This window comes from Solitalea koreensis (assembly GCF_900182575.1).
Taxonomy (GTDB): domain Bacteria; phylum Bacteroidota; class Bacteroidia; order Sphingobacteriales; family Sphingobacteriaceae; genus Solitalea; species Solitalea koreensis.
Map to the genome: position 1 here is coordinate 1 of NZ_FXSZ01000006.1, position 57,671 is coordinate 57,671.

The window sequence follows — 57,671 nt, forward strand, 5'->3', positions numbered from 1 at the left end:
CGGCATCCCGGCAGGCAATGCATTCCCGGTGGGCAGCACCACGGTCACCTGGAGCGTAACCGATATCCATGGCAACACGAGCACCCAAACCCAGGAAGTGACGGTGAATGATACAGAGAAACCGGTATTGGCAGCTCCGGCAGCCGTAACGCAGTCCGCCGATGCGGGCGCCTGTACAGCGGTGATCGCCTTAACGGCCCCAAGCGCGACCGATAACTGCGGTATTGCAGCAGCGGGCGTCACCTCCAGCGGCATCCCGGCAGGCAATGCATTCCCGGTGGGCAGCACCACGGTCACCTGGAGCGTAACCGATATCCATGGCAACACGAGCACCCAAACCCAGGCAGTGACTGTGAATGATAGGGAGAAACCTGTGAAACCAGTTTTAGCGGATGTAACGGGGGAATGCTCAGCGACGGCTAGCGTGCCAACTACGTACGATAACTGTAAAGGCCTGATCACTGGCACAACCACCGACGCCTTGACCTACACGACTCAGGGTACGCACGTCATCACCTGGAGTTTTGACGACGGGAACGGGAATATCGAAACGGCAATCCAAAACGTAGTGGTGAAAGACATCACTAAACCAACTATTACGGCTCCTCAGGCAATTATATCTCAAGGGTCGAATACAGGATCATCCATAAAACTAGGTACTCCTATTACATCTGATAACTGTGGCGTTGCAACTGTAACTAATAATGCCCCTCGAAATTTTCCAGTAGGAACAACAACAGTTATCTGGACGGTTACCGACGTAAACGGCTTAACCGCAACTGATATGCAGAGCGTAACTATTGTCAATCTTCCTCCCGTAGTTCCAGATAGAGACCTTTCTACATTGATGAATACCCCAATAAACGTTGACTTACTAAGTCAGGTAAGTGATCCAGATGCACCTGTAAATATTAACCCACAAGGCTCTAATGGCTCAAGTACCATTAAATTAACCGATGTCACTCAGCCCGCTCACGGTACTGTTGTTATTGGAGCTGATAATAGGCTGATTTACACTCCTGTCAATGGTTTCTACGGTACCGATATTGTGTACTATACTGCATGTGATGGTGGTAGCCCAAATCTGTGCAAAACGGGTAGACTTGCTATAAGTGTGGCAGATAACTATGTTGATCTTTCCGTGAATAAGACTACATCTTCGGGTTCTGTAAAGGTAAATGAGGAGTATGACTACACTATTGTTGTTTCTAATTTAGGACATGTTACTGCAAATGATGTATTAGTAACAGACCCTCTTCCTGAATCTTTAGCATATGTGAGTAGTAATGCAACCAATGGTCAGGCAACGTATGATCGCTCTTCACACAAAGTTATTTGGAATTTACAGACCTTAAATGTTAACGGACCTGCAACCCTTACCTTAAAAGTTAGGGCGACAAAAGGTGGTATTATTGTTAATTCAGCGGAAGTAATTGCTAATCAGCCCGATCTTGATCCGATAAATAATAGGTCTCAGGTTGACAAAACAGTACTAGGATTTGAGATACCAAATGTGTTTACTCCAAATGGCGATGGTTTCAACGATAATTTTGTTATAAACGGCATTGATGGTATCGAGACGGAACTTGTAGTAATTAGTCGCTGGGGTAATGAGGTGTACAAAAACACTAAATATAAAAATGATTGGAATGGTTCGCAGCTAAGTGAAGGTACTTATTTCTACGTGCTAACTGTCAAAGCAGTGGATGCTAAATCAGTGAAATATTCAGGTTATGTAACTATTTTAAGATAGAAATTAAATGAAAAGACGCTCAATTCTTGCACTATTACTGTTGCTAAGCACAGTTGTGCACGCCCAACAAGATGCACAGTTTTCACAATACATGTTCAATGGAATCTATATTAATCCGGCCTATGCTGGCTACAAAGAACAAATGAATTTGCATGCATTTTATAGAAGTCAATGGACGGGTGGGTTAGAGGGTAATCCTGAGACATTTAGCTTTGTAGCTGATGCTCCTGCAAATAACAATAATGTAGGATTAGCTGTAAATGTACTGAAAGATCAATTGGGAGCAGAAAGTACACTATCAGGTTATCTTAATTATGCTTACAGGTTGAAGGTAAATGAAGTCTCAAGACTTTCATTTGGACTTGGAGCAGGTTTGTCCCAATATACCCTTGATGGGGCGAAATTAAAACCTAACCAGGCGGAAGACCCCTCCGTACCCCAAACAATGCAATCAGTAGTAGTTCCAGATATTCGGGCAGGATTGTATTACAACACTGATCGTTTTTATGCTGGATTATCAACGGATAACCTTATAGCCCAATATATGAGTTATACTAAGGATCCGACCATCCTTATACCTAAAAAAATGCCACATTATTATTTAACCGCCGGAACTCTAATTCCTGTTTCTGGAAAAATTCTTCTTAAACCATCCTTTATGATTAAGGAAGAAGCTAAAGGACCTACAAATATTGATTTGAACGCATTTGTTCTTTTCAGTGAACGATTATGGTTAGGTGCTTCGTATCGTACTGGTATAAATTTTTTAAAATCCAATCTTCAGGATAATTTGAGTCATAGTGATGCTGTGGTAGCTCTTGCTGAACTATATATAAGTGATCGATTTAGAGTCGGTTATGCTTATGATTTTTCATTTAATAAATTCAGTGACTTTAACTATGGTACACACGAAATATCAGTGGGGTATTCCTTTATTCCGAAGAAAATCAAAATGTTAACCCCTAGATATTTCTAAAGATAATTAATTTCATTTAGGTAATGAATACACGACTAGTCAAGAATCTATGAAAAAAATTGTATTTACATCTATTCTGCTTGCGGTCTTTATGTCAACAGTTTATGGTCAGGCCGAATTAAGAGAGGCTAACAGACAAGCGGAAATGTATAATTTTAGTGATGCTCTAAATTTATACAAGGCAGCTTGGGAGAAAAGAGAAACCTTAGCGTCCGCGAAAGGACTGGCTAACTGTTATCGTCAATTGAACGATTACAAGTTTATGGAGTCTTGGTACGCAAAGGTTGTACAAATGGAAGGCCATGATGCAATGGATCTGTTCTTTTATGCTGAAGCTTTACGAAATAACTCAAAATATGCCGAAGCAAAGCTATACTATGGTAAATATGCTGTGATGGCTGCTGATAAACAATTGACGAACACAGCTAAACTTATCGCTTCATGTGATTCTGCTCAGATTTGGATGAGTAAACCCGTAAAATATAGCTTTCATTTAGATACCACATTAAATTCAGGTCAAGGTGATTTTGCAGCAGTTGCTTATCAAAATGGCGTGGTATTTTCCTCTGATCGGATTACAGAGCAAGGTTTGCGTAAAGATCGCAGGTTTTTAGTATTTAATGCCAATAATAATCTTCATAAGGCAGTTTATGGTTGGACAGGTAATTCATACTTAAAACTCTATTATGCTGAAATGAAAGATGGGGTTGCCAAATCGCCAATACTTTTTGCATCAAACTTAAGCGGTGATTTTCATAATGGACCTGCTACCTTTTCGCCTAATGGGGATGAAATCTATTTCACTCGTACAAGGGGAATTACCAATGCTAAAGAATATACAGATGACCGTAGTCAACAAAAAAATTATACGATTAAGTTGGAGATATACAGCGCTGTTTTCGATCAGGAAAGTCGTAGTTGGAGCGCTCCCAAACCCTTCGAATTTAATTCTCCCATCCAGTACTCTGTAGGTGATCCTTGCTTTTCTCCGGATGGTAAAAGACTTTATTTTGCAAGTGATATGCCAGGTGGATTTGGTGGAACTGATCTTTATTTTTGCGAGCGAAAGGATGATGGTTCTTGGAGTAATCCTTTAAATCTTGGAGCAAAAATAAATTCAGTAGGAAATGAAAGAAGTCCTTCTTTTGACAAAAAAGGAGATTTTTATTTTGCTTCAAATGGTCGTGTTGGTATGGGTGGTTTAGATATTTATTATTGTAAAGGAGAAAAAACAACATGGACTGAGCCACAAAACATGGGATATCCTATTAATACTCCGCAAGATGATTTTCTGATCACTTTTAACAATGATGGCAAATCCGGTTTTCTGTCGAGTAACCGTTTTGGAGGACGGGGGAGTGACGATATTTATTCATTTGTTCGAAAGGAACTTAAGTTCATACTCGAGGGAACCGTAACTAATCGCAAATCGGGTAAGAAATTACAAAATGCAATCGTAACATTGTATGATAAAACGGGAAATACAAACGTGAAATTGGCAACTGATGAAAATGGTTTTTTTAAATTTCATCTAGCTGAAGAAAGTGATTATTCCCTTACTGCTGAAAAAACTAATTATATAACTGGAAGAAAAGATGGCATCTCGACTAAAGGTAAAGTCGAATCCGCCATTTTGTATGCAAAACTAGATTTAGGGATAGACTCAATTGAAATTGATAAAGCAATTAAAATTGAAAATATTTACTATGATTTAGATAAGTGGAATATAAGAGCCGACGCGCTTCCAGAGTTAGATAAATTAGTGCAGGCAATGAATGATAACCCAACTATGGTTATTGAACTTGCTAGCCACACTGATTCCCGGGCGGGTGATGCTTACAATATGACCTTGTCTAAAAAAAGAGCACAGTCTGCAGTTGACTATATTATTTCAAAAGGAATTGACAAAAGCCGAATTATTGCTAAGGGATATGGCGAAACTCGTCCGATTAATAAATGTGTTAATGGCGTCCCTTGTACTGAAGATCAGTATCAACAAAATAGGCGCACCGAGTTCACAATTTTAAGGTATTAATATTCCTGTTATTATAGTATTGAAAATCCTTAAGCCTTGCGTTTCAGGATTTTCTGTTTTTATATAGGTTGTCAAAATAATTGATTTGTAAATATTTGTTTATTGTGAAGTTGGGTTAATAAGAATTTTTGTATAAAAAAATATACGTAGCAACTTAATTAAAAATGTGTTGTTTTAGCTAATAATCATATTCTGGCCCCTTTAAACAGTAAAAGTGAATAATCCTAATTTTGGGAGTCTTTTAGATGAAAGTCAGGTATCATTTTTGAACTGTTTTTGATCATAGCTATCGTTTTTTCTGCTCTAATGACTTACAACTTGGGTTGACCATCGTTTTTAAAAGTATTTTTCATCTGCCTATAAGTCTTATTTAATAGAAAATCAGGAGTATTGTAAGGTGCTTTGACTCAAAACTGAAGTTGATGAATTTCCTCATTTGTGAACTAAAAGAAAACATTGGGAGGCTGGATTTATGTTCAATATATTTTCTAGCTCTTATGGTAAGGATCCTCATAAGAGATCGTTGATGATGTACAAACAGGTTTTATGTTTTTTGTTTACCTGTTTGCTGTTTTTAATTCCCACTCAACTACATGCTCAACAGATTAGTATTAATAATCCATCGGTTTCTGTTAATGAAGGAAACTCAGGTACCAAAAATATGGTATTTCCTGTTAGCCTTTCAGCTCCTAATGCTTTTCCAATTACCCTTAATTACGCCATTGGCGGAACGGCAGATGCTGCAGATTTTGGAACTGTAACAACACAAATCACGATTCCGGCAAATACAACTTCTGCAAATATTATTATTCCAATTGCCGGTGATGATGTAGATGAAGATGATGAAACAGTAATTGTTACGCTGCAAAATGCGGATAATGGAGCAACTATTTCTGCGACAAATACTGCAACTGGAATCATTGTTGACGATGACAATCCGCCAGTAATTACAATTTATGATCCTTTGCCGCAAAATGAAGCAAACCCAACACTACATTTTCCAATTACTTTAAGTAATCCAAGCTCCAAAGAAATCACAATCAATTTCGCTTATGACGCATCCAGTACTGCTACAGGCGCTGCATCACAAGCTAACGGTGTTGACTACAATAATTCTATTACTTCTGTTACCATTCCTCCAGGACATGTTACAGCCTCAATCCCAGTTGGAATCTACAATGATAAAAGAGGGGAAGCATATAATGAAACAATTGTCATTAGTTCATTTTCAACAACATCTCCGGGGGTGACATTTTCAAATCTACTTGCAACAGGAACTATATTAGATAATGATGGAGGGCCAGATGTAACATTTGAAATAGTGAGTTCTTATTTTTCTGAGAATGCCGGTATCGTTAAAGTACGAGTACGTTTAACTGGAAATATTACCGAACAGGATGTTACAGTTCCATATACAGTTTCCGGGACAGCTACACTCGGCTCAGATTTTCAAATCACCAATTTTGCTTCTCCGTTGATTTTTGCGGCCGCAACTCCAACATCAGAAGGGGAACGTGTTAAGGATATAGAGATTAGTATTGCTGATGATGCGATTTTTGAACCGAATGAAACTGTAATTTTCACTTTGCTCACACCTACAAATGCCTTTTTAGGGAGTAACAAGGTTCATACTTTAACTATACTTAATGATGAAACTAGTATCAGCATTCTTCCCTTTGAATCATCAAAGGCTGAAGGTTCTGGCGGAGTTAGTACTGATTTTACTTTTAATGTTATTAGAGATCCGGGAAGTCAGCTTACACAACCTATTGATTTTACATATTCAGTAAGCCCGGCAAGTACATCTGCTGCTCAAGCAAGTGATTTTTTGAACGGGACGTTTCCTGTTAACGTTGCAGGGACTATTCTTGCTGGACAAAGTAATGTAATTATTAAAATACCAGTAAAACAGGATTCTCAGGTTGAGCCAAATGAAAATTTTACGGTAACCATTACTCCTCAATCAGGAGTTTCAAGTAGTGCTGATACTGCCGATGGGACTATTCAGAATGATGATAATTCAATTTCTTTAGCATTCGATGTTAGTACTGTAAATGAAGGAGGAACTGCAAAACTTACAGCAAAATTGCCTATTGCATTGCCAACAAACACAATTGTAAATGTTGTTTTAAAGGGTACTGCTAACGGTTCTGATTATACTTACAATCCTGCAGGGGCCATCACGCTCACCATACCTGCTAATTCACTTTCAAGCAACGCGTATATATTTAATATACTAGACGATGGTGTTTTCGAAGGCCCTTTCCCTGAAACGCTAATCGCAGAGATTACAAGTGTTGTAACCAATAATGTTGCAGCTGGAGCCAGTGCCACATTACAAATTATCGATTCACAAACAGTACCAACAGTATCGATTTCATCCTCTCCAACAACTATTAATGAAAATTCCTCCGGTGCTGCTATTGTTACTGTAACTCTTTCTTCTAAAGCCATAGAACCTGTAATAGTCGATCTTTCTTTTGAAGGAACAGCTGAATTGGATAACGATTATTCAATTATTGGATCTCATACATTAGTTATTCCTGCCGGAAGTTTATCCGCTACAATTCAAATTAAACCTATTGCTGATAATATTAGTGAGGGATTGCCTAATGAAACGGTTAATGTGGGTATAATAAATGTTAGTGGAGGTGGAGCAATTTTAAATGCGGCCCAAAGTTCGGCAATCATAGAAGTCGTAGATAGTGATGTTTTACCAGTTGTTTCTATTACAGCTCCGCCTAGTGTGGTAGAAGGGCATTCAGGAACAATTGTAAATTTAGTTTATCCGATAAAGTTGAGCCGCGCAACAAAGGACGATTTGACCATCAATTTTTCATTCGATCCAAGTTCAACAGCTACCGGTGGACCCTTACCTACGGATGATTATGATAATTCAGTTACATCGGTTACCATTTTGGCTGGACAAACATCTGGAGTTATTGTTGTGCCGGTTCGAGGTGACGATATAGATGAAGGAGTTCCATCGGAATCAGTAATAGTGAAATTAATATCAGGTGTCGGTTATACTGTAAATACAGGTTCTGCGGTTCAAGCAACTGGTCTTATTGTTGAAGATGATTTCATTCCCGTTGTGAATGTTGCTGTTGATTTCTATGCTATTCGTGAAACAGGTTTTCCGGCAAAGGTTACCATAAGAGCGGTTTTGGCTAATCCGAAAGTAGTTTCATTAACTGATATAACGGTCCAATTGAATCTTACAGGAACAGCTACAAATGGTGCTGATTATAACAATATTCCTGCTCCCATCACCTTGACTATACCTGCTAATCAAATCAGTAGTAGCACTACTGTTGACATAACAGCAATAAATGATCTTTTGTATGAAGGTACTGACGAAACTATTATTGCAACCATTTCTGATCCAAGTAACAATGCTCAATTAGGGATTGCTAGCATTCAAGTGAATCTTCAAAATGTGGATGCCGCACCTTCTTTAACAATTGATGATATTACAGTTGCTGAGGGTAATTCAGGTACCCAAATACTATCATTTACGGTTACTAAAATAGGTAACACCTCAACCGATGCAAATGTCGATTTTGTAACATTAATAGGTACAGCAACTACGGTTGATAATGATTTTGTGAGTAACTCCGGAACAATTACATTTTCGCCATCTGAGACAACTAAAACAATAAATATTATTGTAAACGGAGATACGAAATACGAGAATGATGAAACATTTAGTGTTCGTTTACAGTCTGCATCCTATGCGAGAATAGCTAAAGCAACAGGTCTGGCAACCATTATAAATGATGATGTAATGCCACAATTTTCAATCTCTGATATTAGTGTAAATGAAAGTGCAGGCTTGGCAGTTTTAACTGTTACCAAAACCGGTTTAACTGCATTGAATTCAACCGTAAGTTATACAACAAATCCAGGAACGGCTACTGCCGGAACGGATTATACCACTACTGCAGGTACATTAACTTTTCTGCCCGACGAAACTACCAAAACTATAAGTGTTCCTATTATTAACGACCTTGTTATTGAACCGGGTGGACCCGAAATATTCACCTTAACATTAAATACACCTGTTAATGCTTCAATTAGTGCAGGTACTGCAACGATAAGTATAGTTGATGATGATAATGTAGAGTTTTATGTTGAAAGTAAATCAGTTAAAGAGTCGGCAGGTATTGTTACCTACAAAGTTTTTAAAACCAACAATAACGCATCAGCTATTGATTACACTATTACTAGTGGTACTGCTATTTTAGGGACTGATTTTACTGTTGCAGTCACCACGGGGACGTTTTCTTTTACAGATAATGATCCATTGCCTTATCGTGAAATCACAGTAAATATTATCAATAATTCAATTATTGAACCGGATAAAAGTTTTACAATAACACTTTCTAATCCAACCAATGGCGCAACTATTACTGCTGGATTTGGCATAGGTACAGAAGTAATTGTTGACGATGATGCTCCTGTTGATGTAGCCATTGTAAAAATTGCTGAAGATAAAAAGGTCAGCATCAATACGGAGTTTGACTATTCTCTTATTGCCTCAAATAAAGGTGCAACGTTAGCTTCTGGAATAGTTGTGACAGATACATTGCCGGTGGAATTGGAATATATTAATGCGAATTCAGTTAAGGGTACTATTAATTTTGATCAATCAAATCAAACAGTTACCTGGCAGTTAGATAGTTTATCTGCTGGAACTGATGAAATATTAACGATTCGTGTAAAAGCCAAGGTGGTAGGTAATATCACTAATAGTGCATCAATTGTAGCTTCTATGCAAGATTATAATCTTGCTAATAATACAGCTGTTTGTACAAAAAGCATATATGGTTTTATTGTGCCTAATGCATTCAGTCCAAATAATGACGGTATTAATGATTGGTTTATTATACCTGGAATAGAAAATATACACTCCGAAATGGTGATCTACAACCGTTATGGAGCGGAAGTTTACAGGATAAAAAATTACCAAAACAACTGGGCCGGCAACGGAATTCCCACAGGAACCTATTACTATGTGATCAAATTGAATGATGCTCAGGGTAAAAATGAGAACATGGCTGGGAGCGTAACAATATTCAGGTAAATCAAAATATTGAATAAGTTGAGGTTTTGGTTCCCTAAACCTCAAAGCAGAATAGGAGTTTCCTATATTGCAAAATGGGTAATAAGGATTAATCTTGTATTTTCGAATGCAAGATTAATCCTTACTTATGAACAAATTGTTTCTTTCTTTTTTACTCTTATTCTATATTTCCTTTTCAGCAGCTGCAGAAATTCAACAACAAAATATTTCAAGTTTCGATATAAAAAGTAATTTGGCTGACCGATTAACAGTTAGTGTGTTAGTTGATGGTAATGAAGAACAGAGTGGGGGAGTTAATGAAATTAACGGGTCTTTTGATTTTAGTATTAACGGAATTGATAAGAAATTACAATTCAAAAATGGAGAGGCTGTAGTTTTTGACAAAATATCTTCATCAACATTTCTGTATATAAGACCAATTGAAAGTACTTTTTCAGAGTTGAAATTATACTATGTGTTAAAAGTTGGAGAGAAGTTATTTGCGATTCATGTTCCAATATTTTTACTGCTGGTTATTCCACTGTTTTTCTTCATACTTGGCTATTTTGTGCGAAGGTTATTGGTAATCGCAATACTATTATTTATTGTTTTTTTTATTTTCAATAAAGGATTAAGTATTGGTAATTATCTGCACGTCATCTACCAGTGGTTGCTTTCTTTTTTATGAAAGTCTAAATGAGTTTTATTGCCTATCAAGAATCCTCTAATTTGCTTTCATAGCGGGATGATTACAGTTATGAGGTTTCTTCTAAAAAGGATAACCTATACCAAAGTTAAAATTGAGAAATTTATAATTTGGATATTTCTCTTTGAAATCACTATTCCCCCATTTGCTGATTACCCATCGATTTTCTTTAAAAAATTGAGGGTCATGAAGCTTAAGTCCCAGATCTGTACGGATGATTAGAAAACCCATGTCTAAACGTAACCCTGCTCCAGTTGCAATGGCAAATTCTTTATAAAATTTATTGAATTTAAACTGAGCATCCAAGAGACCTATGTCTTTAATATTCCAAACATTACTTGCATCAATAAAGGTAGCACCGTTTAACTTATAAGTAAAAAAATTGTTTGAAATATTAAATCGATATTCAGTATTTGCTTCTATTTTTAATTCGCCAATCTGAAGTTCAGTAATATTCTGCACGGCACTAACTTCATTAATTGGAAATCCTCCAGGTCCAATAAAGCGAGAACCCCAACCTCGGTTACTGTTTGCTCCACCTACTCCGTATAATTTATCATAAGGCATACTTTTACCGTTGGCATAAGCATATCCAATCCCTGTAGCAAATCTGAAAACCAATTGTTTGTTGCTGACCTGCTGATATCTTCTTATTTCAATTTCAGGTCTTAGGTATTGATTATAGGGACGACCAAATATATTGTACTGTCCTGAACTGTCTTTTTTTGAATTACTAAGTTTACTTAAAATATAAAGTGTGTTACCTGCCAGATCAAAGCTGATCCTTAAATAATTAAATGTGCCGCCAAACCTTAATTTATAGTCGTTATAAGTATAGGTGTACTGTGATCCTAAGGTAAATGAGTTCTGATAACGTGATAAGGCTGCAAGACTTAATCCGATCGCAGCAGCTGAATCGATACGGCCATTCACTAAACCAACGTTAACTGGAGTTAATATATGTGATTTTGCAACCGTCTCCCGCCAGTCATAGCTCAATAATGTATTAATATTTGTTACAGCTCTGTCAATTTGATTAATGTCAGAATAACCTAAGGTTAGTCTTGTTCTAGGAAGGCCATAACGCCCAACGTTAAATTGAAATGGAGACAATATTCTAGGAAATATAATACTAGCACTTGATTGAAGGTTTCTGCTTCGTATATGTGGTTGTTCTATGCCTGATGGAGTTTGTTTGGGTTGGGTTTCGAACCCTCCTTTTAATTTTAATTCCAAGGCTTCTCCTCCTCCAAAAATATTTTTACTTGTGTAGGTTGTTCCCGCGTTAAAACCAATGTTGCTGCCACTTAAAGTTGCTTCTCCTTCCAACGAAAGAGAACGTTGTTTTGAAGGGATTAAATCAATACCGACATCTAATTTAGAAGAATCACTTTGATTCTTTGTAAAAGTGAAGTTGATAAACTTGAAAAGTCCCAGGTCTCCCAACCGATTGTAGGTTAATAAGTAATCGTTATTTCGGTAATAGTTGCCATAGTTTAAAAATAAAATATTACTAAACCGTTTAGCCTTATATTTATTTTCTTTATCAATAAAAAAAACATGATCCTTGATTTTAGAAGTATCGTTACTTTTAATTCTCGACCGATTATCTGGGGATATAGAGATAAATACATCGTTAATTGAGTATAATAGATGCTTGTCTTTATCAGGCGGGTTCTTTATAGTAAGTTTAAGATCAAGTTGATGGGTTTGTTGATTGGTGTCGGCTGTAAATTTGACATAGTTTTTTTGGAATTCACGATAACCGTTGTTCCTCATCAGCGTATAAATGGCTTGTTGTTCTTTCTCCAGTTTGTCTATATCATATCTTTCTCCTGAATCTAAAGGCTGTTTATAATTTTTCAAATAAAGCCTGTAAATATTCGAATCGGCTATTGAAATACTATAGTCTTTTACTGTATAAGGTAGACCTTGGTTAACAACGTATTTTATTGCAATTGTCTGTTTTTTAACAGAATCAACTGTGAAAGTAACTATGTTGTTGAAAAAACCTTTGTTAAAAAGAAATTTGCTGACCTTTAAAGCACTAAGGTTTGCTTTAAGACTATCGAAAATTTGAGGGGCCTGACCAATTTTTTTTGGCTTTTCTTTATAGTGTCCATTTTTAACGTTGAAAGTATTATACATACCCAGTGGAATATTTAATCCCAATAGTTTTGAGTTCGCTTTAGGTAAAAAAGAAGTTACGTCTTCGGTGAGATCTTTATCAACACCTTCAATTTTAACTTTGCTAATAATCGACTGATTTTTATTAAGATAGCGTGTAGGATTACAACCGCTAAAAGCAGTAAAAATTAAAATGGTTATTATTGTTGTATAAAAATGCCTTAATATAGATGATTTCAAAATCACAGATAAGTTTTATCAGGTCCTTACAAAATAAAAAATTTAGAGAAGAGCACGGAAAATTCATAGTAGAAGGTACTAAGATGGTTTTTGAGCTACTTCAATCAGGTTATATTGTACAATCGTTGTTTCTGACTGAAAATTATCTCAATCAGATTAAATCAGCTGTAAAACTACCGAAATATACAGAAATACACATTGTTTCAGAAACTGATTTACAAAAAATCAGTCAGTTACAAACTGCCAATGAAGTATTAGCTGTTGTAAATATCCCACAAAGTTATCAGGATGGTTCATTAAACTCCGATGCTATTAAAGATAAATGGACAATTATGCTCGATAATGTACAGGATCCGGGAAACATGGGTACCATTATTCGAATAGCGGATTGGTTTGCCATCGACACGATTATTTGTTCCACTACTACTGTTGATATGTATAACCCTAAAGTTGTTCAATCAACAATGGGTTCACTGTTCAGAGTAAATGTAGTTAAAATTGATTTGGAGGATTTTTTGCATAAGGTTAAATTGCCGGTCTATGGAGCTTTGTTGGAAGGCGAAAATGTGTATCAGCAAAATATCTCAAAAGCTGGAATTTTGTTGATGGGTAATGAATCGAAAGGAATTTCACCTGAATTGAAAAAGTATATAAATAATCCGGTTATGATTCCTAGATTTGGGCAGGCTGAATCCCTAAATGTTGGAATTGCTACAGCAATATTATGTTCAGAGATTAGACGAGGATAAGAGTTTATTGGTTTTGGTTATTTTTCTTGAATAAAAAAGAAACAATTGACTTTTAACCATATAGAAATTATTTTAAAAAAGATGTTGCCAAAGATATTTTAATGTTTATTTTTGCAGCCTCAATAAAATAAAGGTCGGGTGGCCGAGTGGCTAGGCAGAGGTCTGCAAAACCTTGTACAGCGGTTCGAATCCGCTCTCGACCTCAATTTGTTAAATACTAACAATTAACGATTTAGGAATCATGGCAGTTACAAGATTAAAAAGAAAAGACAGAAGAAATAAAGCGGTTTCACGTATGGAAAAACAACGTTTGAAATTAGCTACTAATATTGAATTAGGTAGCCGTTCAGCTCAGTCAACTAAAGATCAATTGGCTAAGAATAGTGCTATTATTGCTCAGTTAGAAGCAGCTGCTAAGTAATTTTTCTTCAAGAAAATATTTAAAATCCCTGTTGAATTTCAGCAGGGATTTTTTTTGATTTATGTTTTCACCTGTTTCTACTTTAGGTAAAAACAGGTGATTTTTTATGATCTGTATTCGAGAATCTTTTTGTTGATACGCTTTACTAAACCCGGACCCTCAAAAATAAAACCGGTATAGATTTGAACCAATGAAGCACCAGCTTCCAGTTTTTCCAGTGCATCTTCAGCTGAATGGATTCCACCCACACCAATAATCGGAAATGCTTTACCTGATTTTTCAGAAAGATATCTGATCACTTCCGTTGAACGTTGGGTTAATGGTTTTCCACTTAATCCGCCCATTTGCTCAGTTAATCGTTTGGACGAAGTAAGATTGTTTCGGCCAATAGTTGTATTGGTAGCAATCACTCCTGCAATTTTGGTTTCGGTTACAATTTCAATAATGTCATCCAGTTGCTCATTGGTAAGATCAGGAGCTATTTTTAAAAGGATGGGTTTAGGTGCATTCTTACTATCGTTAAGTTTTTGAAGACGGTTTAAAAGCTTTTTTAGCGGTTCTTTTTCCTGCAAATCACGTAGGCCTGGTGTGTTTGGCGAACTTACATTTACCACAAAATAATTTACATATTCAAATAGTTTTTCAAAACAGATTACATAATCTTCTTCAGCTTTATCATTTGGAGTGACTTTGTTTTTACCAATATTTCCACCGACAATCAGGTTTTTATCTTTTCTGTTTTTGAGGCGCTCTACCATTGCATCAACTCCATCATTATTGAAACCCATTCGGTTAATGAGCGCTTCATCATTCACTAATCGAAACATACGAGGTTTGTCATTTCCTGCTTGCGCCACAGGAGTAATGGTGCCTACCTCAATAAACCCAAAACCATAGTTAGAAAGCTCATCGTACATTTTAGCATCTTTATCAAAGCCTGCCGCTAACCCAACCGGATTCTTGAACTTGATTCCAAAAACTTCTGTTTCCAATCGTTTGTCATTAATGCAAAACATACTTTTTAATACTGATGCTGTACCGGGAATTCTGTTTCCTGTTTTTAATGCATTGACAACGGAGTGATGAATTTTTTCGGGATCGAATTTGAAGAAAATAGGTTTGATTAATTTGTACATGTTTTTTTGATGATTTGCTGCAAAGATAATGGTTTAAAAATTACGAGTCGTGAGTTGAGGCTACGCTTTGAAATAAATTGATATTAAATAGCAATGACCTTTGTTAACTAAACCTGATTGAACGGAAAACCCGCAGCGAATAGTAGGTAAGTGGTGGCACGACTAGGAGTCGTGTCAACCTCTTTGAAGCAAGGGTTTGAAGTGAAAGCAGGGCTTTAATAAGTAAATACTTACGAAATTTCCGTTTTCAAATACTCCTTTTCAAATCTTGAAATTAGCTCATTTTCAAATTTTCAAAAGTTTATCTTTGCACCACAATGATAGCGATTAACGATTTAACTTTTGAGATTGGAGCCAGAGCACTTTATGATGAGGCTTCTTGGCATATTAAACCAGGTGAGCATATTGGATTGATTGGTGCGAATGGTACGGGTAAAACTACATTGTTGAAATTGATTGTAGGTGATGAACGGCCAACAAGCGGAGTTATTTCTAAATCAAAAGATATAAAAATTGGTTACCTGAATCAGGATTTGCTTTCCATACATTCTGATTTCAGTATTTTACATGTGGCGATGGAGGCTTTTGAGCGCCAAAATCAGTTGCATGATGAAATTGAAGAGATCTTGCAAAAGATGGAAACCGATTATTCGGAAAGTTTGCTTCACAAATTGAGCGATAAACAACAAGAATTTGAAAATCTAGATGGTTATAATATTCAGTATCATGCTGAGCAAATTTTAGCCGGTTTGGGTTTCAATCCTGAAGATACAAAGCGCCCGCTAAAGGAGTTTTCAGGAGGATGGCGTATGCGTGTGATGCTTGCTAAAATCCTTCTGCAAAAGCCTGATTTACTATTGTTGGATGAGCCTACCAACCACTTGGATCTTCCGTCAATTAAGTGGTTAGAAGATTATCTGAATGCATTTGATGGTGCTTACATCATCGTTTCTCACGACCGATACTTCCTTGATCGTACCGTTACTCGTATTGTGGAGTCACGTGGTGGACAGTTGACAGTTTATGCTGGTAACTATACTTTCTATCTGGAAGAAAAAGCCATGCGTGATGAGATTCAGGGAAATCAGTTTAAAAATCAACAACAAAAAATAAAGCAGGAAGAAAAGCTTATCGATAGGTTCCGCGCTAAGGCGAGTAAAGCCAAAATGGTGCAGTCGCGTATTAAGGCTCTCGACCGTATGGAGAAGGTAGAAGACGTAGACAGCGACGTAGCTTCCGTATCTTTTAAATTCAAATGCAGCCGACCGTCGGGTCGTCATGTGGTGATGATGAAAGACATTTCAAAATCATATCCGGGGCTTGATATTCTTAAGAAAGCTTCCGCTGATATTGAAAAAGGCGATAAAATTGCTCTGATTGGTGCCAACGGTAAGGGAAAGTCGACCTTATTGCGTTTGGTAGCAGGTACGGATAAATGCGAAGGTGAAATTACGGTTGGTCATAATGTATCTCAAACGTTTTTCGCGCAGCATCAGTTAGAATCGCTGCATTTAGAGAATACCATTTTAGCGGAGATGCAGGCATTTGCCCCAACGCATACCGATACTGAATTACGTGGAATATTAGGTTGTTTCCTCTTTACGGGTGATGATGTATTCAAAAAGATTAAAGTGCTTTCAGGTGGTGAGAAATCACGCGTGGCTTTGGCGAAAGCATTAACGTCTGATGCCAATTTCCTGGTGCTCGATGAGCCTACCAACCACTTGGATATGCAGTCGGTGAATATTTTGATTCAGGCTTTACAACAGTATGAAGGCACCGTAATTCTGGTTTCTCACGATCGTTACCTTGTTGATAATGTGGCCAACAAGATTTGGTTCATTGAAGATCATGATATTAAACAATATCCGGGTTCATACCGTGAGTTTGATGAATGGTATGAAAAACGTATTAAGGATAAAGAGCGCGACGCTAAAACAGGTAAGAAAGTGGAGCCTAAAGTTGAAAAGAAAGAAGGAAAGGTTGCTCAAATTGACGTTAAACCTGAGAAATCGAAGGAACTTAAAAAGATGAATCGGGAATTGGAGCAATTGGAGCAACAATTAGCGGATTTAGAAACAGAAAAAAAGCGCATTGAGGCTGAAATAGGCAAGGAAGAGGTTTTTTCAAATCCTACTAAATTAAATGAAGCCAATAAAAGCTACACAGAGGTTAAAAAAGACCTTGAAGATGTTCAACTGCAATGGGATCAGTTAGCTGATAAAATAATGGAAATGGAGAGTTAGTTTGAGGAAGAATAAAGACAAACTTCAAATTTGATAAACAGAAACGCCTCGAATTTCGAGGCGTTTCTGTTTATCAAATAAGTATTAGGGGATTTAGGGTTTAAAGCGTTAGATTCTCTTTAAATAAACGCCCATCTTTGGTAAAAAACAGATTCTTTTTTTGAATGTCGTTTTTGGCCACATAAACCTTATACAACAAACTGTATTCGGGTGATTCTACCTTTTCTGTTTTTTGAATTTCCCAGTCTTCTGCATATTTACTTTTATCAAAACCATCTTTTACTGAAGCAGGCACTTCTTTTTCCTCCAAAGGAGTTGTGGTACTTTGCCAATTTCCGCCACTTGAAAATACAGCTGTACTGCTGGTATTCTTCAGTTCAAAAGATACGATATACCTTATTAATTGATTTTCCCAAACCACTTCTGTGGCAGAAGGGTACTTATTGTGAAATGCTTCTTTAACTTTTTCAGGAACCTTTTGTGCAACAGCCGAAATACTGACCATGCAAAATGCGAGTAATAGCGTAGTTGTTAATCGTTTTTTCATTGTTTAAGCTTTTTTGGTTTAATAGAACGAGAGATCTATGAAGGAAGTATGGAGTTGCCTTCAATTGGGTCCGAAAATAATAAAACTAATTAATTGCAATATATCGTATGATTGTTTATTGATAAAGTTCATCAACCGGTTCAAAAACTTTCATTCAAACTTTTCTTTAAATATATTTACTGTAAACCCATTCAAATAAAACCTATGAACCGAGTAATCCTGTCCGTATGCCTTCTTGTTGTGGGCACTTCTGCTTTTGCTCAAAAAGATGTACAGAAGAAACTTCAAACACAATTTATCGAAGCTGAAAATGGCAGCGTAATTGAACTGGAAGAAGGTACATTTTACCTGGATGCCAGCCTTTCGATGGATGATAAGAAAAATATCACCATTAAAGGCAAAGGAATGAATAAAACCATCCTTTCATTCAAAGGGCAAATTAGCGGAGCTGAAGGAATTAAGATTACAGATGGATCAAATATAGTTTTGCAGGATTTAACCGTTCAGGATGCCAAGGGCGATTGTGTAAAGACCCAAAAAGTGGATGGAATGGTGTTTCGCAATGTAAAAGTGGAATGGACAGACGGACCTGATAAAAATAATGGCGGGTATGGTTTGTATCCTGTTCAATGTAAAAATGTACTGATTGAGGGTTGTGAAGCGGTTGCTGCTTCGGATGCCGGTATTTACGTAGGTCAATCGCAATACGTAATTGTTCGGAACAACAAAGCTTATGAAAACGTTGCAGGCATCGAAATTGAAAACACACTGCATGCCGATGTTTACGAAAATGAAGCGGTGAACAATGTGGGAGGTATTTTGGTGTTCGATTTACCGGGTTTGATACAGAAAAAAGGCGGACATGTACGTGTGTTCAATAACAATGTACATGATAATAATCACTTGAATTTTGCTCCTAAAGGAAACATTGTGGCTAAAGTACCGCAGGGAACGGGTATAATGGTTCTGGCTACCAATAATGTTGAAATATTCGATAATAAAATCATCAATAACCGAACGGTAGGTACTGCATTGGTTAGCTATTATATAGCTGAAATTCCAATTAAGGATAAAGAGTACTATCCTTACCCTACAAATATTTATATCCATGATAACTTTTATGAACGGAAACACGAGCACGCTACTATGAAGGGTCGCATGGGTAAAATGTATCGTTTTAAGCTGAAGTTTGGTAAAGATGTTCCGTTTATTCAATACGATGGAATTATTGATTCTAAGTTTAAGAATGCAGACGGAAGCATTAAGTCAGAACTGGGTATTTGCATCTTCAATAATAAAAACCAATCATTTGTGAATATGGATGCTGAAAATGGATTTAAAAATATTTCAAGAGATATGAAGTCTTTTGAGCGTGAAGGAACCAAACAAGAGGAAGTGGTGTTAAGCATTAAATAGTCTCGATTCGTACCATTATAAATATGAAGCAACTTTTCGTTTTCAGTGCTCTGCTAATCGTTACTTGTGCATTGAGTCTTGCTTTCATCAAGGTTCCGGCTGTTGAAAAGAAAGATAAGCTCTCGGAGTATGGATTTTTTAAAGGGAAAATGGCCGACCTCGTTCCTAATGATGGAGTATTACCATATAGTTTAAATACGACCTTATTTTCCAACTATGCCGAAAAACTACGTTTTGTCCGTGTTCCGGAAGGCGCAACGGCTACATATACATCAGAAGGCACATTTGATTTTCCGGTTGGAACCATCTTGATTAAGAATTTCTATTATCCTTTTGATTTTCGTCGCCCTGAAAAAGGTAGGCGGATTATTGAAACAAGGCTGTTAGTAAAGCAGGAGAATGAATGGGTAGCATGGCCTTACATTTGGAATGATGCGCAAACCGATGCAGCGTATGACGTGGCTGGTGAAACACGTCAGGTTTCGTATATAGATAATCAAGGTAAAAAAGTAACCACCAATTACGTTATCCCTAATAAAAACCAATGCAAAGGATGTCATAACAAAAACGGGATTATACAACCCATCGGTCCATCAGCTATGCAGCTTAATCGTAAACAAGAATATGCTGGAAATGCCGAAAATCAACTAGAACATTGGCGAAAAATGGGCATACTCAATAATTTACCTAATATGAAAACAGTACCGAAATTGGCAGTTTGGAATACCCCTTCTTCAGGTAGTCTTGATGACCGTGCCCGGGCATATTTGGATATTAACTGCGGTCATTGCCATCGTAAAGAAGGCCCTGCTAGTACTTCAGGTATGTTTTTGAATATTGGAGAAGTTGAACCATCTGTTTTTGGAGTAATGAAGGCTCCAATTGCAGCTGGAAGAGGTGCAGGTAATAGAAGTTTCGATATAGTTCCCGGAAAGCCTGATGAATCGATTTTATTATATAGAATGGAGGCTATTGATCCGGGAATTGCCATGCCTGAATTAGGAAGAGAACAGGTGCACAAAGAAGGAGTAGAGCTGATTAGAGAATGGATTAAGAGGATGAAATGATATCAATCTTGCATTTTTATTTTTAAAAATGTTCTTGCCATCAATCTTTAACTATAATAGAAATTTTTACTACGTTTAAGCCTATTTAGAATAATGTTGGAATGAAATCTACCCTTAAAGTTATAATTCTTTTTTTCATTTTATTCAGCTCAACTAAGACTGTAGCCGTTTCGGATGAATTGGTTTATAAGGATTGGGTTTATAAGCCTAACATTAAAACCGTTCAGTTTTATAATGTTAATCAGGAACAATCAACGCCAATATATGTGCTCGGAAGTGCAGATAAACTCGTATTTAGCTTTGATGATATAAACGGTGGCTCAGAAAATTACACTTACACTTTTATTCATTGTACCTACGACTGGAAACCAAGTAATGTTTCGAGTATTGACTATTTGAATGGTTATTCAGAGGATCGAATCAATGATTACGAATATTCATTGAATACCTTTCAGGCTTATACACACTACAAACTTGCACTACCCAATAATAACATGAAACCCTTAATTGGGGGGAATTACCTGCTTAAGGTTTATTTAAATAATGATCCCAATGATTTGGTAATTACACGAAGGTTTTATGTGCTGAATAATAAGGTTTCAATTGACGCTGAGTTGGCCAGAAGTTCGGTGATAAACGATCGTGAGCGCAAGCAAAAATTAAACTTCATCATCAATCATCCTGCTATAAATGTTTTTAATCCGCAGTTGGAAATAAAGGCAGTTGTTACTCAAAATGATCGCCCTGATAATGCCCAAGTATTAACCCAGCCATTATTTATCAGAAATAATCAGCTGGTTTATGATAACATAGATGCCTGTGTTTTTAATGGAGGAAGTGAATTTCGTCATATCGATACACGAAGTTTACGTTTTTTTTCAGATCGAATACAAGATATAGTCAGGGAGAAAGGTAAAACGGATGTTTACCTTTTTGCAGACGCTGATCAGAGCGGAATGGCTTATTCATCATGGACCGATATAAATGGGACTTATCTTATTCGAAATCAAGACGGTTCCCGACCCGAAACGGATGGAGATTATACCTGGGTTCATTTCTCACTGGCTAAACCGTATACTGAGGTAGGAGATTATTATGTATTTGGAAAATTATCTGATTGGCAAATCAAAGAAGAATTTCGTTTAGGATATAATGAGGTTGCTAAAACGTACCAAAACAAGTTGTTATTAAAACAGGGATATTATGACTATCAATATGTTTACGTAAGTCCTGAAAAGCCCATTGATGAAACCGTTAGTGAAGGCAATCACTTTGAAACAGAAAATATGTATACAATTTATGTGTATTACCATCCTTCAGGTAAAAGATATGATGATTTGGTAGGAGTAAGAAAAATCGGGACGAATATTGTACTCAGAATTCGGTAATTGAAATTATTTTCCTAAAAAAGGTCTTGTTTATTGCAACAAGACCTTTTTAGTATAACTGTGAAGTTTATTGATGTTATACATTGAATCGGAAATGCATTACATCTCCATCTTCAACTACATAAGTTTTACCCTCTACGTTAAGTTTTCCAGCTTCTTTACAGGCATTTTCAGAGCCTAGCGTTACAAAGTCAGAGTATTTAATTACTTCAGCACGGATAAAGCCTTTCTCAAAGTCAGTGTGAATCACACCGGCAGCTTGAGGAGCAGTCATCCCTAATGTAATTGTCCATGCACGTACTTCTTGAACTCCTGCTGTAAAGTAAGTACCAAGATTGAGCATACGGTAAGCAGTACGGATCAATTTGTTAACTCCTGATTCGTCTAAGCCTAAATCAGCCAGAAATAATTGTTTATCTTCATAATTGTCCAAAGAAGCAATTTCCGCCTCAATTTGAGCAGAAATAATTAAAATTTCAGCATTCTCTGCTTTTACGGCTTCTCTAACTTGTTCCACATACTTATTGCCCGTATTTACTGAACCTTCATCAACGTTACAAACGTACATAACAGGTTTTACTGTCAACAACTGAATATCTTCAATATGTTCCAGCTCAGTTTCGTCAAGATTAAGTGTACGTACAGAATTTCCGGCAAGTAGGTTTTCTTTTATTTTAGAAAGTACCTCAAGGGCTTTCTTTGCGTCTTTATCGCCGGTTTTAGCTGCACGTTCTACTTTTTGCAGCTTTTTCTCAACCGAATCAAGATCTTTAAGCTGAAGTTCTGTATCAATAATTTCTTTATCTCGAATTGGATCAACCGAACCATCAACGTGAACTACGTTTGGATCATCGAAACAACGTAATACGTGAATTATTGCATTCGTATTACGAATATTAGCTAAAAACTGATTACCTAAACCTTCACCTTTACTTGCACCTTTTACAAGGCCGGCAATATCAACGATTTCTACGGTATTAGGCACCACACGTTGTGGGTTTACCAATTCTGATAATTTATTTAAACGTGTATCCGGAACGGTAATTACGCCTACGTTTGGCTCAATCGTGCAAAATGGAAAGTTAGCAGCCTGTGCCTTTGCATTCGATAAAGAATTAAATAATGTTGATTTTCCTACGTTTGGTAATCCTACGATACCACATTGTAATGCCATATGTATAAATTCTCTTGATTATTCTTTCGTAAAAATGCCTGATTGTAATTTCGAATACAAAATTGGGCATGTGTTAATTGCGGCGCAAAGATAATAATTTGATAAGTTCAGAGCGAATTAGTTACCGATGTGGTAATATTAGTTTCATCTTTACTTCTTTTCTCTTACTTTAAGGGTCGAAATACGGTTTATACATGATAAGCAGAAGAAAATTTATTAAGCAGAGTGCCATAGCCACAGTGGCTACCACCAGTGTTCTAGATGCGTTAGCGGTAGAAACAAAGACATTTTTGAATAAGCCAATTGTGATTTCCACTTGGAACTTCGGAAAAGAGGCTAATGCAGCGGCTTGGGAAGTACTGAATAAAAAGGGTTCAGCTTTGGATGCCGTTGAAGCAGGAGTGCGGGTTCCCGAAGCAGATCCCAAAAATCAAAGTGTGGGTTTGGGTGGCTTGCCCGACAGAGATGGTCATGTAACGCTCGATTCCTGTATCATGGATCAACATGCTAATTGTGGTTCTGTAGCTGGTTTGGAACATATTGTTCATTCAATTTCAGTAGCTCGAATGGTGATGGAAAAAACGCCTCATGTAATGTTGGTAGGAGAGGGCGCCTTGCAGTTCGCACTCGCTAATGGTTTTAAAAAAGAAAATTTGCTTACTCCTGAATCGGAAAAAGCATGGAAAGAATGGCTTAAAACAGCCAAATATGAACCGGTGATTAATATTGAAAATAAGCCTGTTCCGGAAAAACTTCCGGGTGGCAAGTATAATCATGATACGATTGGGATGGTAGCAATGGATTCAACCGGGAATCTTTCGGGTGCTTGCACAACCAGCGGAATGGCTTACAAATTACATGGTCGTGTAGGTGATTCTCCGATCATTGGCGCCGGACTCTATGTTGATAATGAAATAGGAGCTGCAACTTCAACTGGGGTTGGTGAAGAAGTAATAAAAATTGTAGGATCACATCTTGTGGTAGAACTCATGCGTCAAGGCCGTACTCCTGAAGATGCTTGTAAAGAGGCGGTGGAACGTATCGTTAAACGAGATCCAAAAAGATCAAAAGAAATACAGGTGGGTTTTTTAGCGCTGAATAAATACGGTGAATACGGAGCTTATTGTCTTCAGCCTGGTTTTACATTTGCCGTTAAAACGGGTGATATAGATACTATCATCGTTGGGAAAAGCTACTATCAATAGCAATAAAGTAAAAAGCATCTTCAAATGAAGATGCTTTTTTTATTTTGATTAGATCGATAACTTAGAAAGAGAAATTGCCTCCTGATTTGTCGTCATGAACGCCATTGCTTTCAAATGCTTCATACCGTTTTTCAGAAACTTCTTGGTTTGATTTGATATAGTCAACCACCTCACTTAAACCTTCTGAAAACTTCTCGAAATCTTCTTTGTATAGAAAGATTTTATGTTTAACAAATACACCATCTTCCATACGCTTTTTACTCTCGGTAACCGTGATGTAGTAGTCACCTGATCTAGTTGATTTTACATCGAAAAAATAAGTACGCTTACCAGCTCTAACTTTTTTTGAGTAAACTTCTTCTCGCTCTTTGTTATCAAAATCTCCCATTGTTGCAATAAATATGATTATGTTGCTGTAAATATAAACTAATAAAGTTTACATTTCAAAATATTTACAATAAGATATTTGGTATTTGTGTAAAAAAATCGTAAATGACTCTTAGTGATAAGTTTATTTTTTTGGAAAAACAGGACTGGATTTAAATCTATCTTCTGTATGTATATTAGTTATTAGTTCAATAATTGCTCTTCTTCTAATAATTGTTTTTCATACAGGTCAAAATATGTTCCTTTTTTTTCTATTAATTGCTCATGAGTTCCTGTTTCAATAATTTCTCCTTTATCAAGAACTAATATTTTAGTTGCGTTTTTTATAGTGGATACCCTATGGCTAATAATAATACTTGTTTTGCCAATCATTACTTTTCCAAGATTACTCAGGATCTCTTCTTCTGTTTTTGTATCAACCGCTGAAAGACAATCGTCAAAAATGATGATCTGAGGCTTTTTGATAATGGCACGAGCAATTGAAACGCGCTGTTTTTGTCCTCCTGAAAGCGTGATACCACGCTCACCAATGGTGGTTTCAAAACCTTTAGGAAAAGCCATTATATTATCGTAAACTACAGCATTGCGAGCTGCTTCATATACTTCTTCCTTTTCGAATCTGTCAACTCCGAAGGCAATATTATTACTGATTTTATCTGAAAACAGAAACACCTCTTGCGGTACAAAGCCCATTGCACTTCGTAAGCTTTCTGTAGTATAATTGCGAATATTTCGATTATCAATTAATAGTTCACCTGCAGTAGCGTCATACATTCGTGCAATTAGATTGGCAATAGTTGATTTTCCGGAGCCTGTGCGGCCAATAATTGCGACAAATTCACCTTGCTCAGCAGTGAAGGAAATATTTTTTAAGGCTTGAATCCCCGTGTCTGGATAGGTAAAATTTACGTTCCTGAATTCAATTCGACCCTGTATTTTAATTTTAAGATTTTCGGTAGAAACAATTTCCGGCCTGGTGTGCATGAAATCATTAATCCTCTTTTGTGATGCTGAAGCCCGTTGAATAAGTGACGTTACCCAACCTAATGACATCATCGGAAATGTTAACTGATTTATATAAACAATAAACTCGGCAATGTTTCCTGGTGTGATATTCCCACTTTTAACTTCTACGCCTCCTATATATACAGTTAATATTACACTTATGCCTACTAGCAAAAGTACAGTAGGGTAAAAAAAAGCTTGGACCCGAGCCAAATTCATCGAACGACGTTTATATTCTTCACTTTGAACTTCGAAGTCTCTCTGGATCTGCTCTTCACGGCCGTATGCCTTTAAAAGCCTCATTCCTGAAAAAGTTTCCTGAGTAAAAGTTGAAAGGTTAGAAAGTTGTTCTTGGATATGTTCGCTTTTGCGATGAATAATTGAATTTACATAGTAAATGATTACCGCCATAATGGGTAGTGGTAACAAAGAGTAAACAGTTAGTTTTAAATTGATGCTTACCATGGTAGAAATTACCATTAAAAACAAAACAATTGTGTTGATTAAATACATTAATGCCGGGCCAACATACATTCTCACCCTGCTTACATCTTCGGTTATTCTATTCATTAAATCACCAGTGTTATTCCGGCGATAAAAAGCCAAACTTAGGTCTTGGTAATGAGCATAAATGTCGTTCTTAATATCGTACTCAATAAGTCGGGAAACAACAATTATTGTTTGTCGCATGAAAAACAAAAACACACCTCGGAGTAATGCCATAAGCAAAACGGTCAAGCCAAAAATCAGTACTGTCTTACTAAATATTGAATATATGCCTTTTTGTGAGCCGAAGTCGGCATATAGTTTGTATAGAGTGATGTTCTCACTTACAAGATTAAAAGCAATTCGAATGATTTTGGCCGGAATAACACCGAAAAAGTTTGAAATAGTGACAAAAATGAAACCCAAAACTAAGCGGTATCGATATTTATAGAAATACTTGTTTAGGTGCTTGAGCTCTTTCATGAAACAAAAGTTTTTTGGGGATAAAAATACCAATTCATAGCGAGATATGTGTTTTTACTATGAAGTATTGTTTTATTCGAATAATAATATAGATTTGCCAATGTTCCTATCTATGATTTTTTTTTACTCGCTACGTTTTTAAGGATATGCTAAACGTCAAAGAAGTCAATTCAGTGCAAGAGCACACCATTTTTAATCTGATGTCTGAAAATTCACATAAAAATATTGTGTACTGTTTAGACGCTGAAACAGGGTTAAAGGCAATCATTGCTATTCATGATACTACGTTGGGCCCAGCAATCGGTGGTACTCGTATGTGGAATTATCATAATGAGAATGAAGCACTTGATGACGTTCTCCGACTTTCACGCAGTATGACCTATAAAGCAGCAATTACTGGTCTTAATTTTGGAGGTGGCAATGCGGTGATTATAGGCGATTCAAATCGTGAGAAAAGCGAAGTTTTAATGCGCCGTTTTGGTAGATTTATTAATAATCTCAACGGACAATTCATTACGGCTCAAGATGTAGGTACAAATACGAAAGATATGGAGTTTATTCGTATGGAAACTCCTCATGTTGTAGGTGTGTCAGAAGCTATGGGCGGGCATGGTCATCCTGCTCCTTTTTCAGCCTATGGTGTTTATATGGGTATGAAAGCCAGCGCAAAAGAATTATGGGGAAGTGATAGCCTTTCTGGTAGGTCTGTTGCTGTTCAAGGGATTGGAAATGTAGGAGAACATCTGGTTAAATTACTACGTGAAGAAGATGCTCGGGTTTATATTAGTGATATTTCTGAAGACAGATTAACCCATGTAGCTCGAAAATATGACGCTATTATTGTTCCTAGTAATCAGATTTATGATCTTGATGTTGATATATTTTCTCCTTGTGCATTAGGAGGAACGGTTAATAGGGATACGCTGCAGCGTTTAAAATGTTCTATAATTGCCGGTTCTGCCAATAATCAACTTGCTGATGAAGAGTTGGATGGTCAATTGTTAATGGATAAAGGAATTCTCTATGCTCCTGATTTTTTAATTAACGCCGGAGGCTTAATTAGTGTTTATTCAGAGATTACCGGAACAGGGAAAAAACGAGCCATGCAATTAACGGAGAATATTTATCAGGTAACACTGGAAATATTCCGCAAATCGAAGCGGGAGATGCTTACTGCTAATCAGGCTGCGCTGAAAATAGCCGAAAAGCGTATTTCGGATATTAAAAGAATGAAAGCAAATAGTTGAATAATTTTTAGTATTTTCGCGGCTTAATTAAACTATTGTTCTTTATACATGCTTAACAGAAGGCACTTGCGAATAAAGGTATTACAAACCCTGTATGCTTTTTACCAGGCGGAAGTCAAAGATATTCAAGCTTTTGAAAAAAGCTTGCTTCAAAACGTGGCCAAGGTCAACGAATCTTACCTTACCCTGCTGAATCTAATTATTGAAGTCGCTAATTATACTGAGATCGATGCTCAGGAACGTGCTTCAAAATACATCCCAACAGAAGAAGATCTTAATGTAAATACCAGGCTGGCCTCAAATCAGCTCATTAAGCAATTAACGGTATTTAATAACCTGATCGAAGAAACTAAACGTTTAAAAATCAATTTCAGTAATGATCAGGAAATCATCAGAACTCTTTTTAAAGAGTTGAGCGTTACTCCTGAATATGCAATTTACTGTCAGTCCGAAGAGCATACACTGAAAGAAGATCGCGACATTCTAACTTTTCTTGTAAAAAAAGTGTTTCCCAAATCGATTCTGTTAGAGCAGATGATGGAAGAACGTTTTATTAACTGGCCAATTGACAAACCTACAGTTTATAGCATGGTTAGTAAAACATTATTAGAGTTCAGTGAAACCAAGCAACGTTTTGCTCCAATTTCGGCCAATTGGATAGATGATAAAGACTTTATCATTGATTTGTACCGTTTAACAATTCGTAATAATTCAGAGTACCAAGAATACATCAGTGCTAAAACAAAAAACTGGGATGCTGAACGTATTGCATACATGGATACAATTTTAATGAAGATGGCAATATGTGAGTTAATGAACTTTAATCAGATTCCTGTGAAAGTAAGCATCAATGAGTATATTGATATCTCTAAAGAGTTCAGTACTCCTAAAAGCAAAATGTTTATTAACGGTATTTTGGATAAGATTTTAATTGATCTGAAGGCAGAAAACAAGATTCGTAAAACAGGTAGAGGTTTAGTTGAATAATATTAAATTTGACACCTTGAACATAACTGTTAAACTAATTTTTAAATAAACATGAAAAAAGTTGCTATGCTTCTCATAGCTGTAGTTTTGATGACAGGTTGCAAGCAAACCTCAAAAAATCAGGCTTCAGATATGGGAAATCAAGCTGTTGACCCTGCTCAGCAAACTAGTATCAGCTTTACTGAAGATCATCATGATTTTGGTAAAGTTACCGATGGAGAGATTGTATCATATTCCTATAAGTTTAAGAATACAGGTGATAAACCATTAATCATTTCCGATGTTCATGCTAGTTGTGGCTGTACAACTCCTAACTGGGCCAGAGATCCAATTGCTCCGGGACAGGAAGGGGAAATTGATGTGAAGTTTAATTCAGAAGGCCGGGTAGGCATGCAGGAGAAGTTAATAACAGTTACAGCAAACACAAATCCAGTACAAACAGAACTACATTTGTTTGGCGAAGTAGTAGCAAAGTAATTTTAATCTCGTAATATTATAAAATAAAAAATGACCATTTCAAACGTTTTATTGATGGCTCAACAACCTGGGCAAAATCCATTGAGCACATTTTTACCATTAGTATTAATCGCAGTAGTTTTCTACTTTTTCATGATCCGTCCTCAAACTAAAAAAATGAAGGATCAAAAAAAGTTTATTGAAGAACTTAAAAAAGGTGATAAAGTAGTTACCATTGGCGGCATTCAAGGTAAAATTGCAGAGGTTGCGCCTGATACATTTTTAATTGAGGTTGACCATAATGTACGTATCCGTGTTTTGCGTTCGGCTATTTCATTGGATAATTCAAAAGCTGCAAATACAACTCCTTCAGAAGACTTGAAATAAATTTTAGAACAAATAGTGAAAAGCCATCTGTAAAAAGCAGATGGCTTTTTTTTGAACTAATATTATTATTTTGGTAAAAAACGAACTAAAACGCTCAAATCGATCTATTGGAAGCATCTAACAAAAATAGAAACCGTTATACGATCAGCTCACGAAAACGAAAAAAGTTGACTGTGTTTATATCATGTCTGTTAATCGCCGTTTTTACCTGGTTAATTGTGGCCCTTTCGCAAAAGTACAGTTACCAAATAAATGCAAAATTGGAATTTGTCAATATACCGCAGGATAGAATATTAAATATTGATCCTGTAGTGGAAGCAAAATTAAAGCTAGAGGGCACTGGTTGGGCGCTGTTATTTTCAAAACTAAATTTGGAGAAGAAACTCTTGAAAGTTGATTTAAAAAATTTAGGAAATAGCAATACACTTTCGCTGAAAAAAAACATTGATGCTTTTAACTTGCAACTTATGGGTCGTCAAAAAATCATTTCGGTTAATCCTGAACAAATAAGCTTTGATTTTAGTAGTAGAATGGTGAAAAAGGTTCCTGTTCGTTTGCAAGGGATCCTTAGTTATCAAAAACAATATCATTTGTCATCCCCTATTCTTTTATTTCCTGATAGTGTAGTTGTAAATGGTCCTATTGATCAGGTTGAAAAAATAAATGAATGGAAAACTGTTTCGTTGAATTTATCAGAAATGGATGACTCGGTGATGAGTAAAGTGAAATTAATGCCATCGGTAAATCCTTCAGTACGACCGATTCCAGATATCATTTCTGTAAGTATTCCTGTTGAACGTTTTACGGAAGGAAATATTGAACTTTTGCTCACAATGATTAATAATCAGGAGAAATTCGAAGTTAATTTACTACCTCCTAAAATAAAAGTAAAGTACTTTTGTCCTGTTAGCAGATTTCATGAAGTCCAACCCGATATGTTTGAGGTCATAGTAGATTTAAATGAATGGAAGAAACAAGGAAGAGAAAAGTTAATGGTGAAAATGTTGCGCTCTCCGGATTTTATTCGAATTGTAAGTATTTATCCAACCTCTATTGATTTTATTGTAAATAAGTGATGCTTAAAATCGGAATTACAGGGGGAATTGGTAGTGGAAAAAGCACAGTAAGCAAAATATTTGCATTGCTGGGTATTCCTGTTTTTTATGCAGATGAGCAAGCAAAAAGTTTAATGACAACCGATGCGCTGCTGATCCAAGCAATAAAGGCTAATTTTGGAGAAGATGTGTATGATGAGCATGGAAAGCTTTATAGAGCAAAACTGGCCTCCATCGTATTTAATGATGCTGCCCAGTTAAAACTACTTAACTCATTGGTTCATCCAGCTGTAATCAATGCTGGAGAACGTTGGGTTAAACAACAAATGAATTGCCCTTATGTAATAAAAGAGGCTGCATTAATGTTTGAAAGCAATTCGTATAAGTATAATGATTACAATCTAATAATTACGGCTCCTGAAGATCTGAGAATACAAAGGGTGATGTTACGTGATGCTGCTTCAGAAGAGCAGGTTAGAAGCCGGATCGAACACCAAATGCCTGAAAATGAAAAAATAAAAATGGCTGATTTTATAATTAATAATGATGAAACCATTGCAGTTATTCCGCAAATAATGGCACTCCATCATCGGTTTACTAAACAGCTTGTTTAAAATATTTACTCCATTATATATAATTCTCTAAAAATGCCAATCGAAGAAGTAATAGTGTTAACGGATATTGGTTTGTATTGTCCGATTTTCGATTTCTACCTTGATCCTAAAAGGCCGGTTAAAAATGCAGTTATATCTCATGCGCATGGCGATCATGCGGTAGGAGGGTCGCAAAATGTTTTTTGTACCGCTCCAACAAAAGCAATCATGGATCTTCGATATAAAAAAAATGCCGGCAAAAATTTTCTTGTTTATCAATATGGTGAAACTTTCACCATTGGCAGTGCTGTTATAAGTTTCTTCAGTGCAGGTCATATTTTGGGTTCGGCCCAAGTTCTTATTGTAATTGATGGGAAACGCTACCTGTATACCGGAGATTTTAAGTTAGCTTCCGATGAAACAGTTGAAGCGTTTGATTTTGTAAAAGCGGATGTGCTTATTACTGAAACTACTTTTGCAAACAAAGAAACCGTGCACCCTGATGCTGAACAAGAGATAATAAAGCTAAACTCCATGCAAGGGAATATCATTTTAGGAGCCTATGCATTAGGGAAAGCCCAGCGAATTACTCAGCTCATTAATAATTATTGTGTCGGAAAGCGAGTTTTAGCGCATTACTCCATCGCACCTATTCATAGAGTGTATGAAGGATTTGGTGTTAATCTTGGCAAATGGCAAGTTTACGATCGTAAAACAATAAAGCACTCTGCTGATAATGTGTATATTGTTCCACCTCTAACATTTTCAAGTTATCGTCATAGTCGTGATGTTTTGAAAGTATTTGCTTCAGGCTGGGATTTTCTGCAATCTGAATGTGATGAAAAACTTTTTATAAGTGATCATGCCGATTGGAAAGAAATAATTAACTTAATCGATAAGGTTGAACCATCCCAAATTTGGACCTTACACGGTGATGGAAGACAGCTTAAAGAACATCTTGAAGGTAAGATAGATGTTAAAATTTTAAATGAATAATGTTGGTAGAGGGGATTGATTATATTGTAAATGCAAATGGGCTTTTGGTTTTTACCCGAGAATATCATTTAAAACGGGGCTATTGTTGTAAAAATGGCTGCTTGAACTGTCCTTGGGATTACGCTAAGCATTCAAAGGAAAGCGCTTACAAACAAAATGAAAAAAAATAATATTATGTATTGTAATTAGTTTGATGTTATAGCATATGGAGATTGAAAAAGAAATAGTACAAAGCAAATTTGAAAGTAACACTCAAAAAGCTATTATAAACATCTTGTTTACACAAAGCTGGTTGATAACTCAATTCCGCCAGGTGCTAGATCCGTATGATATTACGTCTCAGCAATTCAATGTGCTCCGCATTTTACGCGGACAATATCCCAATCCTGCTACTTTAAATCTCGTTAAAGAACGTATTCTTGATAAGATGTCGGATGTTTCAAGAATTGTTGACCGCTTGGTGAAAAAAGAATTAGTTGAGCGAAAAACATGCAAAAGCGATAGGAGGGCAGTTGATTTGTTAATTACCTTAAAAGGGCTTGCATTGCTTGAGCAGATTAGTGATGAGGCAATGAAAAAGCAGATTGAAAATAATATTTCAGAGGACGAACTTATTCTTCTCAATAATTTGTTGGACAAAATGAGAGGGTAGACTAGGTTAGAGGTTTTAAGGATCAAGACCGATGTCTGTTTTTGAAACTTTTAACCTAAAAACCTAAACCTTCAAGTCTTAATGCGCTGCTCCTCTTGCAAAAAATAAAGCTATGGCTATACCTGCACCCATAAAAATAGCTATGGTTTTGTAGAAGTTGAATTTGTGATCTTCGCTAGCTTCAAACAAAATCGTAGTGGATATATGTAAGAAGATGCCAATTACCACGGCCATGATATAGTCAAAATACTGCGATAGAACTCCCAACGCGTTATGACTCATTGCTGTACTCATTAAAAAACCAATTGGCGACATTAATGCAAAAATAGCCAACATGCCTATCGTAACAGGTTTGCTGATATGGCTCTGCAATAAAATACTTCCTAGTGCAAATGCAGCCGGAATATGGTGTACTGCAATTCCGAATAAAAGTTCGTTTTGTGAGCTACTGCTTGATAACGGAATGGCTTCTAAAAAAGCGTGCAAACACAAGCTAGCCATTAGTCCATATGGGAACGCTGGTCCATGATGATGCGCATGAACATGCATATGACCATGTTCAACTCCTTCAGAAAATTGTTCTAATATAATCTGAAATGCAAATCCAACCAGTACAAAAACGCCAACTAAATGATTGTGTGATTCATATACTTCGGGCATCAAGTGCAGGGCACATATAGCAAATAAATAAGCACCGCTAAAAGATAAAATGAGTTTAAGGTTGTTTCTGTTACTCTGCTTAAAAAAGAAAACGGAAAGACCTCCTAAAAATGGACTCGAGAAAAGGATAAGGCTCTTAATAATCTCCATCTAATGTAAATACAGTTTTTTGCAAACTTGAAATTAGCACTCCAATAAGTGCCCCTAATAAACCTCCGCATAATACGTCAATCGGGTAATGTAAGCCTACGTAAACTTGAGCAAAACTCACAACAGCAGCCCAAATTAAACTCGCTGCAATAACCCAAGGCCAACGTTTACCAAAAGTACCGATCAGGAATAAGGAAATTGCAAAATGATTGGTTGCATGTGATGAAACAAAGCTAAAACCTTTTCCGCAGTTAACTAATAGGTTAATTTGTCCGGCCATGCTCACATCATTGCAAGGTCGCAGGCGCTGAAATACTGGCTTTATAATGCTGGCACTTGTAAAATCAGCAATTGCAAAAGTAAGGAGTAGAAATCCGATGAGGTATAAGCCTTTGATTTTATATTCTTTTATAAAGAATATAATCATGAATAAATAAAGAGGAGCCCAAAATAATGGATTTCGAAACCAAGGCATAATCAGGTCAAACATGGAGTTTGATAATCCTGAGTTAATAAAAATAAAAAGTTTACGATCAAGGTTTAGTAATTGGTCAATCATTAGGTTTTTTACAGATAAAAATTAAACGGTCTGAAGATTCAGCGATGAAGGGATTTAAATCATAATCACCAAAAATGCTTTCAATTAATAAACCTGCTTCGGTAAAATAGCGTTCGAAATCAGTAATGGTGAGCGCTTTTACTTCCTCTTTGAAGGCAAATTGATGCCCTTTATCCTCGAAATCAATATTTTTAACGATTGATTGGTTCACAATTTTTCGTTGTAAATGGAACTCAATATTCCCAATTTGCTTGGTTTCTCGAACTACCAGATTTTTTCGAATCTTTTCAGCATTCATGAAATCAAGCACCAATGTTCCACCCGGTTTGATTGATTTTGTGAACATATTTACAGCATGCTGGTTGTCGAGATCTTTCTCAAAGAAACCAAAGCTGGTAAATAAGTTAAATACGATGTCGAAATAATTGATGTAAAACAAATTTCGCATATCATGTACATAGAAATGCAATTTGTTGTTTTCTGAAGCGGTAGCAAACTTGATGTTTTCAGGAGAAAGATCAATTCCTGTAACATTATATCCTTTTTTATTCAAATAAATAGAATGCCGGCCACGGCCACAGCCTACATCTAAGATTTTTACATCTGCAGACGGAGTGAGATGAACACAAAGGTTATCCATCAGAAGCTCAGCCTCTTTCTCGTCACGTTGATTGTAAAGGATATGATAGTAATGGGAGTCAAACCAATTGTGGTACCATTTTTTTGTTTTTTCAGGCATATGCAGCAAATATATAAATACCCCTTGAGCTATACAATTTATAAAAAACCACTTTCAAATACAATTTGAACCAAAGTTATAATGATTAATAAAAGTTAATTGTTTAACAAATATTAACTCTTCCGTAATCGTGTTAATTTTTAACTTTGCAAACATTTTTCAGACGGAGGTATTCATTCGGATTTCTACGTGATAAATGCATTACTACGATAATTTTTAACTTTGTTCACAAATTTAAACTAAGTTTATTTTGACACTAATTAAGTCTATTTCTGGAATTCGGGGTACTATTGGTGGTACACCTGGCAATGCCTTAACCCCTGTTGATGTGGTAAAGTTTACATCAGCATTTGGAAAATGGGTGGTTGATAAAACCGGTAAAAATAAAATTGTTGTAGGTAGAGATGCCCGCATTTCAGGGGATATGGTACGCAATCTGGTAGTGGGTACATTACAAGGAATGGGAATCGATGTTATTGACCTGGGACTTTCTACTACTCCAACGGTTGAAATAGCTGTTCCTGAAGAGAATGCAGGTGGAGGAATAATACTTACTGCCAGCCATAATCCAAAACAATGGAATGCCCTTAAATTATTGAATGATAAAGGAGAATTTATTTCTGATGAAGATGGTAAGTTAGTGCTTAGCATTGCTGATTCAGGCGATTTAGAATATGCCGATGTTAACCATTTAGGTCAGGTTACGATAGACGAATCGTATGCTCAAAAGCATATTGATAAAATACTTGGGCTTCCAATCGTCGATGTTGAGGCTATTAAAAAAGCAAATTTTAGTGTTGTAGTGGATGCGGTGAATTCAACGGGAGGGATTTTTGTTCCTCAGCTGTTAAAGGCTTTGGGGGTTGAAGTAATACATGAAATTTTCTGTACTCCTGATGGACAGTTTCCTCATAATCCAGAACCTCTTCCGGAAAACTTAAACGCACTTGCACAAGAGGTAAAGGCAAAAAATGCAAGTATGGGTATCGCGGTTGATCCTGACGTGGATCGCTTGGTATTTGTTTGTGAAGATGGAAGTATGTTTGGTGAGGAATATACTTTGGTTGCTGTAGCTGATTATGTTTTAAAGCATAAAAAAGGCAACACTGTTTCCAATCTTTCATCAACGCGTGCCTTGCAGGATGTTACTGAAAAGCATGGGGGAAAATATACAGCCGCTGCTGTAGGCGAAGTAAACGTTGTGAATCAGATGAAGGAAACCAATGCAGTAATTGGTGGTGAAGGGAATGGTGGTATTATTTATCCTGAATTACATTATGGCCGTGATGCCTTGGTAGGTATTGCCTTGTTCTTATCGCATTTGGCACATTTTGGGAAAAATATGTCTGTATTGCGTAGTACCTATCCATCGTATCATATCTCAAAAAATAAAATTACACTGACCGAGGGTATGGATATTGATTCACTCTTGCAAAAGATACAGGAGAAATACAATAAACAACCTATGATCACTATTGATGGTGTAAGAATCGAGTTTGATAAACAATGGGTGCATTTGCGTCGTTCTAATACTGAACCGATTATCCGTATCTATTCTGAAGGAAACTCTGAAACGGTTGCTCAAGCTTTGGCCAATAAGATCATCGCTGATTTCAAAGAGTTGATTTAATGTAAAATGTTTATTACTTGTTTAAAATCGAAGTAAAAAACAAAGGTTGATATTTTAAAAATCAAATCTTTTATTGACTTTAGCCAGCCCAATATAAATTTAACCAGAGATTATGATAAACCATTTTAATATCTCTGACCAATCAAAAAATCTTAGTTTATGAGAGTATATTTAGATAATGCTGCCACTACACCAATTGATAAAGAAGTAATTAAGGTGATGGTTGATGTGATGGAAAACAAATACGGAAATCCTTCATCCATCCATGCGCAAGGCCGTGAGGTGCGTTCTGTTGTAGAGGTGTCCCGTAAAACGATTGCCAAACTTTTAAACACTTCTCCATCCGAAATATTCTTTACTTCAGGAGGTACTGAAGCTGACAATACTGCTATTCGTTGTGGTATCATTGATAACGGAATTACTCATGCTATTACTTCTAAAATTGAACATCACGCCGTTCTTCATACTTTAAAAGAGATGGAGAAAAAAGGTGCCATTAAACTAAGTTTTGTGGAGCTTGATGAGAAGGGAAATGTGAACTACGAGAGCCTGGAAGAGTTGTTAAAAAACAATGAACGCAGTTTTGTGTCGTTGATGCACGCCAATAACGAAATTGGTAATCTTCTTGATGTTGAACGTGTAGGTAATCTTTGTGAACAATACAATGCATTATTTCACTGTGATACGGTGCAAACAATGGGGCATTATGTTCATGATTTAGATAAACTAAAAGTTCATTTTGTTGCATGCGCTGCTCATAAATTGCACGGACCCAAAGGAGTAGGCTTTTTATACGTTAATCATAAAGTAAAGATTAAACCCTTAATTTACGGCGGTTCTCAAGAACGCAATATGCGCGGCGGAACAGAAAACGTGTACGGTATTGTTGGTATGGCTAAGGCACTTGAAATCGCTTACAATGAGATGGAACAACACCAAACATACGTCCAGGGTTTAAAAACATACATGAAAGAGCAGTTAATTGCTAATTTTCCAGATGTGTCATTTAATGGTGAAACGGAACCTGAGAGAAGTTTATATACCGTGCTAAATGTATCTTTTCCTGAATCAGATATGGGTGACATGATGCTGTTTAATCTGGATATTAATGGTATTTCAGCATCAGGCGGTAGTGCTTGTTCATCCGGATCGAATGTGGGTTCGCACGTACTTACAGGCATTGGTGCCGATTCAAATCGTCCTGCAATTCGTTTTTCTTTCTGTAAATACAATACTAAAGAGGAGATTGATTTTGTGATCGAAAAACTAAAACAAATCATTCCTGTTGAAGCATAGTTGATTTTGCTATATAAACAAAAATGGCTCAAGGTGTTCTTGAGCCATTTTTGTTTATGATTAGATTAGTCTTATTTCGTCACCATTCTCAAAAACGAAGCAATTTTCGCTTTCATTTGTCTTCTGTCTACAATGAAGTCCAGGAAACCGTGTTCTAAAACGAATTCAGCACTCTGAAAACCTTTTGGAAGATCTTTTTTGATAGTTTCTTTGATAACACGTGGTCCGGCAAAACCAATCATTGCTCCTGGCTCAGAGATATTGATATCTCCTAACATAGCAAACGATGCAGTAACACCGCCAGTTGTTGGGTCGGTAAGTAATGAAATGTAAGGGATTTTAGCTTCAGAAAGTAAGGCTAGTTTACCTGAAGTTTTAGCCATCTGCATGAGCGAGAAAGCGGCTTCCATCATACGTGCTCCACCTGATTTTGAAATCATCAAGAATGGAACTTTATGTTCTAAGCAGTAATCAATTGATCTGGCAATCTTTTCACCTACAACCGAACCCATTGATCCACCGATAAAATTAAAGTCCATACAAGCAATTACAAGGTCCTGACCTTCGATTTTACCATGACCTGAACGAATTGCATCTTTTAAACCGGTTTTACCCATGGTTTCAATAATACGGGTAGTATATTTTTTGGTGTCAAAGAAATTTAATGGATCACCAGAGGTAAGTTCGCTAAATAGCTCTGTATACTGATTGTCGTCAAATAAAACTTCAAAATATTCTCTTGAGCCAATGCGTAAATGATAACCGCAATTATGGCATACATATTTATTTTCTACTTGCTCTGAAGAGTGTAATACTTTTTTGCACGAAGGGCATTTATTCCACATGCCATCTGGAGTTTCCTTTTTTTCTTCGGTTTTAGTAGTAATACCTTCTTTAACGCGTTTAAACCAACTCATATGTTATTTATTAATGGGGGTGCAAATTAAGAAAAATAAAGTATTATAAACAACCACCTTTTTAAGTAGTAATACAGATTTTAAATTATGTCTAAATTGGTAATTGTGTAATGAAGTAAGAGTTTTGTTAGATAAAATATAAAGTATTAATACAAACTTTAATATTGTGTCAATTATTGTTTGAAAAATCTTTGCTTGTTGGGTTATCATAAAACAGTTTAATTAGTATATTTACCACCTGTTATTCAAAATGTAGTTTTATGTCAAATCAAATACAGGCCTCAATTTCAAGGGGCGTTTTGCACGGTGATGCGGTGCAGGAATTATTCGAATTAGCTAAACAATATCAATTTGCTTTACCTGCAGTTAACGTTATTGGTACTGATTCAATTAATGGAGTAATGGAAACTGCTAAGGCTGTAAACTCTCCGGTAATTATTCAATTATCAAACGGAGGAGCGCAGTTTTATGCTGGTAAAACCTTGAACAATGATAATTTGCAAGCTTGCGTTTTGGGTGCTGTTTCAGCGGCTCAGCATGTTCACTTGTTAGCCGAGCATTATGGTGTTTCAGTTATTCTGCATACTGATCATGCCGCAAAAAAATTATTGCCTTGGATTGATGGGATGTTAGAGGCTGGTGAGAAATTTTATGCGCAACACGGTAAACCATTATTCTCTTCGCATATGATTGATCTTTCAGAGGAACCTCTTGAAGAAAACATTCACATTTGTAAAGAATACCTTGCCCGTATGAGCAAAATCGGTATGACCTTAGAAATTGAACTAGGTGTTACAGGAGGAGAAGAGGATGGTGTAGATAATTCGGATGTGGATAGCTCTAAGTTATATACTCAACCTTCTGAAGTTGATTACGCATATACTGAATTAAGTAAAATCAGTCATCGTTTTACTATTGCCGCTGCTTTTGGTAACGTACACGGTGTTTACAAACCAGGTAATGTAAAATTGCAACCGATCATCTTGAAAAACTCTCAAGACTTCATCAAGAAACAACACAATACTGAAAGTGATAAACCAGTTGATTTCGTGTTCCATGGTGGATCAGGTTCATCGCAGGAAGAAATTCGTGAAGCTATTTCTTACGGTGCCATCAAAATGAATATCGATACCGATTTGCAATGGGCATTCTGGGAAGGCGTTTTGAATTTCTACAATGATAAAAAGGATTACTTACAAGGACAAATTGGCAACCCTACTGGTGCTGATGCTCCTAATAAAAAATACTACGACCCACGTGTTTGGTTGCGTAAAGGCGAAGAAACCTTCGTTAAGCGTTTAACTCAAGCATTTGAAGATTTGAACGCAATTAACGTTCACGGTCGCATTTAAAAAAAATAATGATGAATTTTAGATTATGAATGAACTTCGTTTGTAATCAATGAGAGCTTTCCAGTTTTGCGGAAAGCTCTTTTTTTTATAGTTTGTATTGATTTAAAATTCACAACTCGCAATTTTGGAAATGATAAAAGTTAAACAGGTTCATTCACGAACAGATCTTGAGGATGTTTTTACTATACGCAGGAAAGTATTTGTTGAAGAGCAAAAAGTGCCGGCCGACCTTGAATACGATGACTATGACGACGAAGGTGCGGTTCATTATGTGGCCACTTTAAATGGAAAAATAGTTGGAGCGGCACGTTGGATTACAACCGATGAAGGTTATAAACTTCAGCGATTTGCCGTATTACCCGAAGCCAGAGGGAATGGAGTGGGTTCTGAATTGGTGAAAACGGTGTTGGATGACATTCCTTCTGATGGAAAGAAAATTTATCTTCATTCACAAGAATCTGCTGTTGGTTTGTATTTAAGGCATGGTTTTGTAATTGAAGGTGAACGTTTTGAAGAAGCTGGAATTGGCCACTATAAGATGGTGCTAAAAATGTAGATAATGGCGCAGTCAATTGTCGATAGGCCATAGTTAATAGTTTCATTTAGAATTCATGATTTATCATCCATAATTTCCTCTTATCCTATGTTAAAAAAACTAATCTTCTTTACATCGATAATCTTTTTAGCTCTGAATACTTATTCTCAATCAGCTAACATATCAGGAGATTGGTTTGGACGCGTTGATTTAGGAATCTCTCTGCGTCTTGCATTTCATATTTCAGAACAAGGCAATGCATTCAAGGCTACTATGGATAGCCCCGATCAGAAAGCTTTTGGGATTGCTGTTGATAAAATTACAATTAATAATGATACGCTTCAGCTAAGTATTGAAAGGATTGGCTTTAATTATGTAGGTGTTGTTAATAAAGATTTTCAGCAGATAAATGGCAAATTAAGTCAAGGTTCCATTTCAAAGGAACTAAACTTGAGCAGATCTGAAGTAAAAAAGGACGCTGCAAACCGGCCGCAGGAACCCAAACCGCCCTTTGAATATGTTAATGAAGATATTTCATTCCATAATACTAAAGATTCTGTTACGCTTTCGGGAACGTTTAGTCACCCCAGTACAAGTGGTAAATACCCTGTGCTGGTTTTAATTTCAGGTTCAGGCCCGCAAGATCGTGATGAAACCATGGCTGATCATAAGCCGTTTTTAGTGATTGCTGATTATCTGGTTAAAAATGGTTTTGCTGTTTTGCGTTATGATGACCGAGGTTTTGGTAAGTCGACAGGTAGTTTTGCCAACTCATCATTATACAATTTTGCGGAGGATGCCAAAGCTGCAGTCCGTTACTTAAAAACACGCAACGATGTTGACCAGAAAAATATTGGCCTAATTGGGCATAGTGAGGGAGGGTACATTGCTCCGATGATAGCTGCTCAATCCAAAGACATAGCGTACATCGTATTATTGGCAGGCCCCGGAATTAAAGGCTCTGATGTGATCCTTACTCAAAACAGGTTAATTAGAGCTGCTAACCATACGCCAGAGGAGAGAATTAATCAAGAATCGGATTTGATTAAAAATTGTACGTCAATAACGGCTTCAGGATCAAAAAAAAATAATCAACAATTACGGACACAATTTGAAGCTTTTTGGAATTTACTCAGCCCAATTGAGCAACAAGCATTGGGCTCAAAAGAAGCTTTTGTTGAAAGTCGTACTGAAATTTGGACCGCTCCATGGTATTCGGATTTTATCCATTTTGATCCTTCAATTTACCTGCAAAAAGTAAAATGCCCTGTTTTGGCAATGAACGGAACAAAAGATTTACAAGTAGAATATCAATCGAATTTGGAAGCTTTAAGTAGGAATTTATCTATAGCTAAAAACAAACACTGCACGTTTGCTGCAATGGAAGGTTTAAATCATTTATTCCAAACTGCAACTACCGGTACGATTGATGAATACGAACAAATTGAAGAAACCTTTTCTCCTAAAGCATTGAAATTGATGAGTGATTGGTTAAAGCAAGAGATTAAGTAATAAAAGTTTTCTATTGGATGTCATCCTTACTTAGCTAAGACATCCAATAGTTAAAGCCTTACGCAATCGTTACGCCTTTCTCCAGGTAAACATCCTGAACAGCGTTTAATAATTCAATGCCTTCCTTCATAGGTCGCTGAAAAGATTTCCGACCCATTATTAATCCTTGTCCCCCTGCCCGTTTGTTAATTACGGCTGTGGTAACAGCTTCTGTTAGGTCACTTGCGCCTTTTGATTCTCCACCTGAATTAATTAATCCTATTCTGCCTGCATAACAATTCAACACCTGATAGCGGCAAAGATCGATAGGGTGTTCTGAACTCAATTCTGTATACATTTTAGGGTTTGATTTGGCAAAGCCGATTGCTGTAAATCCGCCGTTGTTTTCCGGGAGTTTTTGTTTAATAATATCAGCCTGGATGGTTACACCCAGGTGATTGGCTTGAGCAGTAATGTCAGCGGCTACATGGTAATCCACACCATCTTTTTTGAAAGCATTGTTACGGGCATAGCACCACAGTACGGTTGCCATTCCTAATTCATGAGCATGTTCAAAGGCTTGTGCAACTTCTATGATTTGTCTATTAGACTCTTCCGATCCAAAGTAAATGGTAGCCCCCACTGCTACTGCGCCCATGTTCCAGGCATCTTCTACTGAGCCAAACATAATCTGGTCGAATTTATTAGGGTAGGTTAGGAGCTCATTGTGATTCAACTTTACAAGGAAGGGTATTTTGTGTGCATACTTTCTCGATACAGACGCTAGTACTCCAAAAGTTGAGGCAACTGCGTTACAACCTCCTTCCATAGCGAGTTTTACGATGTTTTCCGGATCGAAATAGATAGGATTAGGTGCAAAAGATGCTCCCGCCGTATGTTCGATGCCCTGATCAACCGGAAGTATGGATAAATACCCTGTATTTGCTAATCGGCCATGGCCATACAAGGTTTGTAGGCTCCGAATTACCTGATTTGATCGATTACTTCCCGAAAACATACGATCCACGAAATCGGCGCCCGGTAAATGGAGGTTCTCTTTTATAACAGTTTTTGATTGATGATCCAGCAGGAAAGATGCTTTATCGCCAAGGATTTTGGTGATTGCTTGTAATGACATAGGAGTGAGAGTGTTGATCGTTTTATAACATAATTTACTAAAAAAATAATTTGAAATAATTTTTGATTTCAGATTTAATTAATCGTAATATTGCGATATATAATAAGAGCAATGGGGGTTAGCCGAACAGATATTTATACAGCCGAACAAAATGAACTAGCTTTATTGATGAAGGCTTTGGCTCATCCTGCCCGAATTGCCATCATCCAATATCTTATTAAGGTAAATAAGTGCATTTGTGGAGATATTGTCGAAGAAATCGGCTTGGCTCAGGCTACCATTTCACAGCATCTAAAAGAATTAAAAGCAGTGGGTTTAATTCAGGGAACAATTGAGGGCACTAGTGTTTGCTACTGTATCAATGGTGCTGTTTGGAAACATTTTCAGGATGAGTTGAATGTGTTGTTTGGAAGTTGGAAGCCGATTACTAATTGTTGTTAAAATTTTTTGATGATATTAATCGGTATTTTGCGATTAATATCATTCGATTTACGATAAAAAAAACAGGTATGAAATCAGAAGAAGAATTGAAAGCACTTGTTAAAGAAAAATATAGTGCAATAGCTCAACAAGACAAAGAAACCAATATGAGCTCATGCTGTGGGTCGGGTTGTTGTTCTGATGAGGTCTATAACATCATGAGCGACGACTATTCAAAATTGCAGGGTTATAATGTTGATGCTGATTTAGGTTTAGGTTGTGGCTTGCCCACAGAATTCGCCAAAATCAAAGAAGGTGATGTGGTAATCGATCTGGGTTCAGGAGCAGGTAACGATTGTTTTGTAGCCCGTCATTTTACCGGTGAAAAAGGTAAAGTAATTGGAATCGATTTTACTGAAGCAATGATTGCTAAAGCGCGTTCAAATGCTGAGAAACTGGGTTTTAATAATGTTGAATTCCGTATGGGTGATATTGAAAAAATGCCGGTTAGCTCAGCCACAGCCGATGTTATTGTAAGTAACTGTGTGTTAAACCTGGTTCCGAACAAGGTAAATGTAATTAAAGAAATTTACAGGGTGTTAAAGCCTGGTGCACATTTCAGTATTTCGGATATCGTGCTGGTAGGGGAGTTGCCTGTTAAAATTCAACAAGCAGCGGAAATGTATGCAGGTTGCGTTTCGGGAGCGATACAAAAGCAAGAATATCTGGATATTATTGATAAGGCAGGGTTTGAAAAAATCACGGTTCAGCAGGAAAAAGCAATTGTGATACCCGATGATATTTTAGCCGCTTATTTATCAGCTGAAGAAATTAATGAATTTAAAGCCAGTCAAACCGGAATTTTCAGTGTAACGGTGTATGCAGAGAAACCTGATAGTTGTTGTCAGCCAGGTTGTTGTAGTTAAATTTAGATAATTAGATAAAATGAATATGAAAGAACATTGGGAAAAGGTTTACGAAACCAAAGAGCCTCACCAAGTGAGTTGGACACAGGAAGTACCCCGAATCTCTCTCGACATCATTCATGCTTTTAATCTTCCCAAAAATGCTCAAATAATTGATATTGGCGGCGGCGAAAGTAAATTAGTTGACTTTTTGCTTGAAGAAGGATTTGAAAATATTACCGTTCTTGACATCTCCGAAAAAGCGCTTGAAAAAGCAATAAAACGGTTGGGCCCTAAATCAGAAAAGGTAAAATGGATAGTTAGCGATATTACTGATTTTCATCCTGAAACAGCTTATGATGTTTGGCATGATCGGGCAGCCTTCCATTTTCTAACTACCGCACCGCAAATCAATAAGTACATTGATATTGCCCGAGCGGCGGTGAAAGGTTATTTAGTCATTGGGACTTTTTCTGACAATGGTCCTAAAAAATGCAGCGGTTTGGAAATTAAGCAGTACAATGAAGCAAAACTACAAGAACAATTTGCCATAGGTTTTGACAAAATCTCTTGTATAACAGAAGATCATATTACTCCTTTCCAAACCAGCCAGAATTTTTTGTTTTGTAGTTTTAAAAGCAAGCAGTCCGTGGAACTTGGACATTAATTGAAGATATCTGAATGAAAAAATATTTAGCCGAACTAATCGGTACTTTTTGCCTGGTTTTTTGCGGAACAGGTGCTATTACCATTAATGAAGTAACAGTTGGTTCAGTAACCCACATGGGAATTGCCATCACCTTTGGGCTTATAGTCATGGCCATGATTTATGCTTTTGGCGAAGTTTCAGGATCACATATTAATCCGGCTGTAACACTCTCTCTTGCCGTTGGAGGTCATTTCGAATGGCGAGAAACAGTTCCATACATCACTTCACAATTAACAGGAGCATTAATAGCCAGTCTCGCACTTAAAGTACTGTTTCCATCAAGTCTATTGTTGGGTGCAACTTTGCCTGCAAATGCCACTCTTCAGTCATTTATACTAGAGATTATTTTAACTTTTATGCTGATGCTAACGGTTTTATTAGTGTCCGGCTCTAAAAATAATCAGTTTACGGGATTAGCCGTAGGGGGAGTTGTTTTGTTAGAAGCGATGTTTGCCGGACCTATTTGCGGAGCCTCTATGAATCCGGCCCGATCTATAGCTCCTGCCCTGGTTTCTGGTCATATGGAACATTTGTGGATATATATATGCGCTCCGGTTGTAGGAGCATTATTGGCAACCGGAATCTGTAAGTTGTTAGGAAAGAGATAATTGATAAAGAGTTAAATTGAAATATATTTATAAATGAAAAAAGTATTAGTCCTTTGCACTGGTAATTCTTGTCGAAGTCAAATGGCACACGGGTATCTGGAGCATTTCGCAGGAAATAAAGCCCATATTTATAGTGCAGGTGTTGAAACTCATGGCGTAAATCCTAATGCAATTGCTATTATGGCAGACGATGATGTGGATATTTCAAAGCACACTTCAAATAACGTAAATGAATACTTGGATATTGATTTTGATTTTGTGATTACTGTTTGTGATAACGCCAATGAACGTTGTCCGGTATTTCCATCAAAAGCAAAGAAATTTCATCACAATTTCCCTGATCCGGCAAATTTGCCCGGCAACTGGGAAGAACTTCGCCCTGAATTTGCTCGTGTTCGAAATATGATTAAAGAATATATGAGCGATTTTGTGAAACAAAACATCGCTTAACAACAAAACCCGCATATGCAGTAAGCTAACAAACGGCCATTAAAGTAAAATTAGCGGGTTCTTGATGGCCTATTAAAAACAAAACACTTTCAGAAAAAAAAGAGCTGTCTCCAAATTCGATTTAACCTTATTAAGTCTTGTTGAACGGAGTCGAAGGGTCTGTTCGTTAATGACACAGGCCCTTCGACTACGCTCAGGTGACTAATTACCTCTTTGGGAAATTAGGATTCGCCATTACTTCTTCAATTTGTAAAGTGTGACGGGCAGAGTGTGCTGCCATAAAAAGTATAGCTTGATAGGTATCTATTTTACCTATTGCCGGATGATCGATCACATGGTCGCGAAGATCATCTTTGGTGCTTGAAATGTATTTTATGTGATCATTTCGTCGATCAAGAAATGCTTTAACAGCATCTTGTTCTGTAGGTAGTTTTGCACCGGTTGGTTGTAAAAATTCAGGAGCCTTGAATTTTTTTGAACGATCAGTAATCATCGTAATTATCTGTTCATCCGTAACTTTTATGTCTTTTCTCATGTCAGGATTGGCCGCATCTTTCATGCCTTGTTGAGCCATTTCTCCAAGGGCATTTTCTGCTAATGCAATATGTTCAACACATTGTTTAATTGACCAACGAGAGGTGTCAGCTTTAAAATTCAATTGTTCGGGGCTTAAACCCTTAAGATCATTCATCAAGTGATCTCTGGTTTTTGTCAAATAATCGACTAAGAATTTACGTTCAGTTTCGTTGAGCGTTTTTTCCTGTAGGGTAAAGCTGGTTAAAAATGTAACAACAGCTAAAAGGATTATTTTTTTCATGGTTTGAATATTAGATAGAATTATTCTCTATCTAATTTACCTCAATTTGTCGGAACTTAAAAACAATCCGATAGAGATGTTTTCGGCTTAAACCTATTTTTTTCATCTTTGCGGCATGCATAAAAACATCAAGTATTTTCCTGGCCTTAGCGCGCTACGCTTCTTTGCAGCATTTTTTGTTTTAATGCATCATTCTGAAACCATCCGTAAAAAGTATGGATTATTCAATTTGGAAGCTTTTTCTCTATTTCAAAACGGAAGTACTGCAGTTTCATTTTTCTTCGTGTTGAGCGGATTCTTAATTAGCTATCTTTTGCTAAAAGAAGATCGCGATCGAGGAGGCATTAGTGTTAAAGCATTCTATTGGCGACGAGTGGTCCGGATTTGGCCGCTTTATTTCTTGCTAGTAGCAATAGGCTTGTACCTGGTTCCGTTTGGGTTGAAGCTCATCCATTTCAATTACCCCATGCCTTATATACCCAATCAGGTTTTGCCTTATTTTCTCCTGTTTATGCCTTTTATGGTCAATATTCTGTTCGGAAGCAGTTTGCTTGAACCGCTATGGTCCATCGGGGTGGAAGAGATATTTTATTTGATTTGGGCGCCCTTAATGAAGTTTTTTCATAAGCATATGCTTAATCTATTTGTCGCCATTATTTTGATTAAAACAGCATTGATGACACTGTTTTTTTATTTCATCAATGTAGAGCCGAATTCCACCTGGGATATTGTTAAGCAGGTTATTGATATATTGAAATTTGAAGCCATGGCCATTGGAGGAGTCGGCGCTTATTTGGTTTATTACGCTTCAAAAGATAAAAGGCATTGGAAAATATTTTCTCCGGTATTTCAAGTGGTTTGTTTGATCTTATTGTTTCTGCGCGTAGCTCTGCATCATGAACTGATTGCATCTGAAACTGTTTTTGGAGATGTATACAGCGTCATTTTTGCTAAACCAGTACTTTCCAACCTCGTTCTTTATGTACTTTTTCTTTGGTTAATTGTGAATGTATCCATGAATCCGAAAAGCTTTTTAAAGCTAGAAAAAAAATGGTTGAATTCACTGGGAGATGTTTCATATGGAATTTATATGTATCAAATGTTGATCATATTTGCTGTTGTTCTTGTGCTGAAAAAGCACCTAATGGCAATGACCCCAATTCCGTCTACCATATTATTCTATTTCATGATAGCAGGAGTAACAATAGGCATTTCTTACCTCTCCAAATACCTGTTTGAAAATCAGTTTTTGAAATTAAAGGGTCTGGTTAAGTGAAATAATTAAGAGGTTGGTTTTCGACTTTGTTCAAGCAATTAATAAAATTGCACCCTAATTTAAATAAATATTCTTTGTGAGAACAGCAAAGCGTCTTCCCATGCGTCCATATTAAGCCCTGTATCGATGTTTTGTTGTTGAAAGTAGTCAATTACGTTTTCAGTTGCAATGTTTCCTGTGAGCTTGTCTTTGGCCATAGGACAGCCCCCGAAACCACGTACTGCCGAATCAAACCTTCTGCAGCCGCTCAGATAGGCAGCTTCTATTTTTTCTTTCCAGGAGTTCGGTGTTGAATGGAGATGCACTCCAAATCCAATATTAGGGTGGGCCTTACTGAGATTACCAACCATATATTGAATGTTCTCCGGGGTGGAAACACCCACAGTATCTGATAAAGCTATAATTTCAACATCCAGTTCGCTGATCTGTTGTACCCAGTGGGAAGCGATATCAAAACTCCACTCATCACCGTAGGGATTGCCGAATCCCATGGAGATATAGATCACTAATTTTTTCTTGTTTTTGATACTTAACTGCTGGATTTTCTCCACTGTAACCAATGAATCGGCAATGGATGAATTGGTATTACGTAATTGGAAGGTTTCTGAGATGGAAAAAGGAAATCCAAAATAAGTGAGCTTCTCGAATTGACATCCTTCTTCAGCACCTCTTAAATTGGCTATAATGGCCAATAGTTTGGTGGTAGTGGAGGAGAGATCAAGTTTTTTCAATACTTCTTTCGTGTCAGCCATTTGAGGTATGGCTTTCGGCGAAACAAAACTTCCAAAATCGATAGTATCGAATCCTACTTTTAACAGTTTATTAATGTATTCGGCTTTCAAATCAGTCGGCACAAAATCATGCATTCCCTGCATGGCATCACGTGGGCATTCGATGAGTTTTATTTGTTTATTGCTCATTTTAATAGGTTTTGGATTTAGGTTGGATGAATAAGACTACAGTTTTTCAGACTTTATTCCTCAAACTTATAGCCCTCTTCAGATGACTTCTTTTCATACGGACGAATAATAAGTCTGGTACCGCGATCATAGCTAAAATAACTCCATACCCAGTTGACAAATACAACCAGGCGATTCCGGAAACCTACCAATGTCATTAAATGTACAAACATCCAAACAAACCACGCAAAGAAACCCTGGAAACGGATGAAACTCATATCCACCACAGCTTTGTTTCTTCCAACGGTAGCCATAGCGCCTTTGTCGAAATAGTTGAAAGCTTCCATCGGAATATCGTTCACAAGATTAATAATGTTTTTAGCCAAATGTCGCCCTTGCTGAATAGCCACAGGAGCGACTCCCGGATGCCCTTTGGGAAGGTCTTCGGTAATCATGGCCGCAACATCCCCAATGGCAAAAATGTCTGTATAGCCTTCAATTTGATTAAACACATTCACCTTATAACGGTTGCCAGGTACAATTTGTGTGTTATTCAAGCCTTCAATGGTAACGCCTTTTACTCCGGCCGACCAAATAACGATTTTGCTTTCCAGTATTTTGCCACTGGCAAGTGTTACTTTTTCTCCGTCATAGCTCAGTACACGGTCGTTGGTCCGAACATTAACCCCCATTTCCTTTAAAAATTGCTCTGATTTTATGGAAGCCTGTTCACTCATGCTATTTAACACCCTTGAAGAAGATTCAACCAAGTTAATCTGCATTCTGCGTATATCCAATTCAGGATAATCATGAGGTAGCACGTGATTTTTTAATTCAGCTAATGAACCAGTTGTTTCCACGCCAGTTGGTCCGCCACCCACAACCACAAAATTCATCCAGGCTTCCTGTTCTGCAATGCTATCATGCTGTAAGGCTTTTTCAAAATTCTGAAGTACTACGCTGCGTAAATTCAATGCTTCAGGTATGGTTTTCATCGGCATGCCGTTGTTTTCCAGATCCTTTAAACCAAAGTAATTGGAATCAGAACCAGTGGCAATTACCAGGTAATCGTAACCGAGTGTTCCAAGGTTAGTATGGAGTATCTTTTTTTCAGGATCAATTGAAATAGCTTCAGCAACTCTGAAAATAAAGTTTTTCTGAAACATAAAGATTTTGCGGAGTGGGTAGGCGATTGAATCGGGTTCCAGGCCTCCGGTAGCAACTTGATAGAGAAGGGGCTGAAAAGTATGATAATTGTGGCGATCAATCATAATTACCTGTACCTCTTTATACTTTAATTTTTTAGCAAGCTGAATGCCTCCAAAACCACCACCAATAATTACAACCCTGGAAAATGTGCTATCCGGAATATCTACTGACATGATGAAAAGTTATAACTAAAAGTAATAAGTTATATTGAGAAGAAAGATAAAAGAATCAAGGATAAAAGGGGGACTCTATGGTAAAGCCCTTAAATCCATCTATAATTTCCGTTAGATTAAATAAATACCAAGGCCTTGATCGTTTTCAACTAAAACAAAAAAGCATCTGCCATTGCTGACAGATGCTTTTTAATATGCTTAAAATGCAGGCTTATTTAACTAATACTGCATCTTTTTTATCAGCTAAAAGATGATCGTCTTTGCTGATCATATCCACAACAATTGGGGTTGCCACGAATAATGATGAGTAAGTACCAAAAACTACACCTACTAACAAGGCGAATGAGAAACCACGAAGTGTTGCTCCTCCGAAGATGAAAAGAACAATTAAAACTAACATAGTACATAAACCTGTAACCATGGTGCGGTTTAAGGTACTGTTCAATGCTTTATTAATTACATCTGAAAGACTTTGGTTTTTAGCATAGTGCGTGCCCATGTATTCACGAACGCGGTCAAATACAACTACCGTATCGTTCATTGAGTAACCCATAACGGTTAGGATAGCGGCTACAAAGGCTTGGTCAATATCCAATGAGAAAGGAAGAATACCTCTCAGCAAAGAGAATAATGCCAGCAATACCAGCACGTCGTGAGCAAGTGCTACTACTGCACCTATACCAAACTGCCAACGACGGAAACGAATAACAATGTATACGAATACTACCAGGATGCCCAATACAATCGCAATGATCGACGAATTACGCATATCATTTGCAATTGTTGGCCCTACAATTTCGGTAGCAACCACATGACCTTTAATGCCATTCATTTTGCTTAATCCTTCATGTAGTTTGCCATCAACAAACTTATCGATGCCATTGCTTTGATCTTCAATTTTGTAAGCTGTAGTAATTTTTACCTGACTTGAACCACCTAAGGTTTGAACTGTAGGAGCTTCATTGTCAAATGATGGAGCGAGGGCTTTACTCACATCAGCTACTTTTACACCTTTATCAAATTGAACGATATAAGTACGTCCACCTTTGAAGTCAACACCTAAGTCGAAACCTTTTGTGACGATAGAAATAGCACCGGCAAGAATAATTAAACCAGAAATAGCGTAGAAGATCTTACGTTTCGCAACGAAATCGTAATTAACATCTTTAAACCAATTTCTAGAGAAATTATGTTGGAATTTAATGAGTTTATTTTTAGCTAATTGTGCTTCGAAAATCAAACGAGTGATGAAGATTGCACAGAACAATGAAGTGAAAATACCGATTACCAATGTTGTAGCGAAACCTTGAACCAAGCCAGAAGAGAATACATATAGAATAATACCCAATAATAGAATGGTTACGTTAGCATCAATAATGGCTGAATAAGCATGTTTAAAACCATCAGAGATAGCCATGCGTAAGCTCTTACCATGATCCAACTCTTCTTTGATACGCTCGTAAATCAATACGTTGGCATCAACCGCCATACCAATATTCAGAACGATACCGGCAATACCAGGTAATGTTAATACTGCACCAAAAGATGCCAATACTCCAATCATGAAGAATAAACTCACGATTAAGGCAATGTCAGCAGTAATACCGGCATTGTTATAGTAAATTGCCATGAAAATTAAAATCACCACTAAACCAGCTAAACATGAAAGTAAACCTGAGTTAATAGCTTCAACACCAAGAGTTGGACCTACAGTGGATTCTTGAATAATTTTTGCAGGAGCAGGCAATTTACCGGCTTTCAGAATGTTGGCCATATCCTGAGTTTCTTCAGGTTTGAAGTTCCCCGAGATCGATGAAACACCACCTGAAATTTCATTTTGTACGTTAGGGGCAGTATAAACAGCATCATCAAGTACAATAGCCACAGCACGATTATTAGCTGCAGCAGCTTCAGCAGTAATTCTTCTCCATGCTTTAGCACCGTCAGCATTCATGTTCATTACAACTTCTGGTTTGCCATCCTGACTGAAGTCAGCACGTGCATTCGAGATTACGTCGCCACCTAAAGCAGCTTTACCATCACGTCCAGATGCTTTCAATGCATGTAATGCAAAGATGTTTTTATCATTGATAGCTTTTACACTCCATACTAAACGAAGGTTAGTAGGGAAGTTCGCTCTCACCTCAGGCATTGCCAAGTATTCATTTACTTTAGCAGTATCCTTTAATGCCGCATAGCCCACTACTGAACCACGTCCTAACATTTGCTGACCATTTTGACCTTGAACGGTATTTGGAATCAATACAGCAAATAACGGATTCTGCTTAGCAAGCATTGTTTGAGCTGCAGAAGTATCCTTTTTACCTGAATCCGACTTCATTTTATTCAATAAAGCCAGTTCACTTTTCTTGGTAGTATCTTTAGCAATTTCAGTTTTAGCAACAGCAGGAGCCGTTTTTTCAGTTAATGCTAAACGTGCTGCTATTACTTTGTTCGCAGCATCAATAGCACCGAAAACTTCTTGATTGTCATAAGTTTCCCAGAACTCTAACTTTGCAGAACCTTGTAACAGTTTACGAACACGCTCAGGATCATCAACACCCGGCAATTCGATCAAAATACGGCCATTGCCAATTTTCTGAATGTTAGGTTGTGTTACACCGAATTTGTCAATACGGGTACGAAGAATGTTAAATGAACGATCAAAAGCACTTGCCGACTCTTTAGTCAATACTTTCAATACATCTTCGTTACTTGAATTGAAATTGATACGATCTTTATTCTCTTGCGTAGCAAAAATCTCCGCTAAACGACCATTTGGGGCCACTTCTTTGTAAGCCTGACCGAAAAGAGTAACAAAGTCTTTTTGGCTAGTAGCAGAACGCTCTTTGGCCAGGTTAAGTGCTTTGTTGAAATTGGCATCGGTACTGTTGCCCGACATTGAACGAATAAGATCTGCCAATGAGATCTCCATTGTAACGTTCATACCACCCTTTAGGTCAAGACCAAGGTTAAGTTGTTTTTCCTTACAGTCTTTGTACGTGAATTTTGCAAAACCAAGGTTGTAAACCGGTTCGGTCGCAATTGAATCCAGGTAAATTCTTTCTTTGGCGGGATCGCCATGTGCATACTCTTTAGCGTTTTTTTCCACTTTGCTAACCACCCATGTGAATGAGATGTGGTATAAACAAGCCAACGCTAATGCAATAGCCACAAACCTGATAGCACCTTTTCCTTGCATAATGAGGTAAAATTTAATTAAAAGTTGATCTTTAAAATTTTATTCGGTTTTTTTCGAGAGTCGCAAATCTAAATATTTTTTTAAATAACGCAAGTCAGAATAAGTCAAAACAAATGAGACCTAATCGAAGAATTAAACGGATTGCTATAGGACTAATTATTGTTCAGAAAAATGATCCGGTTTCAGGTTTCTTTTTTGAAAAGTAATACCCCTATAATCAGTTACTTGATTCCAATTTTCAATTTGGACTCTCAGTTTAAACTCAAAACCAATGCTTCTTGCTCGCTTTTTCTTTCAATTGGGGTTTTAAATACTTGTGTCGGACTATTTAAACAGTTAATAAAAAAACAAAATAATTATTTTCTATTGTAGATCACAAAAGAGTAATCCAATGTGTTTTTTTCATCTTTTAAATGATCTTCTCGGGTAACTTCTATCCATTTATTTGAATCTATCTTCGGAAAATAAGAGTCACCTTCAAACTCATTATGAATTTCTGTAACATATAGTGTGTGTGCAAATTCCATCGATTGACGGTAAATGTCCGCTCCCCCAATTATGAACACTTTTTCGTCTGAGGTTGAAAGTGTTAAAGCAGCTTCTAAAGAATTGACCACTTCACATCCATCAATCATTAAATCAACATTTCTGGTGATTATAATGTTTCTTCTGTTAGGTAAAGGTTTTCCAATTGAATCATAGGTTTTACGTCCCATAATTACGGTGTTTCCGGTAGTGAGCTTTCGAAAGTACTTCAGATCAGCGGGTAAATGCCAAATTAAAGTATTTTTACTCCCGATAGCGTTATTATTAGCTTTCGCTACGATGATATTTATCATTTTATTCGATGTGGTCGATAGTTCATTGCCCATAGTTTCGCTTTAACCAAGGTCTGTTTACTATCGACATGTTTAAACAGCTACTGCAGCTTTAATATGTGGATGTGGATCATAGCCCGTTAGTGTAAAATCTTCAAATTTAAATTCAAAAATATTTTTCACCTCTGGATTTATATGCATGCTTGGCAATGGGCGCGGATGACGTGATAGTTGCAATTTGGCCTGTTCTAAATGATTTAAATACAGATGAGCATCGCCAAGTGTATGTACAAAATCACCGGCTTGTAAATCACATGCCTGAGCCACCATCATTGTTAATAATGCATAAGAGGCTATGTTAAAGGGAATGCCCAAGAAAATATCCGCACTACGTTGATATAACTGGCATGAAAGTTTTCCCTCTGCTACGTAAAATTGAAAGAAACTATGACAAGGAGGAAGAGCCATATTTTCAATTTCAGAAACATTCCAAGCCGAAACAATGATACGTCTTGAATCAGGATTGCTCTTTATTTGGTTTATTATATTGCTTATCTGGTCTATTTTATCCCCATTAGGTTTAGGCCATGAACGCCATTGCGAACCATATACAGGTCCGAGTTCTCCGTTCTCATCAGCCCACTCATCCCAAATGCTCACGCCGTTCTCTTTGAGGTAGCTAATATTGGTTTCGCCCTTCAAAAACCAAATGAGTTCATGGATGATTGACTTTAAATGTACTTTTTTTGTAGTAATTAATGGAAAGCCTTTTTGTAAATCAAAACGCATTTGATAGCCAAAAACGCTTAATGTACCCGTTCCGGTTCGATCATGTTTTTCAGTGCCATGATCAAGTACATGTTGCATTAAGTCCTGATACTGTTTCATATAATTATTCTTGTTTCAAAAATAGAAATCCAATTTCTAAAATCAGCTTTAATTTAGGTTTTAAATTATCGCAAAATTATAATTAAATGGCACGATTGTTGATATTGACAAAAAAAAGAAACTTTTTGAATAAAATATAAGGTTTAAGTCGCTATTAATTAAATTAAAAGAATTTAATTAAATTAATATTTTTTTATAGGGATTTTAATATATTGTTGTTAATAGCAAAGTTGGTATCCTAACTACCCATCTTCTATCTTTTTCATTGGTGTTCATTCACGGTTGTCATGGATAGAATATCCGCATAACTGTAAAGTTTACGCTCTCTTTTTTTGTAAACTATATCAGTATCTATGAATACATTTTTTACCATCCTTAAAAAGCCATTAGTTCACACTATTGGATTACTGCAAGTTTTATTATTATGTTTTTCCGTTGGTGTAAAAGCTCAAACAACACCATATCGTCCACTTAGCGATACGCATAGCGATGGGGGGCTGCTTTGTGTTGGAACTTTTACTTCTGGTGAATCCAAAGCCTATGATCTTGACCCTAATTCATATGCTACCCTTCAAAACGATGTAGGATTGGCTTGTTTCGCTGAAGAGACAGTACAATTTGGTCAAACAGCAAAAGCTGGAGATAGCATATTGGTATATTTGGGAACAGGAGGCGGACTTCTTGACGCAACCTTATTGGCAAACGCAACTCTGCAAGCAAAAAATTCTGGAACAAATGTAGGTTCTCCTATTGCATTAAATAGTGCATTGCTAAATCTTCAATTATTAAGCGGTGGCACAAAGGCTCTAGTAAAGTTTCCTGTTTCCGGAAACACAAATCAAATTCAAATTAAAGCTGGGGGATTATTGAGTTTATTGGTAACCCTACGGATTTATGATATTCAATTAAAATTTGAAAATCCGACGGTTGTTGGAGGTTTGAATAAATCAATTTGTAGTGGACAAAGTACTACTGTTACAACAACTACTACCAATGGTACAACGTTAGATTGGTACGATGTCCCGTCAGGGGGTATTGCATTACAAAGTAATACTAATTCATTTACAACACCAATAATTACAGTTGATAAAATATTTTATATTCAGGTAAATAGAGCAGGAGGGGGAAATGAAGAGCGATTACCTGTAAAAATAAATGTAATTAATCCTTCTGCACCAATAGTTAACTCAATCAATATATGTTCGGGCTCGGCTACCACCTTATCGGTGAGCAGTCCGAAAGCGGGCGAGACCTATAACTGGTACTCGGCGGCAGCGGCAGGGAGTTTGCTGGGTACCGGCAGCAGTTTCACCACGCCGGTATTAACGAGTAATCAAAGCTACTATGTAGAAACGGCGCAAAGCAGTTGCATCAGCGCCAGTCGTACGCAAGTGGATGTGACGGTAAATGCTTTACCGGCCCCTGCGGTCTTGCAAACTTCGGATGTAACGATTAATGCAAATCAAACGGCCAGTCTGGAAGCAACTGCAGGAACAGGGGAGGTGGTTGACTGGTACGATTCAGCCTCAGGGGGAACGCTCTTACACACGGGCAGTCCGTTTGTAACGCCAGCCTTAAACACTACCACCACGTATTATGCAGTTGCTCGCAACAGCAGTACGGGCTGCAGCAGCACCAGCCGGCAGAGTGTTACCGTTCAGGTGAATGCCATTCCATCGAGCAGTTGCCTGCAGGCTGATACCCAAAACAGCGGCATCAGCGGCGTGTTGTGTGTACTCTGCAGCGTTCAGAACCCGGGTTATTCAGTAGATAACAATTCTTCTAATTATACACAGCTCAATGCAGCGGTAGGCGTTCTGGCCAGCGTGTACCAACGTTTGGTGT

At 37.0% G+C, this 57,671-nt stretch carries 50 protein-coding genes and 1 tRNA gene (1 of these 51 running past the window's edge); 34 read left to right on the forward strand and 17 right to left on the reverse strand.

Going from position 1 to position 57,671, the window contains the following annotated elements; all coding sequences use genetic code 11:
- The 5 genes from FN756_RS10020 to FN756_RS10040 all read left to right on the forward strand — a co-directional run.
- On the forward strand, nucleotides 1-1,753 hold a 1,753-nt coding region (locus FN756_RS10020; protein WP_142603883.1), incomplete at its 5' end, for a T9SS type B sorting domain-containing protein.
- Nucleotides 1,754-1,760: 7 nt separating this feature from the next.
- Entirely contained in the window at nucleotides 1,761-2,729 is a 969-nt protein-coding gene (locus FN756_RS10025) for a PorP/SprF family type IX secretion system membrane protein (protein ID WP_142603885.1), read from the forward strand.
- 49 nt (nucleotides 2,730-2,778) lie between these two features.
- Nucleotides 2,779-4,764 carry an OmpA family protein gene (locus FN756_RS10030; RefSeq protein ID WP_142603887.1) on the forward strand — a complete coding sequence of 662 codons (1,986 nt, stop codon included), beginning with the start codon at nucleotides 2,779-2,781 and terminating at the stop codon, nucleotides 4,762-4,764.
- A 526-nt stretch (nucleotides 4,765-5,290) separates the two neighbouring features.
- Complete coding sequence (locus tag FN756_RS10035; RefSeq protein WP_185955243.1) at nucleotides 5,291-9,850, forward strand: Calx-beta domain-containing protein; 4,560 nt, start codon at nucleotides 5,291-5,293, stop codon at nucleotides 9,848-9,850.
- A gap of 127 nt (nucleotides 9,851-9,977) precedes the next feature.
- Nucleotides 9,978-10,517: a hypothetical protein gene (locus FN756_RS10040; RefSeq protein WP_142603892.1), complete on the forward strand. Its 540-nt coding sequence runs from the start codon at nucleotides 9,978-9,980 to the stop codon at nucleotides 10,515-10,517.
- Between the two features lie 81 nt (nucleotides 10,518-10,598).
- Here the strand turns inward: FN756_RS10040 and tamL are convergent, their stop codons facing one another.
- Nucleotides 10,599-12,902: a translocation and assembly module lipoprotein TamL gene (gene tamL, locus FN756_RS10045; protein ID WP_142603894.1), complete on the reverse strand. Its 2,304-nt coding sequence runs from the start codon at nucleotides 12,900-12,902 to the stop codon at nucleotides 10,599-10,601.
- Between tamL and FN756_RS10050 the strand changes: the two genes are divergently transcribed.
- From FN756_RS10050 to FN756_RS10060, 3 genes are all read left to right on the forward strand, one after another.
- Nucleotides 12,893-13,651: a TrmH family RNA methyltransferase gene (locus FN756_RS10050; protein ID WP_142603895.1), complete on the forward strand. Its 759-nt coding sequence runs from the start codon at nucleotides 12,893-12,895 to the stop codon at nucleotides 13,649-13,651. The two genes, tamL and FN756_RS10050, sit on opposite strands and share 10 nt — an antisense overlap.
- 132 nt (nucleotides 13,652-13,783) lie before the next feature.
- Nucleotides 13,784-13,854, forward strand: a tRNA-Cys gene (locus FN756_RS10055).
- Between the two features lie 38 nt (nucleotides 13,855-13,892).
- Nucleotides 13,893-14,072 (forward strand): spore protein, encoded by a 180-nt coding sequence (locus FN756_RS10060; protein WP_142603897.1) that lies wholly within the window; start codon nucleotides 13,893-13,895, stop codon nucleotides 14,070-14,072.
- A gap of 104 nt (nucleotides 14,073-14,176) precedes the next feature.
- Here FN756_RS10060 and FN756_RS10065 read toward each other — a convergent pair whose 3' ends face one another.
- Complete coding sequence (locus FN756_RS10065; RefSeq protein WP_142603899.1) at nucleotides 14,177-15,208, reverse strand: quinone-dependent dihydroorotate dehydrogenase; 1,032 nt, start codon at nucleotides 15,206-15,208, stop codon at nucleotides 14,177-14,179.
- Nucleotides 15,209-15,525: 317 nt separating this feature from the next.
- Between FN756_RS10065 and FN756_RS10070 the strand changes: the two genes are divergently transcribed.
- A complete protein-coding gene (locus FN756_RS10070) occupies nucleotides 15,526-17,454 on the forward strand; it encodes an ABC-F family ATP-binding cassette domain-containing protein (protein ID WP_142603901.1) in 1,929 nt (642 codons plus the stop codon).
- 100 nt (nucleotides 17,455-17,554) lie between these two features.
- Here FN756_RS10070 and FN756_RS10075 read toward each other — a convergent pair whose 3' ends face one another.
- Nucleotides 17,555-18,001, reverse strand: a complete 447-nt coding sequence (locus FN756_RS10075; protein ID WP_142603903.1) for a PepSY-like domain-containing protein — start codon at nucleotides 17,999-18,001, stop codon at nucleotides 17,555-17,557.
- 204 nt (nucleotides 18,002-18,205) lie between these two features.
- On the opposite strand from FN756_RS10075, the gene FN756_RS10080 reads away from it, so the two are divergent.
- The 3 genes from FN756_RS10080 (at nucleotide 18,206) to FN756_RS10090 (ending at nucleotide 21,872) form a co-directional block, all read left to right on the forward strand.
- The gene (locus FN756_RS10080) at nucleotides 18,206-19,417 is read left to right on the forward strand and encodes a parallel beta-helix domain-containing protein (RefSeq protein WP_142603904.1); all 1,212 of its coding nucleotides are present in this window, start codon (nucleotides 18,206-18,208) and stop codon (nucleotides 19,415-19,417) included.
- A 23-nt stretch (nucleotides 19,418-19,440) separates the two neighbouring features.
- On the forward strand, nucleotides 19,441-20,484 hold the full coding sequence (locus FN756_RS10085; RefSeq protein ID WP_142603906.1) for an SO2930 family diheme c-type cytochrome: 1,044 nt from the start codon (nucleotides 19,441-19,443) through the stop codon (nucleotides 20,482-20,484).
- Nucleotides 20,485-20,585: 101 nt separating this feature from the next.
- A complete protein-coding gene (locus FN756_RS10090; RefSeq protein ID WP_142603908.1) occupies nucleotides 20,586-21,872 on the forward strand; it encodes a type IX secretion system plug protein in 1,287 nt (428 codons plus the stop codon).
- A 76-nt stretch (nucleotides 21,873-21,948) separates the two neighbouring features.
- Here the strand turns inward: FN756_RS10090 and ychF are convergent, their stop codons facing one another.
- The gene (ychF, locus tag FN756_RS10095) at nucleotides 21,949-23,046 is read right to left on the reverse strand and encodes a redox-regulated ATPase YchF (protein ID WP_142603910.1); all 1,098 of its coding nucleotides are present in this window, start codon (nucleotides 23,044-23,046) and stop codon (nucleotides 21,949-21,951) included.
- Between the two features lie 194 nt (nucleotides 23,047-23,240).
- Here ychF and FN756_RS10100 point away from each other — a divergent pair, with 194 nt between their 5' ends.
- Nucleotides 23,241-24,251 (forward strand): N(4)-(beta-N-acetylglucosaminyl)-L-asparaginase, encoded by a 1,011-nt coding sequence (locus FN756_RS10100; protein ID WP_142603912.1) that lies wholly within the window; start codon nucleotides 23,241-23,243, stop codon nucleotides 24,249-24,251.
- Between the two features lie 61 nt (nucleotides 24,252-24,312).
- On the opposite strand, the gene FN756_RS10105 is transcribed toward FN756_RS10100, so the two are convergent.
- Together FN756_RS10105 and FN756_RS10110 are read right to left on the reverse strand one after the other, a co-directional pair.
- Nucleotides 24,313-24,639, reverse strand: coding sequence for a DUF3276 family protein (locus FN756_RS10105; RefSeq protein WP_142603914.1), 327 nt, complete (start codon nucleotides 24,637-24,639; stop codon nucleotides 24,313-24,315).
- 182 nt (nucleotides 24,640-24,821) lie between these two features.
- Entirely contained in the window at nucleotides 24,822-26,612 is a 1,791-nt protein-coding gene (locus FN756_RS10110; RefSeq protein WP_142603916.1) for an ABC transporter ATP-binding protein, read from the reverse strand.
- A gap of 146 nt (nucleotides 26,613-26,758) precedes the next feature.
- Between FN756_RS10110 and FN756_RS10115 the strand changes: the two genes are divergently transcribed.
- From FN756_RS10115 to FN756_RS10150, 9 genes are all read left to right on the forward strand, one after another.
- Nucleotides 26,759-27,859 (forward strand): Leu/Phe/Val dehydrogenase, encoded by a 1,101-nt coding sequence (locus FN756_RS10115; protein ID WP_142603917.1) that lies wholly within the window; start codon nucleotides 26,759-26,761, stop codon nucleotides 27,857-27,859.
- A gap of 48 nt (nucleotides 27,860-27,907) precedes the next feature.
- Nucleotides 27,908-28,846: a transcription antitermination factor NusB gene (gene nusB, locus FN756_RS10120; protein ID WP_185955244.1), complete on the forward strand. Its 939-nt coding sequence runs from the start codon at nucleotides 27,908-27,910 to the stop codon at nucleotides 28,844-28,846.
- Nucleotides 28,847-28,897: 51 nt separating this feature from the next.
- Nucleotides 28,898-29,323: a DUF1573 domain-containing protein gene (locus tag FN756_RS10125; protein WP_142603919.1), complete on the forward strand. Its 426-nt coding sequence runs from the start codon at nucleotides 28,898-28,900 to the stop codon at nucleotides 29,321-29,323.
- A gap of 30 nt (nucleotides 29,324-29,353) precedes the next feature.
- Complete coding sequence (gene yajC, locus FN756_RS10130) at nucleotides 29,354-29,689, forward strand: preprotein translocase subunit YajC (protein WP_142603922.1); 336 nt, start codon at nucleotides 29,354-29,356, stop codon at nucleotides 29,687-29,689.
- A 107-nt stretch (nucleotides 29,690-29,796) separates the two neighbouring features.
- The gene (locus FN756_RS10135; protein ID WP_142603924.1) at nucleotides 29,797-30,765 is read left to right on the forward strand and encodes a CdaR family protein; all 969 of its coding nucleotides are present in this window, start codon (nucleotides 29,797-29,799) and stop codon (nucleotides 30,763-30,765) included.
- Nucleotides 30,765-31,358: a dephospho-CoA kinase gene (gene coaE / locus FN756_RS10140; RefSeq protein WP_185955245.1), complete on the forward strand. Its 594-nt coding sequence runs from the start codon at nucleotides 30,765-30,767 to the stop codon at nucleotides 31,356-31,358. Before FN756_RS10135 ends, coaE begins: the two co-directional genes overlap by 1 nt.
- Before the next feature lie 33 nt (nucleotides 31,359-31,391).
- A complete protein-coding gene (locus FN756_RS10145; RefSeq protein ID WP_142603928.1) occupies nucleotides 31,392-32,333 on the forward strand; it encodes an MBL fold metallo-hydrolase RNA specificity domain-containing protein in 942 nt (313 codons plus the stop codon).
- The gene (locus FN756_RS14475; protein WP_185955246.1) at nucleotides 32,333-32,503 is read left to right on the forward strand and encodes a DUF5522 domain-containing protein; all 171 of its coding nucleotides are present in this window, start codon (nucleotides 32,333-32,335) and stop codon (nucleotides 32,501-32,503) included. The genes FN756_RS10145 and FN756_RS14475 overlap by 1 nt, the downstream gene beginning before the upstream one ends.
- Nucleotides 32,504-32,538: 35 nt before the next feature.
- Complete coding sequence (locus FN756_RS10150; protein ID WP_142603931.1) at nucleotides 32,539-32,985, forward strand: MarR family winged helix-turn-helix transcriptional regulator; 447 nt, start codon at nucleotides 32,539-32,541, stop codon at nucleotides 32,983-32,985.
- A 78-nt stretch (nucleotides 32,986-33,063) separates the two neighbouring features.
- On the opposite strand, the gene FN756_RS10155 is transcribed toward FN756_RS10150, so the two are convergent.
- From FN756_RS10155 to FN756_RS10165, 3 genes are read right to left on the reverse strand one after another with little or no spacing between them, the layout of a single operon-like run.
- The gene (locus FN756_RS10155) at nucleotides 33,064-33,795 is read right to left on the reverse strand and encodes a ZIP family metal transporter (protein ID WP_142603932.1); all 732 of its coding nucleotides are present in this window, start codon (nucleotides 33,793-33,795) and stop codon (nucleotides 33,064-33,066) included.
- Nucleotides 33,782-34,354, reverse strand: coding sequence for a phosphatase PAP2 family protein (locus FN756_RS10160; RefSeq protein WP_142603938.1), 573 nt, complete (start codon nucleotides 34,352-34,354; stop codon nucleotides 33,782-33,784). The genes FN756_RS10155 and FN756_RS10160 overlap by 14 nt, the downstream gene beginning before the upstream one ends.
- A complete protein-coding gene (locus FN756_RS10165; RefSeq protein ID WP_142603940.1) occupies nucleotides 34,347-35,093 on the reverse strand; it encodes a class I SAM-dependent methyltransferase in 747 nt (248 codons plus the stop codon). Before FN756_RS10165 ends, FN756_RS10160 begins: the two co-directional genes overlap by 8 nt.
- Before the next feature lie 250 nt (nucleotides 35,094-35,343).
- Between FN756_RS10165 and glmM the strand changes: the two genes are divergently transcribed.
- Nucleotides 35,344-36,723 carry a phosphoglucosamine mutase gene (glmM, locus tag FN756_RS10170; protein ID WP_142603941.1) on the forward strand — a complete coding sequence of 460 codons (1,380 nt, stop codon included), beginning with the start codon at nucleotides 35,344-35,346 and terminating at the stop codon, nucleotides 36,721-36,723.
- Between the two features lie 159 nt (nucleotides 36,724-36,882).
- Nucleotides 36,883-38,019 (forward strand): cysteine desulfurase family protein, encoded by a 1,137-nt coding sequence (locus FN756_RS10175; protein WP_142603942.1) that lies wholly within the window; start codon nucleotides 36,883-36,885, stop codon nucleotides 38,017-38,019.
- A 71-nt stretch (nucleotides 38,020-38,090) separates the two neighbouring features.
- Here FN756_RS10175 and accD read toward each other — a convergent pair whose 3' ends face one another.
- The gene (gene accD, locus FN756_RS10180) at nucleotides 38,091-38,936 is read right to left on the reverse strand and encodes an acetyl-CoA carboxylase, carboxyltransferase subunit beta (protein ID WP_142603943.1); all 846 of its coding nucleotides are present in this window, start codon (nucleotides 38,934-38,936) and stop codon (nucleotides 38,091-38,093) included.
- Between the two features lie 260 nt (nucleotides 38,937-39,196).
- Between accD and fbaA the strand changes: the two genes are divergently transcribed.
- The 3 genes from fbaA to FN756_RS10195 all read left to right on the forward strand — a co-directional run bounded on the left by fbaA (nucleotide 39,197) and on the right by FN756_RS10195 (nucleotide 42,335).
- On the forward strand, nucleotides 39,197-40,288 hold the full coding sequence (fbaA, locus tag FN756_RS10185; RefSeq protein WP_142603945.1) for a class II fructose-bisphosphate aldolase: 1,092 nt from the start codon (nucleotides 39,197-39,199) through the stop codon (nucleotides 40,286-40,288).
- A 130-nt stretch (nucleotides 40,289-40,418) separates the two neighbouring features.
- Nucleotides 40,419-40,844, forward strand: coding sequence for a GNAT family N-acetyltransferase (locus FN756_RS10190; protein WP_142603947.1), 426 nt, complete (start codon nucleotides 40,419-40,421; stop codon nucleotides 40,842-40,844).
- Nucleotides 40,845-40,931: 87 nt separating this feature from the next.
- Nucleotides 40,932-42,335 (forward strand): alpha/beta hydrolase family protein, encoded by a 1,404-nt coding sequence (locus FN756_RS10195; RefSeq protein WP_142603949.1) that lies wholly within the window; start codon nucleotides 40,932-40,934, stop codon nucleotides 42,333-42,335.
- 58 nt (nucleotides 42,336-42,393) lie between these two features.
- Here the strand turns inward: FN756_RS10195 and FN756_RS10200 are convergent, their stop codons facing one another.
- Nucleotides 42,394-43,452, reverse strand: coding sequence for a class I fructose-bisphosphate aldolase (locus FN756_RS10200; protein ID WP_142603951.1), 1,059 nt, complete (start codon nucleotides 43,450-43,452; stop codon nucleotides 42,394-42,396).
- Between the two features lie 111 nt (nucleotides 43,453-43,563).
- Between FN756_RS10200 and FN756_RS10205 the strand changes: the two genes are divergently transcribed.
- From FN756_RS10205 to FN756_RS10225, 5 genes are all read left to right on the forward strand, one after another.
- Entirely contained in the window at nucleotides 43,564-43,893 is a 330-nt protein-coding gene (locus FN756_RS10205) for an ArsR/SmtB family transcription factor (RefSeq protein WP_142603953.1), read from the forward strand.
- Between the two features lie 68 nt (nucleotides 43,894-43,961).
- A complete protein-coding gene (locus tag FN756_RS10210; RefSeq protein WP_142603955.1) occupies nucleotides 43,962-44,798 on the forward strand; it encodes an arsenite methyltransferase in 837 nt (278 codons plus the stop codon).
- Nucleotides 44,799-44,817: 19 nt separating this feature from the next.
- Nucleotides 44,818-45,444, forward strand: coding sequence for a class I SAM-dependent methyltransferase (locus tag FN756_RS10215; RefSeq protein WP_142603957.1), 627 nt, complete (start codon nucleotides 44,818-44,820; stop codon nucleotides 45,442-45,444).
- 14 nt (nucleotides 45,445-45,458) lie between these two features.
- The gene (locus tag FN756_RS10220; protein WP_142603959.1) at nucleotides 45,459-46,094 is read left to right on the forward strand and encodes an MIP/aquaporin family protein; all 636 of its coding nucleotides are present in this window, start codon (nucleotides 45,459-45,461) and stop codon (nucleotides 46,092-46,094) included.
- Nucleotides 46,095-46,127: 33 nt separating this feature from the next.
- Nucleotides 46,128-46,544, forward strand: a complete 417-nt coding sequence (locus tag FN756_RS10225) for an arsenate reductase ArsC (RefSeq protein ID WP_142603961.1) — start codon at nucleotides 46,128-46,130, stop codon at nucleotides 46,542-46,544.
- A 205-nt stretch (nucleotides 46,545-46,749) separates the two neighbouring features.
- Here FN756_RS10225 and FN756_RS10230 read toward each other — a convergent pair whose 3' ends face one another.
- On the reverse strand, nucleotides 46,750-47,361 hold the full coding sequence (locus FN756_RS10230) for a DinB family protein (protein ID WP_142603963.1): 612 nt from the start codon (nucleotides 47,359-47,361) through the stop codon (nucleotides 46,750-46,752).
- A gap of 115 nt (nucleotides 47,362-47,476) precedes the next feature.
- On the opposite strand from FN756_RS10230, the gene FN756_RS10235 reads away from it, so the two are divergent.
- Nucleotides 47,477-48,637: an acyltransferase family protein gene (locus tag FN756_RS10235; protein ID WP_142603965.1), complete on the forward strand. Its 1,161-nt coding sequence runs from the start codon at nucleotides 47,477-47,479 to the stop codon at nucleotides 48,635-48,637.
- Between the two features lie 59 nt (nucleotides 48,638-48,696).
- On the opposite strand, the gene FN756_RS10240 is transcribed toward FN756_RS10235, so the two are convergent.
- The 5 genes from FN756_RS10240 to FN756_RS10260 all read right to left on the reverse strand — a co-directional run bounded on the left by FN756_RS10240 (nucleotide 48,697) and on the right by FN756_RS10260 (nucleotide 55,826).
- A complete protein-coding gene (locus FN756_RS10240) occupies nucleotides 48,697-49,557 on the reverse strand; it encodes a hydroxymethylglutaryl-CoA lyase (protein ID WP_142603967.1) in 861 nt (286 codons plus the stop codon).
- Nucleotides 49,558-49,610: 53 nt separating this feature from the next.
- Nucleotides 49,611-50,918, reverse strand: a complete 1,308-nt coding sequence (locus tag FN756_RS10245) for an NAD(P)/FAD-dependent oxidoreductase (RefSeq protein ID WP_142603969.1) — start codon at nucleotides 50,916-50,918, stop codon at nucleotides 49,611-49,613.
- A gap of 211 nt (nucleotides 50,919-51,129) precedes the next feature.
- The gene (gene secDF, locus FN756_RS10250) at nucleotides 51,130-54,120 is read right to left on the reverse strand and encodes a protein translocase subunit SecDF (RefSeq protein ID WP_142603970.1); all 2,991 of its coding nucleotides are present in this window, start codon (nucleotides 54,118-54,120) and stop codon (nucleotides 51,130-51,132) included.
- Between the two features lie 356 nt (nucleotides 54,121-54,476).
- Nucleotides 54,477-54,959: a dihydrofolate reductase gene (locus FN756_RS10255; protein WP_142603972.1), complete on the reverse strand. Its 483-nt coding sequence runs from the start codon at nucleotides 54,957-54,959 to the stop codon at nucleotides 54,477-54,479.
- Nucleotides 54,960-55,031: 72 nt separating this feature from the next.
- On the reverse strand, nucleotides 55,032-55,826 hold the full coding sequence (locus tag FN756_RS10260) for a thymidylate synthase (protein WP_142603974.1): 795 nt from the start codon (nucleotides 55,824-55,826) through the stop codon (nucleotides 55,032-55,034).
- A 353-nt stretch (nucleotides 55,827-56,179) separates the two neighbouring features.
- On the opposite strand from FN756_RS10260, the gene FN756_RS14480 reads away from it, so the two are divergent.
- On the forward strand, nucleotides 56,180-57,671 hold part of the coding region annotated (locus tag FN756_RS14480; protein WP_449441400.1) for an immunoglobulin domain-containing protein (this coding region is incomplete at its 3' end). Its footprint extends 60 nt past the window's final position; 1,492 of 1,552 annotated nt are visible.

Coding starts and splice junctions, on each gene's coding strand:
- FN756_RS10025 (WP_142603885.1), top strand. CDS start 1,761: ATGAAAAGACGCTCAATTCTTGCACTATTACTGTTGCTAAGCACAGTT.
- FN756_RS10030 (WP_142603887.1), top strand. CDS start 2,779: ATGAAAAAAATTGTATTTACATCTATTCTGCTTGCGGTCTTTATGTCA.
- FN756_RS10035 (WP_185955243.1), top strand. CDS start 5,291: ATGATGTACAAACAGGTTTTATGTTTTTTGTTTACCTGTTTGCTGTTT.
- FN756_RS10040 (WP_142603892.1), top strand. CDS start 9,978: ATGAACAAATTGTTTCTTTCTTTTTTACTCTTATTCTATATTTCCTTT.
- FN756_RS10050 (WP_142603895.1), top strand. CDS start 12,893: ATGATTTCAAAATCACAGATAAGTTTTATCAGGTCCTTACAAAATAAA.
- FN756_RS10060 (WP_142603897.1), top strand. CDS start 13,893: ATGGCAGTTACAAGATTAAAAAGAAAAGACAGAAGAAATAAAGCGGTT.
- FN756_RS10065 (WP_142603899.1), bottom strand. CDS start 15,208: ATGTACAAATTAATCAAACCTATTTTCTTCAAATTCGATCCCGAAAAA.
- FN756_RS10070 (WP_142603901.1), top strand. CDS start 15,526: ATGATAGCGATTAACGATTTAACTTTTGAGATTGGAGCCAGAGCACTT.
- FN756_RS10075 (WP_142603903.1), bottom strand. CDS start 18,001: ATGAAAAAACGATTAACAACTACGCTATTACTCGCATTTTGCATGGTC.
- FN756_RS10080 (WP_142603904.1), top strand. CDS start 18,206: ATGAACCGAGTAATCCTGTCCGTATGCCTTCTTGTTGTGGGCACTTCT.
- FN756_RS10085 (WP_142603906.1), top strand. CDS start 19,441: ATGAAGCAACTTTTCGTTTTCAGTGCTCTGCTAATCGTTACTTGTGCA.
- FN756_RS10090 (WP_142603908.1), top strand. CDS start 20,586: ATGAAATCTACCCTTAAAGTTATAATTCTTTTTTTCATTTTATTCAGC.
- ychF (WP_142603910.1), bottom strand. CDS start 23,046: ATGGCATTACAATGTGGTATCGTAGGATTACCAAACGTAGGAAAATCA.
- FN756_RS10100 (WP_142603912.1), top strand. CDS start 23,241: ATGATAAGCAGAAGAAAATTTATTAAGCAGAGTGCCATAGCCACAGTG.
- FN756_RS10105 (WP_142603914.1), bottom strand. CDS start 24,639: ATGGGAGATTTTGATAACAAAGAGCGAGAAGAAGTTTACTCAAAAAAA.
- FN756_RS10110 (WP_142603916.1), bottom strand. CDS start 26,612: ATGAAAGAGCTCAAGCACCTAAACAAGTATTTCTATAAATATCGATAC.
- FN756_RS10115 (WP_142603917.1), top strand. CDS start 26,759: ATGCTAAACGTCAAAGAAGTCAATTCAGTGCAAGAGCACACCATTTTT.
- nusB (WP_185955244.1), top strand. CDS start 27,908: ATGCTTAACAGAAGGCACTTGCGAATAAAGGTATTACAAACCCTGTAT.
- FN756_RS10125 (WP_142603919.1), top strand. CDS start 28,898: ATGAAAAAAGTTGCTATGCTTCTCATAGCTGTAGTTTTGATGACAGGT.
- yajC (WP_142603922.1), top strand. CDS start 29,354: ATGACCATTTCAAACGTTTTATTGATGGCTCAACAACCTGGGCAAAAT.
- coaE (WP_185955245.1), top strand. CDS start 30,765: ATGCTTAAAATCGGAATTACAGGGGGAATTGGTAGTGGAAAAAGCACA.
- FN756_RS10145 (WP_142603928.1), top strand. CDS start 31,392: ATGCCAATCGAAGAAGTAATAGTGTTAACGGATATTGGTTTGTATTGT.
- FN756_RS14475 (WP_185955246.1), top strand. CDS start 32,333: ATGTTGGTAGAGGGGATTGATTATATTGTAAATGCAAATGGGCTTTTG.
- FN756_RS10150 (WP_142603931.1), top strand. CDS start 32,539: ATGGAGATTGAAAAAGAAATAGTACAAAGCAAATTTGAAAGTAACACT.
- FN756_RS10155 (WP_142603932.1), bottom strand. CDS start 33,795: ATGGAGATTATTAAGAGCCTTATCCTTTTCTCGAGTCCATTTTTAGGA.
- FN756_RS10160 (WP_142603938.1), bottom strand. CDS start 34,354: ATGATTGACCAATTACTAAACCTTGATCGTAAACTTTTTATTTTTATT.
- FN756_RS10165 (WP_142603940.1), bottom strand. CDS start 35,093: ATGCCTGAAAAAACAAAAAAATGGTACCACAATTGGTTTGACTCCCAT.
- FN756_RS10175 (WP_142603942.1), top strand. CDS start 36,883: ATGAGAGTATATTTAGATAATGCTGCCACTACACCAATTGATAAAGAA.
- accD (WP_142603943.1), bottom strand. CDS start 38,936: ATGAGTTGGTTTAAACGCGTTAAAGAAGGTATTACTACTAAAACCGAA.
- fbaA (WP_142603945.1), top strand. CDS start 39,197: ATGTCAAATCAAATACAGGCCTCAATTTCAAGGGGCGTTTTGCACGGT.
- FN756_RS10190 (WP_142603947.1), top strand. CDS start 40,419: ATGATAAAAGTTAAACAGGTTCATTCACGAACAGATCTTGAGGATGTT.
- FN756_RS10195 (WP_142603949.1), top strand. CDS start 40,932: ATGTTAAAAAAACTAATCTTCTTTACATCGATAATCTTTTTAGCTCTG.
- FN756_RS10200 (WP_142603951.1), bottom strand. CDS start 43,452: ATGTCATTACAAGCAATCACCAAAATCCTTGGCGATAAAGCATCTTTC.
- FN756_RS10205 (WP_142603953.1), top strand. CDS start 43,564: ATGGGGGTTAGCCGAACAGATATTTATACAGCCGAACAAAATGAACTA.
- FN756_RS10210 (WP_142603955.1), top strand. CDS start 43,962: ATGAAATCAGAAGAAGAATTGAAAGCACTTGTTAAAGAAAAATATAGT.
- FN756_RS10215 (WP_142603957.1), top strand. CDS start 44,818: ATGAATATGAAAGAACATTGGGAAAAGGTTTACGAAACCAAAGAGCCT.
- FN756_RS10220 (WP_142603959.1), top strand. CDS start 45,459: ATGAAAAAATATTTAGCCGAACTAATCGGTACTTTTTGCCTGGTTTTT.
- FN756_RS10225 (WP_142603961.1), top strand. CDS start 46,128: ATGAAAAAAGTATTAGTCCTTTGCACTGGTAATTCTTGTCGAAGTCAA.
- FN756_RS10230 (WP_142603963.1), bottom strand. CDS start 47,361: ATGAAAAAAATAATCCTTTTAGCTGTTGTTACATTTTTAACCAGCTTT.
- FN756_RS10235 (WP_142603965.1), top strand. CDS start 47,477: ATGCATAAAAACATCAAGTATTTTCCTGGCCTTAGCGCGCTACGCTTC.
- FN756_RS10240 (WP_142603967.1), bottom strand. CDS start 49,557: ATGAGCAATAAACAAATAAAACTCATCGAATGCCCACGTGATGCCATG.
- FN756_RS10245 (WP_142603969.1), bottom strand. CDS start 50,918: ATGTCAGTAGATATTCCGGATAGCACATTTTCCAGGGTTGTAATTATT.
- secDF (WP_142603970.1), bottom strand. CDS start 54,120: ATGCAAGGAAAAGGTGCTATCAGGTTTGTGGCTATTGCATTAGCGTTG.
- FN756_RS10255 (WP_142603972.1), bottom strand. CDS start 54,959: ATGATAAATATCATCGTAGCGAAAGCTAATAATAACGCTATCGGGAGT.
- FN756_RS10260 (WP_142603974.1), bottom strand. CDS start 55,826: ATGAAACAGTATCAGGACTTAATGCAACATGTACTTGATCATGGCACT.